Origin of the sequence: Kribbella sp. NBC_00359 (assembly GCF_036097425.1) — a bacterium.
GTDB lineage: Bacteria > Actinomycetota > Actinomycetes > Propionibacteriales > Kribbellaceae > Kribbella.
In genome coordinates, this window is the sequence record NZ_CP107975.1 from 8,470,561 (window position 1) to 8,528,231 (window position 57,671).

Consider the following 57,671-nt stretch of genomic DNA (forward strand, 5'->3'; position numbering starts at 1 on the left):
ATCAGCTCGACCTGGTTGCCCGCCGGCGCGTCCTCGTTGCTGACCGCGGTGCCGCGGATCACGGCGTACACGGTGTCTCCGTCGGCGATGGCCTGGTCGAGACGCTTCAGCAGTACGGCGGCGACACCGTTGCCGCCGACCGTGCCGTCGGCGTCCGCGGCGAACGCGCGGACCTGCCCACTCGGCGACAGGATCGACTCCGAACCCGGGTGGTAACTCGTTGCCTGCGGCATCTGTACGGCGGCGGCGCCGGCGAGCGCGAGGTCCGCGTCACCGGAGCGGAGGGCCTGGCAGGCGAGGTGTACGGCGACCAGCGACGAGGACCACGCGGATTGGACGCCGATCGCGGGCCCGGTCAGCCCGAGGCGGTAGGCGACGCGGGTGGCGATCGAGTCGCGGGACTGGTGCTGGCGGTTGTAGAGGTTCATGCCGGAGCCGGCGAAGACGCCGACGCGGCTCGACGTGCCGGCGTACCCGCCGTGCTCGAGCGCCTGGTGGCAGACCTCGAGGAACAACCGCTGGGCGGGCTCCATCAGCTCGGCCTCACGATCGCTGAGCCCGAAGAACTTCGCGTCGAACGACTCGACATGGTCGAGCACCCCGCTCACCGCGACCATCCCGTCGCCGACCTGCCCGCCGGCCTGACTCACCTCCTCAGGCGAGAACCGGCGAACACTCTCCACCCCACCGACAAGGTTGTCCCAGAACTGCTCCAGCGTCTCCGCCCCCGGGAACCGCCCAGCCACCCCCACCACAGCCACCGGCTCCACAACCACAGCAGCCTTCACACCCTGCCGCACCGCCACAGGCTCCGGCTGGCCCACCTGCGAGGAGGCCGCACCACTCGCCGCCTCACGCACCGGCTCGGACTCGGCGGCTTGCGCAGACGTCGCGACGCTCTCCGATACCGACGCAGACTCACCGGCCAGCTCGGACTCGGCGGCTTGCGCAGACGCCGCAACGCTCCCGGGAACCGACGCAGACTCGCGCACCAGCTCGGTCTCGGCGGCTTGTGTAGACGCCGCGACGGACTCAGCGACCCTCTCGGCGCCTGCTTCCGCTTCAGCCTGGTCCGCAGTCCCTTCGGTGGATTCGGCAACCGCCTCGGCCTCAGCTGGTACGTCGCCCTCCGGCCGCTCCACCTCAGCTGCAACATGGTCAGGGGCGTCGTCGGCCTTAGCCTCCGCCTCGGCGATCGACTCGTCACCGACTGGCGGTTGCGCTGGAGCACCGTCGGCTTCCACACCTTCGCGAGGCTCAGCATGCTCGCCGGATTCTGCTGTAGGCCCGGCTGCCTCAGGCTCCGCGGACGCAGCCTCGCCCGGTACGTCGGTCCCGGGTTCACCAGCCAGCCCACCCACGAGCTCCGGTACGTCGGCAGTCTCCGGCTCAGCAGGCTCCGGCGCCTCGGCAGACTCAGCAACCGACTGCGGCTCCACCTCGGCAACGTGCTCCGGCTCGACCTCCACAACCGGCTCCGACTCGACGCCGGCCATCGGCTCCGGGTCAACCTCCACGCCCGGCTCTGACCCCAGCCCGGCGGTCGGCTCCTGGCCGTCCTGCACAAGCGGCTCTGACTTCCCGTCGGCGCTTGGCTCTGGGTCAACCACCACACCCGGCTCTGACACCAGGCCTGCGATCGGCTCCGGGTCGACCTCCGCAACGGGCTCTGACTCCCCGTCGGCGATCGACTCGGGCTGCACGTGTGCGAGCCGCTCGGGCTGCTCCTGCGCGACCTGCTCGGGACGCATCTCGGTGCCGGGCTCTGCCGCGGCGGTCGGCTCCGCGTCCGTGATCGGGTCTGGCTCGGTGAGCTCCGCCGCTTGCTCGTCAGGCTGACTCTCGGCAGCCGCGCGTACCTCAGCAGTCTCGGCCTCGGCGAGCTCGGTCTGGGCGAGCTCGGTCTGGGCGAGCTCGGTCTGGGTGAACTCAGGTCCGGGCTCGGGTACGTCGGCGGGCTCCGGCGCCTCCGTAGGCTCCGCAACCGGCTTCGGATCCACCTCCGAAGCCAGCTCTAGCTCTACGTCTGCGATCGGGTCCGGCTCGGTGAGCTCTGCTGCTTGCTCGGCCGCCTGACTCTCGGCAGCCGCTCGCACCTCGGCGGGCTCGGCCTGAGCCACCTCTGCCTCGGCGGCCTGGTCCTCGGTCTCGGCGGCCTCGCGCTCGTGCTCGTGCTCGGTGGACTCTGCCTTAGCGGCGTCGGGCTCGTGCTCGGTGGACTCTGCCTTAGCGGCGTCGGGCTCGTGCTCGGTGGTCTCGTGCTCGCCGGCCTGGACCGCGGTCTCGGACTCAGCGGCCTCGGGCGCTTGCTCGGCGGCTTGGCGCGCTGGCTGCGGGTCGGCGGATGATGGTTCCTCGGCGGGCTCGGGCTCATCGGGGCCTTGGCGCTCGTCCGAGACCGCTTCGTCCTCGTGTGCCTCGTCTTCGGCGAGTTCGGGCTCGGTGGGCTCAGTCAGCCCTGCAGGTCCCGGCTCGGTTAGCTCGGTGGCCTCAGGCTCGTGCTCGGTCGCCTCGGACTCGGGCAGGTCAGCAGCAGGCTCGGCCGGCTGGGCATCCGCAGGCGCCAACTCCTTGGCCCGCGCTGGCTCGTCGGCGAGTGCTGGCTCGTCGCCGGGTACTGGCTTATCGGCGGGCTCGAGCTCGGTGGCCGTGGGCTCGGTCAGCTCGGTTGGCTGGTCGTCTGCAGGCGCCAGTTCGTCCGCGTGGGCTGGCTCGTCGGCGGGTGCTGGCTTGTCGGCGGGCGTGGGCTCGGCGGGCGTGGGCTCGGTCAGCTCGGCGGCTGGCTGGTCGTCTGCAGGTGCCAGTTCGTCCGCGCTCGTTGGCTCGTCGGTCGGCTCGAGGTTGTGCTCGGCGGCGACGTGGTCCGTGTCGGGTGAAACGTGGCCGACCGGCTCGGGCTCTGTGTGCGGCGCGGTGGGTGCGTCAGGCTGGTGGGCTGGCTCGGGCTCGGGGGGGTGGGCGCCGAGGGTGGGGCGTTGGGGTGGGGTGGGGATGGATTGCTGGAGGGTGCGTTTCCAGGCCAGGCGGACGACGGGGAGTTCGGTGGTGCGTTCGGAGGGGTCCTCGTCGGTGGGGAACTGGGCGGGGTCGGCGAGGGGGCCTTCGCCGGCGGGGCCGGAGTAGGAGCTGGCTCCGGCGGGGTCGACGTACGCGCCGGGTGGGGATTCGAGGGTGCCGTCGATCCAGCGTTGTTTGAGGAGGGGGCGGAGGATCTTGCCGCCGGGGGTGGTCGGGAAGTCGCGCCTCGGTACGCCGACGACCTCGGCGGACAGGCCGAGCCGGCCCTGGATCAAGCTGCGGATCGCCTGGTCCATGCCGGGGATCGACTCCGGCGTGAGGGCGTAGAAGACGACCAGCCGGTCGGTCCCGCTCTCGGCGTCCGCGACGCCGCAGGCCGCGACCAGGCCGTGCTGGGCGCCGACGGCCGTCGCGGCGACGGACTCGATGTCGTGCGCGTAGTACAGCTTCCCGGACATGATGATGCGTTCGCTGTCCCGGCCGGTGATGACGACCTGCCCGCCGGTGATGAAGCCCTGGTCACCGGTCGCGAGCCACTTGCGGGCCGGCCAGTTGCCGATCGGGAACGCGGCCCGGTCGGCCTCCAGGTTGCCCAGATACCCGGGCGTCACCCGCGCTGACGCGACCTGCAGCTGACCGATCCGCCCCTCCGGCAGGACGGCGCCGTTCGGCGCAACGATCCGCACGGTCGTCCCCGGCGCGGGCGCACCCACCGACACCAGGCTCAGCACGCCCGGCGCCTCGGCCCGCGGCTTGCCCGGGCGCGCGACCGCGACCTTCCCGGTCGCGGGCCGCTGGTCGACCCACTCGACCACGCCGGTCGGTGGGATCCGGACGCGGTGCACATTCGGCGTCAGGCCGGGGCGAGCGAAAGTGATCCCGGTGACCGTCTCGGTCATCCCCCAGGCCGCGACGAAGGTCTCGGGTACGACGCCGAACCGGTTCGTCAGCCGGAGGAACTCCGACACCACCGGGACCGTGATCTGCTCGCCACCACTGACCAGGCTGCGCAACGCGGACAGATCCCAGTGCCGGTCGGGCTCACCGGCGATCGCGGCAGTGGCGAGGCGGTAGCCGAAGTTCGGCGACCAGGAGTGGTTGACGCGGTGCTGGTCCATCAGGTCGAGCCAGCGCAGCGGGTTCGCGAGCACCCAGCCCGTGTTCACGTGGATGTTGGTGCAGCCGGTGAACACGGGCAGCAGGTGGTACAGCAGGAAAGCGCCGCTCTGGTCCAGCGGCAGCCAGTTGAGCGTGGTCTGACCGGGCCGGACCGGCAGCATCGCCGGCGTACCGGCGGCGAACTCGACGAGCCCGCGATGCGTCAACTGCACGATCTTCGGCGCACCGGTGGAGCCGGACGACAGCATGAGTACGGCGACGTCGTCGGCAGCCGGGCGGTGGAAGTCCGAGGTCGGCTCGTGGCCGGCCATCGCGTCCGGGTCGAGGACGGGCAGGCCGAGGTCGTTCGGGAGGTCGGACGGCCGTCCGATCAGGACGGTCCAGCCGAGCAGGTCGGTGACCTTGCGGAGCCGCTCGCGGCCGGCCTCGGTCCGGTCGCCGTCCGGGCTCGGGGCCATCAGCAGCGGCCGGATGCCGCCGAGCGTGCAGGCCCAGAACGCGGCGAAGAATCCGACCGGCTCGGTGCAGTGCACGACCGCGGGGTCCCCGGCGCGTACGCCGTTCGCCCGCAGGCCGGCCAGGATGCGGGCGGCCAGCTCGAGCAGTGTCGGGAAGTCGAGCTTGGTCTCGCGGCCGTCCGGGCCGATCTCGACCACGCCGGCGCCGCCGAAGTCGCGGGCGGCCCGCAGCAGGGCGCTCGGCAGGTCGCGCGGGTACCCAGCGGGAATCATCAGGGCCGGCCCGGTGGAGATCGCCGGCCGGTCCACACTGCTCCTCACCACTCCGGTCCCACCACCACGACACGGTGAGCAACAACGGTGGCGCCAGCCAGTTGGCGACCCACGGACACGCGCCTCCCGAACTGGACGGAGCCGGGCTCAGGGCACACCCGTCTCGCTCTCACCGACGACAAGCCCCGTTTCCGCCTGCCGGAACGATGCCGTGTCCGGGCGGACCCGGTGCGTCATCGCGCCGACCGACAGCCGTGAACCCTACCAGCCGCGACCGGCCCAGGTGGAGTCCGTTCTCACCAGCCGATGGTTAAGAATTCCATCGATCACCGACACCGATCACAACGAGTGCCAGCCGGTTCCGATACGGCCCGCGGCTCAAAACCTCCGCGACGGATCGTGCGACCACGCGAGAGCATGGGGCCCATGATCGACAGGGGCCCAGACGTGGTCCGCACGACCACCGGATCGGTGCGGGGAAACATCGAGAACGGCCTCGTGGTCTTCCGCGGCATCCCTTTCGCCAAACCCCCGGTGGGCGAGCTACGGTTCGCAGCCCCGCAGGCGGCCGAGGGCTGGGACGGAGTCCGCGAGGCGGTCTCGTTCGGGCCGCCGCCGCCGGAGTCGATGATCTTCGGGCCGTCGTCGAACCCGGTCACCGGCGACGACTGGCTGACAGTGAACGTCTGGTCGCCGCAGCCCGGGACGGGCGCCGCGCTCCCGGTGATGGTGTGGATCCATGGCGGTGGCTACCAGTTCGGGCAGTCCGCGGACCCGACGTACGACGGAGCACGGCTGGCCGGCGAGGGTGGAGTCGTCCTGGTGACGTTCAACCACCGCATCGGTGTCGACGGCTTCGGTCTGCTGGAAGGCGCTCCGGCGAACCGCGGTCTGCTCGACCAGGTCGCGGCGCTGGAGTGGGTGCGCGCGAACATCGCCGCGTTCGGCGGCGACCCGGCTCAGGTGACCGTGTTCGGACAGTCGGCCGGCGCCGGCTCGATCGCCGCGCTTCTCGCGATGCCCCGCGCGGCCGGTCTGTTCCGCCGGGCCATCGCGCAGAGTGCGCCCGGGACGTACTTCTCGGCATCGCTGGCCGCCGACCTCATGACGGCGATCGCCGCCCGGCTGGGCCGCCGCAGGCCGACTGCCGACGACCTGCGCGGGGTCCCGACGGCCGACATCGTCGCCGCCGGGGACGCCATGAACACGGCGATGGTCCCGCAGGTCGAACGCTGGGGAACCGCCGCCTACACGAAGATCCCGTTCGCGCCGGTCGTCGACGGCGAGGTCCTGCCCCGCACTCCGTTCGAGGCCCTGGCCGCCGGCGCCGGCCGGGACATCGACCTGGTCGCGGGCCACACCCGGGACGAGTACCGCCTCCTCCTCGCGGCCGACGGCCGCCTCGGCAACCTCACCGACGAGGACGCCGCGACGGCCCTGCGGATCCTAGCGCCGGATGGCTACCGCGAGGCCTACCCGGACGCGAGCGCGGAGCGGCTCTACGAGCTGGTCCACTCCGACTGGCTGTTCCGGATGCCGAGCCATCGGCTGGCCGAAGCACAGGTCGCCGGCGGAGGCCGCGCGTACGCCTATGAGCTGGCCTGGCCGGACACCGGGCTCGGCGCGTGCCACGGCCTCGACTCTCCGCTGGTGTTCGGCGCCACGCACGGAGCCCTGCTCGGCTTCCTGCTCGACGCCGGACCACTGGCTGCCGCGGAGCAGGTCTCGCGGCACTTCCGTACGGCGTGGACCGCCTTCGCACACTCTGGCGATCCAGGCTGGGCGGCGTACGACGTCACCCAGCGGCTGGTCGCGGTCTTCGGCTTGGAACTCACCGTCACGCCGTACCCCGAGGAGCTGTCCCGCCGCCTGTGGGCCGGGCACGCGTTCGCACCCCTACCGCTGTTGAAAGTGGGCGAAGAGGGGATCGAACCCCCGACATCTTCCTTGTAAGGGAAGCGCTCTACCGCTGAGCTATCCGCCCGGATCAAACGACCGCAGGAGTCTACCCGAGATCGCCGCCCAGACTTGCCAGCGTCTCGGCGTAGGCGTCCAGGTCGCGGGCCTCGGGGATCGCATTGACGACGGACCAGCGGATGACACCGGTCCGATCCACCACGAAGGTGCCACGGACGGCGCAGCCGCGGTCCGCGTCGAAGACGCCGTACGCCGAGGCGATCGCCCCGTGCGGCCAGAAATCGCTGAGCAGACCGAACTCGAGCTTCTGCGCGTCGGCGTACGCCCGCAGGGTGTACATCGGGTCGCACGAGATCGCCAGGAACTCGGCGGCCGCGAGCAGGTCCGGCCGGTCCCGCAGCGCGGCCAGCTCACTCGTGCAGACCTGACTGAAGGCGTACGGATAGAACACCAGTACGACGTCCCGCCGGCCGGCGTAGTCGCTCAGCCGGACCTGCTCGCCGTGCTGATTGCGGGCGGTGAAGTCCGGTGCCCGGCTGCCGACGGCAGCGGCCACCTCAGCCTCGGCGGCCCGACTTCGGCACCACCAGTTTGGTCGCCGACCAGTCGTCCGTCACGCTCAGCGTGCTCGTCGTGGACAGGCCGGCGACCGGAGCGGCCTCGGCGATGTCGCTGGTCTCGACGTAGCCGTCCCGCCCGACCTTGGGCGTCAGCAGCCAGACGACCCCGCCGGCCTTCAGGTCGGTGAGGATGTCGAAGAAGGCGTCGACCAGGTCTCCGTCGTCCTCGCGGAACCAGAGCAGTACGACGTCCACGACCTCGTCGGTCTCGTCGTCGACGAACGCTTCCCCGGTGATCTCCCGGATCGCATCGCGGAAGTCGTCGTCGCTGTCGTCGTCGTACCCGATCTCCTGAACGACCCAGCCGGCCTCCAGGCCGAGCCGGGACGCCATGTTCGGCACCCCGCTCTTGCCGTCCGCGTGGTCCGCGGTCGCGCTCACGTGTCCTCCTCCGTGGTCCCCGTCTTCCCGGGGGTAGGTTTCAGTAGCGATAGTCCATCGTGACGTACCGCGTCGCGCAAGTATGCACTAGGGATCCGTGACGTGTCCGGTATCCGCGTGGTGGGTACTGACCGTGTCCGCTCACATCACGCGCGGGAGACCGGATTCAGGCCCCTGTGGAAGGCGAAGTAGAACGCATTCCGAACAGGTGACAGGATTGCGGTGAAGACAACCAGAGAGAACGGCAGGACACCGTGGCTTCCGGACACGAACCACCAGCCATCATCACCGAGGGGATGCCCACCCAGCTCCCCGACATCGACCCCGACGAGACGCGCGAGTGGGTCGAATCGCTCGACGCCGTCCTGGACGCACGGGGCAAGGCGCGAGCGCGCTACCTGATGCTCAAGCTGATCGAGCGGGCCCGGGAGCGACAGGTCGGGGTGCCCGCGCTGCGGAGCACCGACTACATCAACTCGATCCCGCCCGAGCGGGAGCCGTGGTTCCCCGGCGACGAGCACGTCGAGCGCCGGATCCGGGCCTTCATCCGGTGGAACGCCGCGGTGATGGTGAGCAAGGCCAACCGCAAGGGCCTCGAGGTCGGCGGCCACATCGCCACCTACCAGTCCGCGGCCAGCCTGTACGAGGTCGGCTTCAACCACTTCTTCCGCGGCAAGGACCACCCCGGCGGCGGCGACCAGATCTTCATCCAGGGTCACGCCTCCCCCGGGATGTACGCGCGGGCGTTCCTCGAGGGCCGGCTGTCCGCCGACCAGCTGGACGGCTTCCGCCAGGAGGTGTCCCGCGGTCCGCACAACGGCCTGTCGTCGTACCCGCACCCGCGGTTGATGCCGGACTTCTGGGAGTTCCCGACCGTCTCGATGGGTCTGGCCGCGCTGAACTCGATCTACCAGGCGCGCTTCAACCGGTACCTGCACCACCGCGGCATCAAGGACACCAGCCAGCAGCACGTCTGGGCCTTCCTCGGTGACGGCGAGATGGGTGAGCCGGAGTCGCTCGGCGCGATCGGCCTCGCGGCCCGCGAGGAGCTCGACAACCTCACCTTCGTGATCAACTGCAACCTGCAGCAGCTGGACGGTCCCGTCCGCGGCAACGGCAAGGTGATCCAGGAGCTGGAGGCGTACTTCCGCGGCGCCGGCTGGAACGTCATCAAGGTGATCTGGGGCCGGGAGTGGGACGCGCTGCTCGCGCAGGACCACGACGGCGCCCTGGTGAACAAGATGAACACCACGCCGGACGGTCAGTTCCAGACCTACTCGGTCGAGTCCGGCGAGTACATCCGGAACAACTTCTTCGGCGGCGACCAGCGGCTCCAGCAGATGGTCAGCAACCTGTCCGACGAGGACCTGCGCAAGCTGCCCCGCGGCGGTCACGACTACCGCAAGGTGTACGCCGCGTTCAAGAGCGCGACCGAGCACGTCGGGCAGCCGACGGTGATCCTCGCCCAGACCATCAAGGGCTGGACGATCGAGGCGCTGGAGGGCCGCAACGCGACCCACCAGATGAAGAAGCTGACCTCGGACGACCTGAAGGCGTTCCGCGACCGGCTCTACCTGCCGATCGAGGACTCCGCCCTCGAGGACGCGTACAACCCGCCGTACTTCCACCCCGGCACCGACTCGCCGGAGTACCAGTACATGATGGATCGGCGCCAGCAGCTCGGCGGTTCGCTGCCGCAGCGTCGGGTGGCGCCGAAGACCTCGCTGAAGCTGCCGGGCGACGACGTCTACAAGCCGCTGGCCAAGGGCAGCAACTCGCCGGTGGCGACCACGATGGCGCTGGTCCGGCTGTTCCGCGACCTGATGAAGGACCCGGAGATCGGCCAGCGGATCGTCCCGATCGCCCCGGACGAGTACCGCACGTTCGGCATGGACTCGATGTTCCCGACGGCCAAGATCTACTCGCCGCACGGTCAGCAGTACGAGGCCGTCGACCGCAACCTCCTGCTGTCCTACAAGGAGTCCGAGCAAGGCCAGTTGCTGCACGAGGGCATCAGCGAGGCCGGCGCGATGGGCTCGATGATCGCGGCCGGTACGGCGTACGCGACGCACGGCGAGCCGATGATCCCGTTCTACATCTTCTACTCGATGTTCGGGTTCCAGCGGACCGGTGACTCGCTCTGGGCGCTGGGCGACCAGCTCGGCCGCGGCTTCCTGGTGGGTGCCACCGCCGGCCGTACGACGCTGACCGGTGAGGGACTGCAGCACGCGGACGGCCACTCGCCGCTGCTCGCCTCGACCAACCCGGCGGCGGTGCACTACGACCCGGGCTTCGCCTACGAGGTCGCGCACATCGTGAAGGACGGCCTGCGCCGGATGTACGGCTACGGTCTGGACAAGGACAAGCCGTTCGGCGAGGACGTCTTCTACTACCTCACCGTGTACAACGAGCCGGTCCCGCAGCCGGCCGAGCCGGAGAACCTCGACGTCGCGGCGCTGCTCAAGGGCATGTACCGCTTCAACGAGTACGAGACCGCCGAGGGTGACGACGTACCGCGGGTGCAGCTGCTCGGGTCCGGTGTCGCACTGCCGTGGGTCCGCAAGGCCCAGCAGATCCTCGCCGAGGAGTACTCGGTGGCCGCCGACATCTGGTCGGTGACGTCGTGGAACGAGCTGCGCCGGGACGCCGTGGCGGCCGAGCAGCACAACCTGCTGCACCCGGAGGAGCCGGAGCAGGTGCCGTTCATCACCGAGCAGTTGAAGGACACCCAGGGTCCGGTGGTCGCGGTCAGCGACTTCATGCGCGCGGTGCAGGACCAGATCTCGCGCTGGGTGCCGAACGACTACACCTCGCTCGGGACCGACGGCTGGGGCCTGGCCGACACCCGGGCCGCGGCGCGGCGCCACTTCCAGGTGGACGCCGAGTCGATCGTCGTCGCCACGCTGGAGATCCTGGCCAAGCGCGGGGACGTCAAGCCGGAGGTCGCCGCCGAGGCGGCCCGCAAGTACCGCATCGACGACCCGACCGCGGTCGCCGGCGTCAAGCAGGAGGGCGCCGGCGCCTGACCTCGGCCGGCTTCCTCAGGGCCGCTCACCCCACCGGGGTGAGCGGCCCTCGTCTTCTCCGCGGCGAAACTCGGTGGGATCGCCGCCTGCTCGAAGGGTTCGCCGAGTGGGTCGAGCGGTTGCGTCGGCAGAGCGACGACTCCCGTGCGCTCGCCCCCGATCGGGTGCACGCGACGTACTGGTGGATCGTTGAGGACGGCAACTACCTTGGCGCGATCACGCTCCGGCACGCGTTGACCGGCAAGTTGCTCGAGGGCGGCGGTCACATCGGGTACGGCGTCCGTCCCTCGGCACGGGGTCGCGGGCTGGCGGCGTGGGCACTCGGCGAGGTGCTGGACCAAGCCCGCAAGCGCGGCATGGATCGGGTCCTGGTCACCTGCGACGACGACAACACCGCGTCGGCGAAGACGATCGACCGCAACGGCGGCGTCCTGGAGGACATCCGCGAGACCTGGCTGGGCACCACCCGCCGCTACTGGATCGAGCTCTGACACCCCGTCGATCCGGCGTACGACAAACCTCGTAGGAACGGGCGGGCAGGTTGCGTAGTCCGTCCGACGCGGCGGGCAGGCCCGGATACCTAGCGTCAGTGGCATGACTGGCGCAAGCGTTGCTCTGCTCGCGGGGACGGTGTCCACCATCCTCTTCGCGTCGAGCGCGCTGCCGATGCTGATCAAGGCGCTCCGGACCCGCGACCTCAGGTCGTACAGTCCGGCGAATCTCGTCCTGGCCAATGTCGGCAACGGCGTCCACTGCATCTACGTGGTGCACCTGCCGGCGGGGCCGATCTGGGCCCTGCACGGCTTCTACGTCGTGACGTCCGCGCTGATGCTGCTGTGGTGGCTGCGCTACCGCACCGGCCCGCGCGGCGTCGTACCAGACGAGCGGAGGCTCGCATGAACACCATCGTCATCGGCGCCGGACAGGCCGGACTGTCCACCGGCTACCACCTGCGCAAGCTCGGTCAGCCCTTCGTCATCCTGGACGGCAACGCCCGGGTCGGCGACCAGTGGCGGGCCCAGTGGGACACCCTCAGGCTCTTCACTCCGGCCAAGTACGACGGCCTGCCCGGACTACCGTTCCCCGGCGACCGGTGGAACTACCCCGGCAAGGACGAGGTCGCCGACTATCTCGAGTCGTACGCCGCCCACTTCGACCTGCCGATCCGGTCCAGCACCCGGGTGGACACGCTCGAATGCGTGGACGGCCGATGGGCCGTTGACGTGGGAAGCGAGCGGATCCTGGCCGACAACGTCGTCGTCGCGACCGGAACCTTCGGCCGGACGCCGAGCCTGCCGGACTTCGCGGTCGATCTCGATCCGGCGATCCGGCAACTGCACTCCAGCGAGTACCGCCGGCCGGGGCAGCTGAAGCCCGGACCGGTGCTGGTGGTCGGCGGGTCGCACTCGGGCTGCGACATCGCCTACGAGGTCGCGGAGACGCACAAGACCGTGCTCTGCGGACGCGACCCCGGACAGCTCCCGGTCCGGCCCGGCCAGCGGGGTCAGGGCCTCTTCTGGCCGGTCTTCCTGTTCATCGGCCGGCACCTGGTCACGCGGCGGTCGCCGATCGCCCGCGCGGCGATGGAGGAACTGCGCTTCCACGGTGGCCCGATGATCAGGGTCAAGCGGGCGGACCTGCTCGCGCGAGGGGTCGAGCGGGTCCACGACCGGGTGACCGGGGTCCAGGAGGGCCTGCCGGTGCTGGGCGACGGCCGCGTGCTGGACGTGACGAACGTGATCTGGGCTACCGGCTTCCGCCAGGTGTTCGACTGGATCAAGGCCCCGGTCACCGGCGAGGACGGCTGGCCGCGCGAGCTGCGCGGGGTGGCCGCGGATGTCCCCGGCCTGTACTTCTGTGGTCTGTCGTTCCAATACGCCTTCGCTTCGATGACGCTGCCGGGGGTCGGCCGGGACGCGGCGTACGTCGCCAACCGCATCGCGGCCCGGTCCCGCGCGGACCGAAGCCTTGCCGCCGCCTGAGCGCAGCGTGCATGCTCGCGGAGAGGGGCATCTGATGGGGATCGTCGACGATCTGGAGCGGGCCCGGGCGGCGTTCGAACGGCGCGACTGGGCGACCGCCTACGACCGGCTGTCGTCGAGCACCGGCCTGAGCGCCGGCGATCTGGAAACCCTCGCTACCGCGGCCTACTTGATCGGCGACAATGACGCCTGCATCCGCGCGCTCCAGCGCGGCTACCGCCTCCAGGTCGACGACGGCGACACGTTGGGCGCGGTCCGGTTCGCCTTCTGGCTCGCACTGGTCCTCAACACCAGGGGTGAGGTGGCCATCGGCACCGGCTGGGCGGCGCGCGCCGAACGGTTGCTGGCGGACCAACCCGAAGACGTGGTGGAGCGGGGCTATCTCCGGATCCATGACTTCTTCCGGCGCCTGGACCAGGGCGACTTCCCCGGGGCGTTGCGCGCGAGCGACCGGATCGTCGAGGTGGCGCGCCAGTTCGGCGATCCCGACCTGTTGGCGCAGGGGCTGGTCTGTCAGGGGCGGCTGCTGATGTACTCCGGCCGGGTGCCGGAAGGGCTGGCCCTGCTGGACGAGGCGATGGTCGGGGTCGCCGCGGGTGAGCTCTCGCCGATCTTCGCGGGCAACGTGTACTGCGCGATGATCGAAGGCTGCCAGGAGGTGCAGGACTTCGCTCGCGCGTCGGCGTGGACGGCTGCGCTGACCCGCTGGTGCGACAGCCAGCCGGATCTGGTCCCGTTCACCGGGCAGTGCGCAGTACATCGAGGTCAGATCCTGCGACTGCACGGCGCCTATGGGGAGGCGTTGGCGGAGTTCGACGACGCGTGCCGTCGCTATGCGGCGTCAGGCGCCCAGACCGCCGCTGGGCTCGCGTTGAGCGAGTGCGGCGACGTCCTGCGGATCCGTGGCGAGTTCCCGTCGGCTGAGACGGCCTATGACCAGGCGGCGGGGTTCGGCTACGAGCCGCAGCCGGGTCGAGCCCTGCTGTTGCTGGCCCGGGGTCGCGTGCCCGGTGCCGTTGCCGCCGTCCGGCGGTTGCTCGGTGAGACCGGCGGCGAGGTACATCGGTCGCGGCTGCTCGCGGGAGCGGTGGAGGTGCTGCTCGCCGGTGGGTACCCCGACGAGGCCTCGGCTGCGGCGGCCGAGTTGGCTGCGATCGCCACCGGCTTCGGGTGTGGGGGATTGCGTGCGTCGGCGGCATACTGCCTGGCCGCTGTGGCATTGGCGGGTGGCGATCCGGACGACGCGCTGCCCCAGGCTCGGGCGGCGACCCAACAGTGGAGTGGGCTTCAGGCGCCGTACGAGGTTGCGCGGTCGAAGGTGCTGGTCGGACGGTCGTTCCGGCTGCTCGGCGACGAGGACTCCGCGACCGCCGAGCTGACCTCGGCCGCCCGGACCTTCGGCGAGCTCGGCGCGGTCCCGGCCCGGCAGGAGGTGGAGCGGCTGCTGCACCGCGAGACGGCCGGCGGCCTCACCGGGCGCGAGCTCGAGGTCCTCCGCTTGGTTGCGTCAGGCAACAGCAACAGCGAGATCGCGCAGCGGCTGGTGCTGAGTGACAAGACGGTGGCACGGCATCTCACCAACATCTTCACCAAGCTCGACGTACCGTCCCGCACGGCGGCTGCCGCGTACGCGCGCGATCACGACTTGCTCTGAACGCTCTCCAGAGGGACCCGATTCACTCTGGCGAGTGAGGTGTGGACGGGGTGCCACACCGGATGCTCGGAGGGTGAATACGACTGCGCGTCCTGTCCCCCCCTGGGCTTACCGCCTCGCCCACGCGATCCCGTTCCTGACGTTGCCGTCCGGGCTGTGGCGGCTCGGGCTGGTCTTCGGCTCGTCGATGGGCATGCTCGGCACGGACGGCCAGCCGGCCTACCTCGTCGGTTTCGGCGGGAAGGTGTACGTCGTCTGCCTGACGATCTTCTCGGAACTCGTCGCCCTGACCGCGCTCGGCCTGGTCCAGCGCTGGGGTGAGATCGCGCCCCGGTGGCTCCCGTTCATCGGCGGCCGCCGCGTCCACCCGTACGCCGCCATCGTCCCGGCCGTCCTGGGATCGCTAGCCCTGATCGCCATCTGGACGTTCGCCTTCCGCGACGTGTTCACCGACCACTTCATCCCGTTCTCCCGCATGGGATGGAAGGCGCTGATGATCGCGTGCTACGCCCCGCTGTACTTGTGGGGACCAGCACTCCTCGTGGTCACCTGGGCCTACTACCGGCGCCGGGTCAGCGCGCCCGCGGCCTTGGTTTCAGCGCGATAGCCGGCAACGCCGGGGCCGGCAGCGGATCGCCGTCGTACCCGGGCACCATCGGGAAACGGTCGTTGCCGTGCGCGGCGATGGCGGACTGCCAGGCGTCGCGGGCGGCGACGATCTCCTCATGCGAACGGCCGATGAAGTTCCACCACATCACCAACTCCTCCTCGAACGGTTCGCCGCCGAGCAGCAGGAAGCGGACACCGTTGTCGGAGGCAACCAGTTCGACCGACTCCCGGCGATCGCCGAGGTAGGCCATCTCGCCGAAGCCCGGCGCCAGGTCCCCGACCGAGAGCGAGCCGTCGACGATCAGTACGGCGTACTCGTTGGACGGCGTGAGAGGCAACGACAACGTGCGGCCGGGATCGATGGTGATGTCGGCACCGACGAGCGGCGTGTAGGCGGGCGCGGGTGAGGTGACGCCGGCGACCGTGCCGATCATCACGGTGGCACGAGCACCGTCGAAGTCGAGCGCCGGCAGGTCGGCGTACGCGTCGAAGGCGGGGGCCACCGTCGTCCGCGCGGAGTCCGGCAGCGCGACCCACAACTGAGCGCCGTGCAGCATCGGCGGCGCCTCCGGCGTCGACACCTCCGAGTGTGCGATGCCGTTGCCGGCGGTCATGATGTTCAGCTCGTCCGGCCGCACGAACGCATGCGACCCGACGCTGTCGCGATGCTCGATCTCACCCTCGAACAACCAGCTGACGGTCTGCAGGCTCGTGTGCGGATGCGGCGGGACCAGCATTCCCCGCTCCCCCGGTACGTCGTACGAGTCGACCCGGTGAGTGAGATCGTCCGGTCCGTAGTGGTCGACGAAGCACCACGCCCCGACCATCCGGCGGTTCTTGTTCGGCAGCAGGCGCCGTACTTTCGTCGTCCGCCCGAGCACCACCTCGCGCGGCTCCAGCAACTCCAGCGTCGGCCCGTCCCCGTCCCCGCACGTGCTGACGACCTCAGCCGGATCCTTCTCCAGATCGCTCATGACGCTGTCCATTCCACGAGTTGCCGCTGATCCCAGGTGTTGATGACGCGGTCGGGAGTGACGCCGCAGTCCTCGGCACGTTCGCAGCCGTAGACCTGCCAGTCGAGCTGGCCGGGAGCGTGGGCGTCGGTGTCGATCGAGAACATGCATCCGGTCTCGACCGCGAGAGACAGCAGACGCTTGGGTGGATCGAGACGCTCCGGACGGGAGTTGATCTCGACCGCCGTACCGAACTGGCGGCACGCCTCGAACACCACCTCGGCGTCGAACTCGGACTCCGGCCGGGTGCCGCGGCCGCCGGTGATCAGCCGGCCGGTGCAGTGGCCGAGGATGTCGACGTGCGGGTTCGCGATCGCGCGGACCATCCGCTCGGTCATCGGCTCGGCGGCCATCCGCAGCTTGGAGTGCACGCTGGCGACCACGACGTCGAGCCGGGCCAGGATCTCGGTGTCGCTGTCCAGGGAGCCGTCCTCGAGGATGTCCACCTCGATCCCGTTCAGGATGGTGAACCCGTCCAGCTCGTCGTGCAGCCTCTTGTTGAGTTCGGCAACGACCTCAAGTTGCTGCAGGCGGCGTTCGCGGGACAGTCCGTTCGCGACGGTGAGCCGCGGCGAGTGGTCGGTCAGGGCGAGATACTGGTGGCCCAGGCGGTGCGCCGTCCGCGCCATCTCCTCGATCGGGCTGCCGCCGTCGGACCACTCCGAATGCAGGTGCAGGTCGGCCTTCAGTTCCGCGCGCATCGCCGTACCGGCGGTGGTCAGCGCGCCCGCGGCCTCCTCCAGCTTGACCAGGTACGACGGGGTCGCGCCGTCCATCGCCTCGAGAATGACGGCCTCGGTCTTCGGCCCGATCCCCGGCAACTCGGTCAGCGTCCCGGCCCGGCGGCGGGCGCGCACCTCGGCCGCCGGCAGTGCCGCGATGGTGTCGGCCGCGCGCCGATAAGCCTTGACCCGATGCGTCGGCTGCTGGTCGCGCTCGAGGTAGTACCCAATCGCCCTCAGCGCCGCCACCGCGTCCGCAACCCCAGCCTTGTCACTCATACGCCCCATCTTCCGCCATCTGGTGGGCTGAGGGCGTGCTGGAGGTGGGGTTATGGTCTGGGCGTGGCGAAGCGAACGAGCACGGCGCACCTGGCTCGGGCGGAGCGGTTGCAGAACGCGACCGGGGCGCTCGCCACTGCGGCCATGGCGGCGATGGAAGCGAACCTGCCGTGGTTCGGGAAGCTGTCCGCCCAGGACCGGTCCTGGATCGGCCTGGTCGCACAGTCCGGCATCACGGCGTTCGTCGAATGGTTCCGCGACCCCGACGCGCACTCGTCGATGCCGACCCGGATCTTCGGTTCCGCGCCGCGTGAGTTCACCCGGGTGATCTCGCTGCACCAGACCGTCGACCTGGTGCGAACCACGATCGAGACGATCGAGGACACCGTCGGCGACCTGCTCCCGGCCGAGGACGTCCCGATGGTCCACGGCGCGATCCAGCGCTACGCCCGCGAGGTCGCCTTCGCCGCCGCCACCGTCTACGCACAGGCCGCCGAGATGCGCGGCGCCTGGGACGCGCGACTCGAGGCGCTCGTCGTCGACTCGGTCATCCGCGGCGAGGCGGACGAGTCGGTCCGCTCCCGCGCCTCCGCCCTCGGCTGGTCCGGAGCCGCCGGTACGACGGGATCCGCGGAGGTCGCCGTCGTGGTCGGACGGGCCCCGGACGGGACCGCCAACGTGGCCGACGCGGTCCGGCACGCGGCCCGCGAGGCGGGCGCCGACGCGCTGTGTGCGATGCAGGGCGACCGCCTCGTAGTGGTGCTCGGTGGGACGAGCAAACCTGTGGAGATCGTACAAAAACTGGCCCACTTTTTCGGACCCGGTCCGATTGTCGTCGGCCCGATCGTGAAGGACCTGATGGCGGCCGTGACGTCGGCCCGGGCGGCCGTCGCCGGGCTCCGCGCGGCCCCCGCCTGGCCGGGTGCGCCGCGACCGGTCCAGGCCGACGAACTGCTCCCCGAACGGTCACTCTCCGGAGACGGTCACGCCCGCCGCCAGCTCGCCACCGACGTCTATGGTCCACTCACCGTAGGCGAAGGGGTACTGCTCGACACGGTTTCGGCGTACCTGGACTCCGGTGGCTCGATCGAGGCGACCGCCCGGGCGATGTTCATCCACGCCAACACCGTCCGGTACCGCCTGAAGCGTGTGGGCGATATCACGGGCTACAACCCGCTGGACCCGCGAGACGCTTTCACACTTCGTGTCGCACTGGCCTTGGGCCGCCTGCTCAATCCTGAGCCGGGAAGCTACGTTTTGTAGGATCCCTACAAGTGTTGCCCGGTAGAATTCGTGCTGCTTCCCGGGTCCGAACAGGCCCGCCTAGGGGAGAGTTGTCACGTGCTCGTCATCGTCGCGCCCGGTCAGGGTGCCCAGACCCCAGGATTCCTCGAGCCGTGGCTGGAAGACCCCACCTTCGAGAGCCGGCTCAACTGGCTCTCCGCGGTGGCCGGCCTCGACCTCGCCCACTACGGCACCCAGGCCGACGCCGACACGATCCGGGACACCGCGATCGCGCAGCCGCTGCTGGTCGCCTCCAGCCTGCTGGCCGCGCTGGCGGTGATCCCGCACCCGGCGGACGCCTACTCTAAGGTCGGCGCCGTCGCCGGGCACAGCGTCGGCGAGATCGCAGCCGCGGCGGGCACCGGCGTACTCACGGCCGAGCAGGCGATGGTGCTGGTCCGCGAGCGCGGGAAGGCGATGGCCGCCGCGGCGGCCCAGACCGCGACGTCGATGACCGCCGTTCTCGGCGGCGACCGGGACGAGGTCCTGGCCAAGCTGGCCGAGCACGGCCTGACCCCGGCGAACGACAACGGCCCCGGCCAGATCGTCGCCGCCGGCACGGTCGAGGAACTGGCCGCACTGGCCGCGGACCCGCCGGCCAAGACCCGGCTGATCCCGCTGTCGGTCGCCGGCGCGTTCCACACCCGGCACATGGAGCCCGCGGTCCAGACGCTGGCGAAGTACGCGACCGCGATCAGCACCCACGACCCGCGGACCCGCCTGATCTCGAACCGCGACGGCCAGGTCGTGCACGACGGCCAGGACGTGCTGCGGCGGCTCGTCACGCAGGTGAACGCACCGGTCCGCTGGGATCTGTGCATGCAGACGATGGCCGATCTCCAGGTGACCGGCATCCTCGAGCTGCCGCCGGCCGGCACGCTGACCGGCATCGCGCGCCGGGCGCTGAAGGGCGTCGAGACGTTCGCGCTCAAGACGCCGGACCAGCTCGACGACGCCCGCGCGTTCGTCGACAAGCACGGCAGCCCGTCCGAGATCGATGCCTCGCCGACGTGGCGGCTGCTGGTCGCACCGATGAAGGGCACCTTCACCCGCACCGACCAGGTCCACCGCGAGTCCGGTGACACGGTCGAGGCCGGCGAGGTGGTCGCGAAGGTGAAGAGCCTGCGCGACGAGCTCGAGGTGAAGGCACCGCACGGCGGCATCGTGGTCGAGTGGCTCGTCGAGGAAGGCGACCCGGTCGCCCCGGGCCAGCCCCTCGTCCGCCTGCACCCCAACGGAGGCAACCAATGATCGCGATCAATGCTTCGACCGGTGCTACCTACGCCGGGGTGCTTGGCATCGGGTCGTATCGGCCGCGGCGCGTCGTACCGAACTCGGAGATCCTGGAGCAGATCGACTCCAGCGACGAGTGGATCCAGACCCGGTCCGGGATCAAGGAACGGCGCTGGGCCAGCGACGACGAGACCGTCCTGATGATGTCGGTGCACGCGGCCAAGGACGCGCTGGCCGAGTCCGGGATCGACCCGGCCCAGATCGGCTGCGTCATCGTCGCCACCGTCACGCACCTGTACCAGACCCCCGCGATCGCGACCCGGGTCGCGGTCGAGGTGGGCGCGCCGACCGCGGCCGCGTTCGACATCTCCGCGGCCTGCGCCGGCTTCTGCTACGGCATCGCGATGGCCAACGACATGGTCCGGGGCGGCAGCGCGAAGTACGTGCTGGCGATCGGGGTCGAGCGACTCAGCGACATCACCGACCGGACCGACCGCGGTACGGCGTTCATCTTCGCCGACGGCGCGGGTGCCGCAGTGGTAGGCCCGACCGACGAGCCCGGCATCGGCCCGGTCGTGTGGGGTTCCGACGGCACGCAGTACAAGGTGATCAGCCAGAAGGAGTCGTGGCAGGAGGCGGCCGGCAGCTACCAGTGGCCGCACCTCACGATGGACGGCAACCCGGTGTTCCGGTGGGCGTCGTTCGAGATGGCGAAGACCGCGCAGCAGGCGCTCGACGTGGCCGGCGTGAAGGCCGAGGACCTCGACCTGTTCGTGCCGCACCAGGCGAACATGCGGATCACCGACGCGATGCGCCGGGCGCTCAAGCTGCCCGAGCACATCAAGGTGGCCCGCGACATCGAGCGGCAGGGCAACACCTCGGCCGCGTCGATCCCGCTCGCGATCACCGCGATGCGCGAGTCCGGCGAGGCGAAGAGCGGCGACATCGCGCTCATCATCGGCTTCGGCGCCGGCCTGGTGTACGCCGCGCAAGTGATCCGCCTCCCGTAGCCCATAGTTGTCCGGGGCGGCTCAGGTGGCCGGCCCGGCTGTAGTCAGCCAAGCAGAATCCGAAAGGGAAACCGAGAAGATGGCCAGCACCGAAGAGATCCGTTCCAACCTCGCCGAGATCGTGAACGAGATCGCCGGCATCCCGGTCGAGGACGTCCAGCTGGACAAGTCCTTCACCGACGACCTCGACGTCGACTCGCTCTCCATGGTGGAGGTCGTCGTGGCCGCCGAGGAGAAGTTCGACGTGAAGATCCCTGACGACGAGGTCAAGAACCTGAAGACCGTCGGCGACGCGGTCGCGTTCATCGAGCGCGCCCAGAACGGCTGACAGCGCCGTACGCGTGCTGGCCGGTGTTCATCGGGCCCCAGGTCCGATGAACACCAGCACCGGCGCACCCACCCCTCGCTCCTGTCCCCAGATCTCTCGCAAAGGATGAGGTAAAGATGTCGAAGACCCGAGTCGTGATCACCGGGCTCGGAGCCACCACCCCGCTCGGGGGTGACGTGTCCAGCACCTGGGAAGGCCTGCTGGCCGGTCGCTCCGGCGCCCGGCGGCTGACCGACGAGTGGGTGGAGAACCTCGCGGTCCAGATCGCCGCCCCGGCCGCGGTCGAGCCGACCGAGGTGCTCGAGCGGGTGAAGGCCCGTCGCCTGGACCGGAACGCGCAGCTCGCCGTGGTCGCCGCCCGTGAGGCGTGGGCCGACGCGGGCCTGGCGGACTCCGGACTGGACAAGGAGCGGCTCGGCGTCGCGGTCGCTGCCGGCATCGGCGGCCTGGGCACCACCCTGTCGAACTACGACGCGCTGAAGACCAACCCGCGCCGGGTGTCGCCGCTGGCCATCCCGATGCTGATGCCGAACTCGGCCGCGGCGTACGTGAGCCTGGAGTTCGGCGCGAAGGCCGGCGTGCACGCCCCCGTGTCCGCCTGTGCCTCCGGCAACGAGGCGATCGCGCTCGCCCTGGACCAGATCCGGCTCGGCCGCGCGGACGTCGTACTGGCGGGTGGCACCGAGGGCGTGATCATGGCCCTGCCGCTGGCGGCGTTCGGTCAGATGATGGCGCTGAGCAAGCGCAACGACGAGCCGGAGCGGGCCTCCCGTCCGTGGGACGTGGACCGGGACGGCTTCCTGCTCGGTGAGGGCGCCGGGGTCCTGGTGCTGGAGTCGTACGAGCACGCGAAGGCGCGGGGCGCGAAGATCTACGCCGAACTGGCCGGAGCGGGGATCTCCGCGGACGGTCACGACATCGCGCAGCCGGACCCGACCGGTTCCGGTGCACGCCGCGCGATGGAGCGGGCGCTGGTCGAGGGCGACCTCACCCCGGCCGACATCTTCCACATCAACGCGCACGCCACCTCGACCCCGCAGGGCGACATCGCGGAGTCGCTGGCGATCCGGCTGGCGCTCGGCAAGGACGCCGACCACGCGGTCGCCACCGCGCCGAAGTCGATGATCGGCCACCTGCTCGGCGCGGCCGGCGCGGTCGAGTCGATCGCGACCGTGCTCGCCCTGCACCACCGGGTGGTACCGCCGACGATCAACGTGGACAAGCTCGACGACCAGATCGACCTGGACGTCGCGACGGAGCAGCGCAAGCTGGCCGACGGGGACCTCGCGGCGCTGAACAACTCGTTCGGCTTCGGCGGCCACAACGCCGCCATCGCTTTCAAGACGGTCTAGCAGCACTCCCAGCAGTTCCCTTCTCCCCCGGAGGACGCCATGACCACCGCCCCCGCTGCACCCGCACCGCCGAAACCCACCAAGCTGCCCCGCGAGCAGGACCCGCGCAACCCGGTCACCCGGCTGACGAACCTGCTCGACCCGGACAGCCTGGAGCTGATCACGCCGGACAACCTGTCCGGCATGGTCGCGGCGCGCGGGACCGTCGCGGGGGCACCGGTCATCGCCTTCTGCTCGGACGCCACCGTGATGGGTGGTGCGATGGGCGACGAGGGCTGCGACGTGGTGGTCCGTGCGTACGAGGTCGCCCGGCAGGAGCAGGTGCCCATCATCGGCCTGTGGCATTCCGGGGGCGCCCGGCTGGCCGAGGGCGTGCTCAGCCTGCACGCGGTCGGCAAGATCTTCTACGCGATGACCCAGGCGTCGGGCAAGATCCCGCAGATCTCCGTCGTGCTCGGTCCGGCCGCGGGCGGAGCGGCGTACGGCCCGGCGCTGACCGACATCGTCATCCTCGGTCCGGAGGGCCGCATCTTCGTGACCGGCCCGGACGTGGTCCGCTCGGTCACCGGTGAGGACGTCGACATGCTCCGCCTCGGCGGGCCCGAGCCGCACGGGCGGCGCTCCGGCGTCGTCCACATCACCACCGACTCCGAGGCCGCGGCCATCGAGCGGGCCCGGCAGCTCACGGACCTGCTCGCGAACCAGGGCACGGTCTCCACCGACGTTCCGGACACCGATCTGTCCGGATTCCTGCCGGAGTCGGCCAAGCGTGCGTACGACGTCCATCCGCTGGTCGGAGGGGTGCTCGACGAGGACTCCTCCGTCGAACTGCACCAGCGGTGGGCGCCGAACATCGTCACCACGCTCGGCCGGCTCGGTGGGCGGACGGTCGGCGTGATCGCCAACAATCCGCTCCGGCTGGGTGGTTGCCTGGACGCCTTGTCGGCGGAGAAGGCCTCGCGGTTCGTCCGGATGTGCGATGCGTTCGGGGTCCCGCTGGTCGTGCTGGTCGACGTACCCGGGTATCTGCCGGGTGTCGGTCAGGAGTGGGACGGCGTCGTCCGGCGTGGTGCCAAGCTGCTCCATGCCTTCGCGGAGGCCGTCGTACCGCGAGTGACGCTGGTGACGCGGAAGACGTACGGCGGGGCGTACATCGCGATGAACGCACGATCGCTGGGTGCGACCCGGGTGTTCGCGTGGCCGCGGGCCGAGGTCGCCGTGATGGGTGCGGTCGCCGCGGTCCGGGTCCTGCACCGGCGCAAGCTGGCCGAGGTCGACCCCGAGCTCCGCCCGAAGGTCGAGGCCGAACTCGCCGCCGAGCACGAGAAGATCGCCGGCGGCCTCGACCGGGCCCGCGAGATCGGCGTCGTCGACGAGGTCGTCGTCCCCGAACGGACCCGCTCAGCCCTGGCCACCGCCATCGCGAAGGCAGAGTCCACCGGCACGGTCCGCGGTCGGCACGGCAACATCCCCCTGTAGCCGCACCACCCGCGGTGGCCCGCCGGATCAACGGCCGTCGCCGGTGTCCCTGACGCCGGTGGAAGCTACAGGCCGGGGCCGATGTCGCCCAGTCCGTTGGCCATGCCGCCGTCGCCGATCCGATGAAGCGGACCCGTGATCTTCGCCTCGGAGATGTACTGGGCGCCACCGCCCTGGGCGAAATAGCCCGAGCTGTAGGGCAGGACCGCCTTGCCCGCCTCCCAGTACGGAACCCGGCGGTTGCCGATGACAACCATGCGGACCTCGGGCTCCTCGCCCTCGTGCAGCCGCGCCGCGTCCTGCGCACAGACCGCGATCTTGCGGGTCCCGTGCTTCGGCTGGTTCCAGACGACGTCTGTGGTCGAGGGACCGTGCTGCGGGTTGAAGAAGCACGGCACCCGACGCTCCGGCACCGGCTGACCAGCACTCCGCGCGAGCACGCAGACGATCGCGTACCGCCCGGTGGCGAGCGTGTCGGTGATCGTACTGACGTCGTTCGCCGATCGGAGTTTGGCAAGAGCCTGCTGTGCCGCCTCGTACGCCGCCAATGCCCGTTGATAGTCGAGCCGCCCGTCCGCGTCCAAGTCGTCCGCCTGCACCCGCTCCCCCAGCCGGGCCAGCTCTTCCCCGAACTCAGTCACGTCTTCCCCGGCCAGCCGCTCGATCTGAGCCAGCTCCTCCGAGTCGACCTTCCGGGCGGCCCGCCGTACCAGCAGTTGCCGCCCAGCTCCGACCAACGCCCCACCCGCCAAGACCACGAGGATCCACTCCATCGACCCACCATAGGTCGGACATCCGTCCACGTCAGCGGCGATTTGGTCACGACGCACGAAGGGCGCGGACCCTGAGGTCCGCGCCCTTCACGTGGTGCGGCCGCTGTTTTGCGACAACCGGGGGTGTCCCGACACCCGGTGGCCCAGCGGCCACGGCCCCTCCCACCCTGGTGAGATGTCTGATGCTCAGTCTCATCGAAAAGTTCGGGGATGTCCTGCCGTTCACAGCTTTCTTCTGAAGTTCTCAGGAACCGTTCAGACGACCTGGTGGAGCCACCGCACCGGCGCACCGTCACCGGCGTACCGGAAGGGCTCCAGCTCGTCGTCCCATGGCCGGCCCAGCAAGCGTTCGACCTCCTCGGTCAGGTCGGCTTCGCCGCTCGCCGCCTTCAGCATGGCCGCCTTCAGCCGCTCCTCCGGCACCATGATGTCGCCGTGGACACCGGTGGTGGCGTGGAAGACACCCAGCGCGGGCGTGAACGAGTACCGGTCGCCCTCGACACCGTTGCTCGGCTCCTCGGTCACCTCGAACCGGAGCTTCTGCCATCCGCGCAGGGCGGATGCCAGCTTCGCCGCGGTCCCGGCCTCGGCCTGCCACGACAGCTCGGCCCGGTACTGACCCTGGGCCGCGGGCTGCGGCGTCCAGTCCAGTTTCACGGGCACGCCGAGGATGCCGCCCGCGGCCCACTCGACATGCGGGCACAACGCTGACGGCACCGTGTGGACGTAAAGAACGCCACGAGTCGTCGCCACCGGGACCTCCTGTGCTCGAGGGGCGCCTTCCCCAGCGTTCTCGAACAACCGTCGTCGATACCCGGCAGTACCAGCATCCCACCGGGCACAACCACACCCCGCGGAACACTGCGTACATCTTGCACCACCGACCCCTCCAACACCAGCAACCTCGCCGTGTCAACTACATCACCGTCGTGTCGCGATTCTGATCAGGCAGACGAACGCCGTGAACTGGAACTCCGCCTTGGCGTGGCTGACCGCGTACGGCGACAACGAGAGCTGAGCCGGCCTACGGGAAGCGGGTGGCCAGCGCGATGCAGGCGCCTGCGGCGGCCAGGGTCAAGAGCATCGCGATGCCGGCGAACCGGGCGGTGACTTCCTTGTCGACCTTGTCGTAGCCGACCGAGGAGCCAATGTCCTTGTAGACGTCCTTCAGCTCACCCGCGGACTCCGCGGTGTACGCCTCGCCGCCGGTGGTTTCGGCGATGGCGCGCAGCTCGGTCCGGTCCGGTGGGACGCGCTGCCGGATGCCGTCCATCTCGATGAAGCCGGAGTCGGTGCCGAAGCAGATCGTGTAGATCGGCGTGTTCTTCGCCTTCGCCGCCTGGGCGCCTTCCTGCGCGGTCCGGCCGACCGTCCGCTTGCCGTCGGACAGCAGCACGATCCGGGCCGGGGCCGGGTCGTTCGGGTGCTCCGGGTCCGGCGGGACCTGGGTGAGCGCCTGCAACGAGGTGAAGATGCCCTCACCGGTCGCGGTCGACTCGGCGAGCTCGAGTCCGTCGATCGAGCGCAGCACAGTGGCGCGGTCGGTGGTCGGCGGCACGATGATGGACGCCGTACCGGCGAAGTTGACCAGCGCGACGTTGAACTTGGCCGGCAGCGAGTTGATGAACTCCTTGGCCGACTCCTTCGCCGCCTCCAGCCGGTTCGGCTCGATGTCGGTCGCCATCATCGACAGCGAGACGTCGATCGCGACCACGATGGTGGCCCGCTCCCGCGGCACCTTGACCTGGTCCTTCGGCTGCGCGAACGCCACGATGCAGGAGAGCGCGGCCAGCAGCGCCAACGTGACGGCCAGGTGCCGGCGCCACTGCGGGCGGCGCGGAGCGACCCGGTCCAGCAGGGCGATGTTGGTGAAGCGGAGCGCGTACTGCGCGCGGCGGTGCTGGAGGTAGATGTACCCGGCAACGATGACCGGGATGATGAGCAGGAACCACAACCTGGCCGGAGACAGGAACTCCATCAGCGAGCCACTCCCTTCGGCGGTTGGTGCAGGCGGGGCGCCACTCGCCGATAGGCGAGGACGAACCGCACGGTGTCGGCGACCCAGTCACGATCGGTCCGCAAGACCAGATGCCCGGCACCTACCCTACGCAGAGCGGCCCTGGTTCGTTCCCGTTGCGCCAGCGCGGCTACCTCGAACGCCTCCCGGACCTTGCGCCGCCGGGTGTCGATCTCCCGCACGGCACCGGTCTCGGGGTCACCGATCGTGACGACGCCGATGTTGGGCAGCTCCAGCTCCCGCGGGTCGACGACCTCCACCGCGAGGACCTGGTGCTGCGCGGTGAGCTTGCGCATCGCACGCTCCCAGGACGGCTCGAGCCGGCTGTCGACCTCGCCGTCCTCGGGCGTGAGGAAGTCGGACACGACCACCCGGAGACCACGCTTGCGCTGCGTGCGGGCCATCGACTCGAGCGCGGCGGCCAGGTCGCTACGGCGCGCCTCCTCGTCGCCACTGAACTGCTCGGCGAGCAGTGCCCGCAGCAGACCGTAGAGCGCGAGCCGCCCGGACCGCGCCGGCCAGCGCCGCAGTGCCGAGTCGCGCAACATCAGGCCGCCGAACCGGTCCCCCAGCCGGTGGGTCAGGAACCCGACCGTGGCGACGGCCGCGACTGCCAGCTCGCGCTTCTCGAGTTGCGACGTACCGAAGTCCATCGACCCTGACAGGTCTACCAGCGCCCACGTCTCGAGCTCACGGTCCGCGATCAGGTCCCGGACGTGCGGGATCGTGGTCCGCGCGGTCACCGCCCAGTCCATCCGCCGTACGTCGTCGCCGACCTGGTACTCGCGGGCCTCGGCCAGCTCGGTGCCCGGACCGGGCAGCAGGCCCAGGTGTTCTCCGTGCAGATAGCCCTCGAGACGCCGTACGACGGTCAGCTCGAGCCGCCGGAGCGCACGTTCGGGAGCGAGCTGCGAGATCGTCATCGCAGCTCGTGGATCGGGGCGGTTGGGCACTACACGAACTCCGGACGGCCGGTGCCGTCGGCGCCGTCGCGCCACACGGGCTGCGGCGGCGGGACGGTGGCCAGGATCCGCTCGATCACGGCCCGCGGGTCGATGTTGTCCGCGACCGCGTCGAAGGTGAGGCCGAGCCGGTGGCCCATCACGTCGAGTGCGACCGTCTGGACGTCGCTCGGCAGCAGGTAGTCCCGGCCGTGGATCAGGGCCAGCGCCCGGCCGGCCGCGATCAGGCCCAGCGTCGCGCGGGGGCTGACGCCGAGCTCGATGATCGGCTCGAGGTCGGGCAGGTGGAAGTCGGACGGTGTCCGCGTCGCCATCACCAGGCGTACGGCGTACTCCGCGACCAGGTTGTGGACGAAGACCTGCTCGGCGGACCGCTGCAGTTCCAGGATCGTCTCCGGCTTGAGCACCTGCCGCGGCTCCGGCGGGTCGACGCTCATCCGGCGGAGGATCTCGAACTCCTCGTGCCCCCTCGGGTGCGGTACGTCGATCTTGACGAGGAAGCGGTCCCGCTGCGCCTCCGGCAGCGGGTAGACGCCCTCGGACTCGATCGGGTTCTGGGTGGCGATCACGATGAACGGCTTCGGCATCGGGAAGGTCTGGCCGCCGATCGACACCTGCCGCTCGGCCATCAGCTCCAGCATCGCCGACTGCACCTTGGCCGGGGCCCGGTTCACCTCGTCGGCGAGGACGAAGTTGACGAACGTCGGGCCGAGCTCGATGTCGAACGTCTCCCGGGTCTGCCGGTAGATCCGGGTGCCGACGATGTCGGAGGGGACCAGGTCAGGGGTGAACTGGATCCGGGCGAAGGTGCCGCCGACCACTGAGGCGAAGGTGCGGACCGCGAGCGTCTTGGCGACGCCGGGAACACCCTCGAGCAGGCAGTGACCCTTGGCGAGCAGCGACACCATCAGGGTCTCGACCATGTGCTCCTGGCCCACGATCACCCGCTTGACCTCGCTGAGGGCCTCGCCGATCAGCCGGGACTGCTGGGCCACCGATCCAGCCGGCACAGTGGTTTCGGTCATGCCTGTCCTTCCGGGGTCCGCGCTCGGACCTTGTCATTCCCCACTTCACGCAACACCGGTCATTCCATCAGATCCCCGGGTCCCCCGGGCGCACGGCCCACCAGGGTGCTTCCCCATCCTCCCCGGTTGATCAAGTCGCCGCACCCCACCCACTCCCCGCCGACTTTGTGCACCACATCTGTACGGCGACGGCCGCGACGTACGGATCCCGTGCACAGAGTCGCCTGAGGCGGGGCTCGGGCGGGGTGGGGCGGGGCTGTGTGGGCGGCTGTGGCGACAGTGCTACCAGGGATGTGGTGGGATTGGGGGTGATGACTGCGACCGAATCACAGGCCGAGGTGCGGTCGGCGGAGACGCCGGACGACGCGCCCGCGCGGGTGATTCCGGCCGCGCTGCCGTTGCAGCCGGAGGATCCGCCGCGGGTCGGCGAGTTCTGGCTGCGCGGGCGGCTCGGGGCGAACGCGGCCGGCTACCTGTACACGGCCAGTGACGAGACCGGCCGGGACGCGGTGGTCGCGATGATGACCGAGGGCTCCGCGGACGACGCGGCCGCGCGGGAGCGGTTCGTGAACGCCGTCGACGACCTGCCGACCGAGGCCGTCCTGGCGCACAACGACTCCGATGACGACGACCTCGCGCTGTGGGCCGCGATCGGGCCGATCCGGTCCGACGACGGGACCAGCGCGGCGTCGGACGAGCGCCTGATCGCGGAGCGTCGCGGCGAGGAGGTGCTGTCCGCCGTCCTGATGGACCGGGTGCCCCAGCTCGGCCGTTTGCGCGGACCCGACTTCCGGCACTACTGGGAGAACCGGCGCCGTCCGGGCCTGTTCCGGATCTGGCCGCTGCCGTGGCCGGCCGTGCTGCGCCCGGCGTCGCGATGGGCGCTGGTCCTGGCGCTGCTGATGATGGCCGTCATCATGGCGCTGGCGGTGTTCCTGGCCTGGCTGCTGTTCCGGCATGCCCAGCCGCTGGAGCCGGAGCCCGTGATCCCGACGCCGACCGGCACGGTCACGGTGACGATCACCCCAACCACCCCGCCGCCGGGCTCCGGTTCCGGTTCCCCGTCGACGGGCACGCCGAGCCTGACGCCGTCGCCGCTGCCGACCACCGGGATCCCGACCGGCATCCCCAGCTCGCCAGGATCGCCGGGCTCCCCGGGCGACAAGTTCTAGGAGAGCAGGCGCTCGAGTTCAAGATCGCGCCACAGTTGGGCCGGCACCGGCTGCCGGACCAGCGCCGCGTCCGCCCGGATCTCGGCCGGCGTCGAGGCCGCGATCAGTACTGAAGTGACCGCGGGATGCCTGCTGGGAAAGGCGAGTGCGGCCTGCGGCAGGGACACGCCGTACCGCCCGCACACCGCGGAGATGCGGCGGGCCTGAATCGCCGCGGGGTCGCTCGACTTATCGGCCTGCAGCACCTGCGGCGTCAGTACGCCCGACACGATCACCGACACCCCGCGCGCCAGGCAACGGTCCAGCAATGGCGCCGCAGACTGGTCTAGCAGCGAGTACTGCCCGGCGAGCAGCACGCAGTCGAGCTCCACATTGCGCACCAGTCCATCGAGCTGTCGCCACTCCGCCGACACCGCCCCGACCGCCTTGATCACACCGTCGCGCCGCAACTCGTCCAGTGCCGGGTACGACGCTTTGCCCTCGGCGAGCACGAGATCGACTGCCAGCCCGAGCCGGTCGCTGCTCGCCCGCAGGGACGCCCGGGCATCGTCGCCGGCCACCTTCGTGGACACCATGAACTCACCTCGGGGCCGTCGCTGCAACGCCGTACCCAGTCGCCGTTCGGAGTCGCCGTACGACGGTGAGGTGTCGAAGAACCGGATACCGGCCTGGTACGCCGCGTCGACGGTGGCGACCGCGGTCGCGTCGCCGTCCGGGCCTGGTGACTCGCCGAGATGCGATCCGCCGAGCCCGAACCGGGGAGGCCGGAACCTGCTCACCGATCGAGGCGCGAGCGCGTGACTGGGAGCGGCCATCGCACGGTCACCTCCCTGGTCGGTGGTACTTACCAGGATCCTTGGTGTGCGACGTGTTCGCATCCCCAGAGCGCGCGGTTTTCAGCGCCTGCCCGTCGACGGAGAGCTTCAGCTTTGCCCTTGGCCGCCGGTCAGGTGATACCACTGACCGGGTTCTGCTCGGTCGGCGACACCGCCCGCAGGCCGGCTCGGACCGCGTCTCACCGACGAGCCGTCGCACCGTAGTTGCCTATGGCACCCTTCCTTCGAGCGGGTAGAACACTCAGGCTATCGGGATGGTGATCCAGGATGGGTCGGCGGCCGGCGAGCTGAAGGTGACCGAGGTGCCGATCGTGCTGTGGCCGAGATAGCGCGGGTCGACCGTGTCGACCACGAGGACCAGGTGATGACCGACGGGGACCTCCCAGCTGGTCGCCTCCAGTCTGAGGTCGATGGGCAGCGGCTTGCCTGGGGTCGCGCCGCGAAGGGTCAACGGTTTGTGCGAGATCAGCGAGCCGACGCCGAGCGAGTCGACGTCGTACAGGTAGGCGAACAGCGAGGTGTCCGGACCCGAGGGCTTCATGGTGAGATGGAGCTTCGGTGCCCCGTTGACGACAGTTGCACTCGTCGAGACCGGACCGGACCAGACCCCGGCGAACGACCTGTCCACCAACGGCGTCGCGACCCCGGTCGGAATCGACAGCAGCCCTTGCAGTGCACCCGATACCAGCGCAACCCCACTGTCCGCGATGGTCGGTAAGCCGGCCGCGATCCCACTCGTCCAGCCCGTCGACGACTGCGATTGCAGAGCGCCGGTCCGCGACAATCCGGTCGGCTTGGTGAGGTACGACGTACGCGATTGCCCGACCGCGGCCCAGTTCGGGTAGCCGCGCCAGACGCCGCGCTGCGACTTCAGCTGGACCGGCGCCTCGGTGTCAGCGCCGTTGTCCGCGCCGGTGAGGTAGTGCCGCAGCCACGCGGTGAGCTCGTCCCAGGTCTCGTTGGGCAGGCCGATCGCGCCGGTCACCTCGGGGGTGGCGTGATCGCCGTGGGCGAGCAGCAGCCGCTTCGGGCCGGTCAGCCGGGTGAAGAAGTCCGTGTACTGCGACGGCGGGAAGATCGAGTCCTCGAAGGCGTTCGCGAGAAAGACGGCCGGGTGGTTGGCGTTGATCTGATCGACGACGGTCGCGGCCGATCGCTGGGGCGAGAGTTGCCTGGCCTCGGCGATCGCGCCGTCGAAGTCGCCGGTGACGAACTTCGTCTGCAGCGACGCCATCTCCGGACCGGGCCGGCCGGTGATGTTGCCCAGGGCAAGCAGTCCGGCGACCGACTGGAGCGCGACGGTGTCGTTGGGATCGAGTGAGCTGATCAGGTCGGCCCACCCGCTCATCGCGCCGACCGCCTTGATCCGTGGGTCCCGCGCGCTCGCGAGCAGCGACGTACCGGCGCCGTACGAGATCCCGACCGCGGCGACCCGGCTGGTGTCGGCCGGGGTGTGCTGATCGGCCCAGTCGATCACTTTGGTGACGTCGGCAACGGTCGGCGGGCCGGCGATGTCGATGCCGCCACCGGAATCCCAGAAGCCACGACTCGAGTACGCGATGACCTGGAACCCGGCGGTCGCGAGCTTCGTCCCCTGACCGACGTACTCGACGTTCGGCACACCCCAGCTCGACGGCATCACCACGAGCGGGAACGGCCCGTCACCCTGGCCGGTCGGCGTCAGTACGACGGCGCCGAGCGAGATCCCGTCCGCGCCGGGGATGCGTTGGTACGACGTACTGAAGCCTGCCGCGGCCTGGTCGGCGTCCGCGCGGGAGCCGACGGTGAGCAGGATGAGGGCGACTGCGACGGCGGCTGCGAGTCTGCGCACGGGGCGACCTCCGGTTTGGAATTACCGGAGGGTAACCACAAGGTTGCCCCTGTGTCACTACCTGGGCACGGTGAGTGCCGGATCCACGCCGGTCGCCTCGACCGACCACTCCCAGAGCCGCTTGGCCAGCTCCGGGTCTTGCGCCGTGCGGGTGGGTAGCACGATCTTCGGCGCACCGCGGTACTCCAAGAAGCTGGGACCGACGTACGAGCCGGGGCGCAGATCGGGGTTGGTCGCCGCATAGAGGCTCGGCCAGGCACCGGCGGCGGCGGACTGCGCGAACAGCCGGTTCCCGGCAGCCATCAGCTTCACCATGAACTCCTGCCCCGCCAGCTGCGGGCCGGCGGCCTGCAGGTGAGTGGACGCGTAGCCGGGGTGTGCGCCGGCGCTCAGCAGATTGACGCCGGCGGCCCGCGCGCGGCGGTCGAGCTCGAGCATGAAGAGGAGGTTGGCGAGCTTGGACTTCCCGTACGCGTCCCACTTGCGATAGCCGCTCGCCGGGCGGCGCAGGTCCTCCTGCGTGATCCCGCGAACCGTCTTGTGCATGGAGGAACTGACCGTCACCACCCGAGGATCCGGTGCCTGTAGCAACAACTTGAGGAGGCGCCCGGTCAGTGCGAAGTGACCGAGATGGTTGGTGCCGATCTGCAGCTCGAACCCATCCGCGGTCTGGCGGTACGGCGGCGCCATCACGCCGGCGTTGTTCACCAGCAGATCCAGCTTGTCGTAGCTCTTGGCGACCTGGTCGGCCGCCTTCTCGACACTCGTGAGGTCGGCCAGATCCAGCTCGACGACCGTCGGCTCCCGGCCGGACGCCCGCGCCAGGTCGGTCGACGCCTGGGCCGCCTTCGCCGGATTGCGCGCCGCGACGAGCACGTCGGCGCCGTGTCTGAGCAGCTCGAGGGCGGTCTCGTAGCCGAGTCCGCTGGTGGCGCCGGTGACCAGCGCCCGTCGTCCGGTCAGGTCAGGGATGTCCGCCGTACTCCAGGTCATGGGGCCTCCCGGCCTGGACTGAGGAGCGCAGGGAGCGAAGCGACCGGAGCGACGAGGGAAGGCCGGGAGTAACAGCCCCGTGGCCCGCCGCGCCGGAGGCTCGGCATCAATACCGTCATGCGCCCACAGTAGCCGTGGGCGCACGACCTGGTATCGCGGTCAGAGAATCTTGCGGTCCTGGAAGGCCTTGGTGACCTGAGCGGCCGCGGGCTTTCCGTAGAGCAGGCGAGCGGCCTGGACGACGTTGCGGGCCGCGGCGGCGAAGTCGGTGTCCGGCGCGTAGAAGAACGTCGACTCCAGGATCACCTTGTTGGCCTTGTTCCGGCCGAGGGCCTGGTGGATGTCCCACAGCGCGTTCGACCAGATCTCACCGTCGTCGTGCACCTCGCCGGTCATGTCGTCGGTGGTCTTGCCGGTGTCGGTACGACGCAGGCAGTGCGGCTCGGTGGACGTGTAGGACGTCGCGTCCCAGTCCATCACGCACGGCAGGTTGAAGCCCTTGCTGACCGGAACGGACATGGTCACGGCCCAGTAGTCGCCGAAGCCCTCTCCGATCGCGCCGCCCTCTTCCGTCTCGCCGAAGCCCGGCACGATGTCGTCCTGGATCGCGTGACCGTACTCGTGCCAGATCACCTCGGCGTCCTCGGCGTCGTCGACCCCGCCATCACCGGTCGTGATCATGTCCGTCGACGGGTCGTAGAACGAGTTGTCGTCGCGGATCGTGTCGACGGAGAAGTCCTGGGACTCGTTGTTCGCCTCGGTGAAGCCCAGCTGCTGGATGTACTCCTGCGCCTGGTTCACGTGGTAGTACACCATCACCTGCTCGAACTTGTTGTTCGCGCGCTGGTAGACGAACGTGTTGGTCTTGCTCTGCGCGAGCCCGCCGTTGCCTTCCTTGATGTTCACGAAGGCGCCGTTGAGCTTGCCGGAGCCGTCCAGATTGCGCAGGACCACGTTCTTCTGCGCGAGGAACAGGACATCCTGGTTCTTGTCGTTCATATCGGTCAGCTTCTCGTTCTTCTCGCTGACCACCGGGTTCGGGTCGAAGACCGAGCCGCGGCCGTCGACGTTGTCGCTGACCACCTTCGACTCCACCACCGAGCCGGTGTCGGCGTCGACCAGCGAACGACTGACGCCCTCGGCCGAGCGGGACGTGACGGCCCAGACCAGGCGCGCGTGCGGGCCACCGACCACGGCGAGTTGTGCCGCGCCTTGGGACGCGGCCGGCGCCTGCGGGTCGCTCTTGCCCGGCGCGGCGATGCGAGCCCGCTGCGCCTTGGCGGTGACCACGGCGTTGGCCGACTGGGTCGCCGTCGCCGGCGCCACCTTCGCACTCACGTCCAGGTTCGCCGGTACGGCGTCCCGTCCGTCGGCGATCTCTACTCCGCCACCCTTGGTCACGTGCTTGGCGTAGTACCCGTCGATCACCGGCAGGCCCTTGAAGGTCTGCTGGTACCAGTAGTGCTTGCCGAGCAGCGACGTCTTGGTCTTGATCAGCTTGAGGTCGCCCAGGCTGTTGGCCTCCGGCGCGGCCCCTGCGGCGCTGGTGAAGGACAACCCGAGCGAGATGGTGGCCAGTCCGGTGGTGACGGCCACGACCGCCGTACGGCGTTTCGTCATACGTTCCCTCCCACGTTCGTGTTGCGTAACGCAACCACTACGATCCGTCGCGACCCTAGTTCGGTCAGGCACCCGCTGGGAAGCAGAAGCGCCCGTCATTCCGCGGCGGCAAGGGAAAACCTGCCAACCCCCGGCGACCAATCCGATGACACCGGGCAGCACCTCGACGCCTGTGCGGACCGCGCCGCCGCGTTCACCCGAACGCGAGAGGCTTGGTCGGGTAGCTGCGCAGGACCAACGAGGTGCTGACGGGTCCGAGCCGGCCGATCGCGTCGACGACCTGCTCCAGCCGGCCCGCATCGGGCGTGTGGACGTCGAGGAGGAAGCAGTCCTCGCCGGTCAGCCGGTACGTCGCGGTCACCTCGGGGAGACCGGCGAACAGTTCGAGGGCCTCCGGGATCCGCGCGTGCAGCGTCCGGACCCGCACGGCCGCGTGGATGTTGAGCCCGATCCGGGCCGGATCCACGATCGCCTGGTACCCGGTGATCACGCCGGACCGCTCGAGCCGCTGAATCCGCGCCGACACCGCCGGCTGCGACAGGTTCACCTTCCGCCCGATCTCGGCGCCGCTCAACCGGCCGTCGGTCTGCAGGATCGCCAGGATCTCGCGGTCGATCGGGTCCAATGAATTCGTGGTCGGTTCGCTCATCTGCCTTCAATCCATCAGCTCACGCCATCGCAGACCGATGATCGGCCTCATGCTGGCAGCACTCATCACCTAATGGGAGCTACCTCATGCACTTCATCATCATCCCCGGCCTCGACGGCTCCGACGACAACCACTGGCAATCGCGCTGGGAATCCGGCTGGCTGCGCGGCGCGACCCGGATCGCGCCCGCGTCCTGGACCCATCCCGACCTCGACGACTGGACCGCAGCGATCGACAGCGCCGTACGTCGCCACCCGGACGACGACGTCGTCCTGATCACCCACAGCCTCGGCTGCCTCGCCGCCGCCCATTGGCTCACCACTGCGTCGCACACCGTGCGTGGGGTCTTCCTGGTCGCGCCACCCGACCAACTCGCGCCGACGTTTCCGACCGCGCTGATCCCGGCCTTCGCCTCGATCGACCCCGCTCCCCTCGGTCTCCCCGCCGTACTGATCGCCAGTGAGGACGACCCGTACTGCACCGTGGAGGCCGCCGAGCGCCTCGCGACCGCCTGGGCGGTCCCGCTCGTCACGACCGGCCGCCACGGCCACCTCAACTCCGACAGCGACCTCGGCGAATGGCCGGTCGGCCAGCAGCTCCTGACCAGCTTCCTGGAACCCTTTCGAGTAGAGGACCGATCATGACCGCTTCCCCTCCTAGCGTTGGCGCCGACGCACAGGAGAGGATCCCGCCATGACGAAGCTGAGTCTGCAGGCCCTGAACCGCGCCACGCTGCACCGCCAGTGGCTGATCGAGCGCCAGGACGCGACCGCGCTCGAGGCGATCGAGCATCTCGTCGGCATGCAGGCCCAGTCGCCACTCGCGCCGTACGTCGGGCTGTGGACCCGGCTGAACGGATTCCAGCCGGCCGAGCTCGTCACGTTGCTGGAGGAGCGGCAGGCCGTCCGCGGTTCGATGATGCGGGCAACGATCCACCTGATGTCGAGCCGCGACTTCCTCGCGTTCCGCCCACTGATCCAGCCGCGGCTCGAGCGCGAGGTCTTCCAGAACATCACGTACGGGCGCCATCGGCTCGAGGGCCTCGACATGGACGCCGTACTCCGGGCCGGCATCGACCGGATGACCGAGGGCCCGGCGACCGCCGTACAACTCCGCGAACACCTCGCCCCGCTCTGGCCCGACCGCGAGCCGGCCGCCCTCGCCCACGCCGTACGCTGCCTGCTCCCCACCATCCAGACCCCACCCCGCGGCATCTGGGGCAAGGGCGGCAACCCCGCCATGTCCACCGCCGAGCTCTGGCTCGAGTCCCCCGTCGATCCCAACCCCGTGGTCGACGACCTGGTCCTCCGCTACCTGGCCGCCTACGGCCCCGCCTCAGTCGCCGACGCCCAAACCTGGTCCGGCCTGAGCCACCTCTCCGAGGTCTTCGACCGCCTGGACCTCCGCCAATACACCGACGCGAGTTCGGGCCGCCCCCTCTACGACCTCCCCCACATCACCCTCCCCGACGAGTCCCTGGAGGTCCCCACCCGCTTCCTCCCCGAATACGACAACCTCCTCCTCTCCCACGCCGACCGCACCCGCTGGATCGACACAGCCACCCGCCAACGCCTAACCCTCCAAGAGGTCCTCACCAAAGGCTCCCTCCTCCACAACGGCCAAGCCAAAGCCCTCTGGAAACTAACCAAACCCACCAAAACCAAGTCCGTCCTCGAGATCGCCCCCTTCACCAACCTCCCCCGCAAAACCTGGCAATCCATAGAATCCGAAGCCCACAACCTCCTAACCTTCACCACTCCAACCACCACCCACGAAATCACCCGCCTCGAGGCGTGAAAGCACAACAGCCCGACCACAAGGGTCGAGCTGTCATTTCGGCGGCTGAGCCCGTCGCTGGCTGAGGCCCGGCGAACTGCGGGAGTCAGCCTCGAGCGCGCGGGGGAATGCCTCCAGACTGCTCGAGTGTGTTGACTCGTTCCACCAACGACGGGGTGTTGGACATCACCTGCGCTCGCCGGCTCTGGTCGCGCCCCAGCATTTGCTGATGCTGCATCTGCCATCCGTACAAGACCTGCACCAGCGTGCTGCCGTAGCCCAGCAGCGCGGCCTTTCGATCGGCCTGCTTGACCTGCCAACGATTGAGCCAAGCAAGCAAGGGCGGCGCAATGAACGGCGTCAGGAACAGGACTGGCCAGATGTACCCATGTCCCAGAGCAAAGACCGCGAGGACCAGTCCGATGTAGGCCATGACGAGGAATCCCCCGATGAGGCAACCGACCGCAGGGACGCGCCTCATCAGTCGGGCAACGGCCCGGACGACGATCAATCCACAACGAGCGGGTATTGAGTACCAGAAGCTGATCATGCTCAGCCATGAACGTCCGCCGAGATGGTGACCGAGCTCATGTGCCAAGACTGCTTCTAGATGCGACGGTGGCAGCGTGTAGAGCGCCCACCGCGTCACTGCGACCACGTGACCTGGGGTTGGAGTCGCGTTGACCTCATCGGACTCCTGGATCCACAGCGACAACCGCCCATCCCGCACCTCGGAGTGCTGTAGAAGGTGGTGCCAGACGGGACCTAGCCGCTCTTGCTCGATCAGGGTCGGTTGGCGTAGTCGGAACAAATATCTGGCGAACAGCGCCTCCGCGGGAGCCACGAAGATCACTGCGCCTGACAACACCCAGAGGACCACGACGATCCAGCCCCAACCGAAGCCGATCGCACCTGCAATCCAGACGACGAGCACCAAACTCCAGAAGAACCACGGGACCGCTGTCAGCAACGACGTCCACGCGGAAGGTTCCGGAAGGAATCCAGGTGCACGGGGGCCTGGGCTTGCGGACCCACCATCCGCAGGGCCTGCCGGCGGCAGTTCGCGCGGCGGCTGACCGCTGCCCGGAACACTATGATTCGAAGGAGGTAGAGGCCCGGGATAAGAACCCGCGGCCCAGCCACCATTTGGGTCGTTGGGGTCACCGGGGCCTGTCATTGGAGCCTCTCTTTGTGCGGGTCGGGCGTCTGGGCCATTATCAGTACATGGACACGTGGACGTGGTCGAAGTGGCCGCCGGTGGCGTCGGTGGGGTTGTAGACGCCGCCGCCGTTGTAGGGGATCCAGGTACCGCGGCGCGCGGACCAGATCTTGCCGTACCAGATTACGTAGTGCACGCCCGTCTGGGCGGCTGTCTTGATGGCCCAGTTGGCGATCTGGTCGCCTCGGGCCTTGGCGGGCGCCGACTTTCGCGCGTCTGTGCCGACCATGACGTCGCACGCCTTCCCTCGAGGATGGTCGCTCGTGGGGTTCCAGGCGTGCGCGTCCCAGCAGCTCAGGCTGAGGGTGCCGAGGTTCTTGCGGGCCCCGGCTACCCAGGCCGCCGTACGCGGAGTGACCCTGCCGCCCGTGCCGCTCGGGTCTGTCACCGTCGCCTGCTCGTCGGGCCAGACCCCATTGACCGGTTGGCCGTTGACCAAGCCGCCGCCCTGTTGACAGTTGTCGTCCTGCTGGAGTCCCTCATCGGCCGAGCCAGGCGGTGCTGCGCCCGCTCGGCCTGCGTACGGGTTACCCGAACGGCTGAGGTCGATACCCGCTGCCGACGCGATCTGTCGCGCTTCTTGTTCACGCACTGCATAGCGATCAGGGAAGGCAGACACCTGGACGGCCTGTGCCGCGTCGCCGAGAGCCATTGACGGCCAACCATTGATGTCGACCAGGCCAGGCGGGTTCGGCGCGGCTGAACCTCCGAAGAACGCCTCGGCCGCGTAGTGCGGATCCATGATCTGTTCCTTTGATCCCCAGCCGGCCCCAGGTCGCTGCTGGAACAGACCGACTGAGTCCGCATCGCCGTACGTGAGGTTTTGTAGGTCAGACTCCACCAAAGCCGTCATGAGCGCGATCAGCGTGGCCTGACCTGGCAAGCCGCGCTGAACGGCGACATCGTCGATCAGCTTGGCGAAGGCGACCTGGGTGGCGCGAAGGGGCCCGGTCGGATTCGGATTCTCAGCCTGACCTGGACCCAATGGGAGGCAAGCGGCCTGCGGCTGGCCGGTACCGCCGAAGGGCGCCAGCATCAGCAGGCTCGCGACGCCGATGACCGCCAGCGCTGCGGCGCCTTTGACGAAGACGCCTCTGCTCGCGACCGCAAGGAAACCCCGACCGAGATCACGTTCGTCGAACATCGCAATCCCCTACTGTCATGGCCCGGTACCGCCAGACACCTCACTGATCAGCCATTGGCCGTTCTGAGTCACCAGCGTGACGAGCAGGGGTACGTCGAACCGCTGGGGGTGCTTTCCGGTGACGTCGATCGTGACTTTGACGAACCGCGTGATCCGGGCCGGAGTGTCGACCGGAGCCTCCGCGTTGGTCGGCGGGGCACTGACCGGCCAGGCGATGACTGTCGACTTCCCCCCGTCGCTCTTGAGTGCGTCGTACGTCGGATCACCCGCCGACGTGAAGCTCGCTGCCACCTCCTGAGTCATGTACTTGGCGCACTTCGCCACCAGCGCTGTATAGGTCTCCGCGCTCGGATCGCGAGTGTAGAACGCTCTCGCCCAGGCGCCGACCTTGTCCGTAGCCATAGCCGTCGATTCCGCGGATGGGCGCTGGGTCTGCGGCGGTGGAGTGGTGAGCGGTGGAATGGTGCTGGACGGCGTGGGCTGAGCGGGCAAGGTGTTCGACGGCTCGGTCGGAAGGACTACCGAGCGGCCGGGAGTCAGCACGCCGATCGGCGCTCCGTCGCCAGTGCTCTTGCCTCCGAACAGCCGCGGCAGACCGCCGCCGAGCCCGAGGATGAGGATCGCCAGAACGACAACGGCGGCCACGATGACCGCAGGACTCATCGGCTCCGCCTGCCGCTGGTCGCGCAACCACGCCATCCGCTGCGCGTGATCATCACGCCGCCAGTTCTTCTTCGCGCGGCGCCGATCACGACTGTTGAGCTCGTCGATCTCTTCGGGATAGTCGTAGTCCGCACTCATCAGCGAACGCCAACTGTCCGGCGCGTCCGGGCGCGTCCTGCCCGCGGGATCCTGCCGATCGGCATCCGAGTGGCTAGGTTCTGGGCGGCGATTGCGTGATCGGCTCGCGCCTTCGCGACGGTCTCCTGGAGATCGTGGGTTCTGGGCCATCCGATATCACCTACGCGTCGGCACGTGCACCGTCACGCCGTCCTTCGTGACAGCGGAGTACTCACGGAACCTCCGCTGCTGCGAGGTCGGCGCCTTACGCCGGCTGCGCTGCCCCTTCGGCGGCCCTTCACGCAGGCTCGCGGAATGTGTGTGAATCCTCGGCTCGTACCTGATCTCATTGGCCGGCGCCGGAATAGGCCGCCGAGAATGCCGAGCCTTCGACGCCTCGCCGCGCGAGGCCTTCGCCGCAGCACGTCCTCCCGCGGCCGCGACCCCAGCAGCCGTGACCGAAATGGTCCGACTCCCTTCGCCTCTGGACTGCGTGCGGGCTCTGGCGAGGTTCAGTGCGGACGTGCCCCGGCTCGGAGATGCGCTCGCCGCCACTCTGCCGCCATCACTAGCCGCGGGCTGGCCACCTGGTCCGGTGCCACCACTGGGCGCCGCGGTCGCATCTGCACGTCGCCGTTCTGCACCAGTCGTGAGCTCGTACGGCGAACTCCCCGAGGACGCTCGGCCCAGCGAGCCGACCACGGGAGCCTGGCGATACACGCGCACGGACGACACCCGCTGGGGACTCGAGTCTGCCGTCCTGGTGCGATCTCGGTTCCGCTCAGACGGCGCCGGCGCCGCACCACGGCTGCTCAACGCGCCCATGATCTTTCTGACCGCACCCATAGCGCCCCGACGGGCCATTCCACCCAGCATGATGCTGCCCGCACCAGGCCGCATCATCGTCGTAAGGCTGTCGAGCAACCGCCGAAGCCGGAAGCCGACGATCAGCACAACGATGGCCAAGCCGGTCACGGGCAGCCAACCGAGCGACCCGGTCAAGGTGAAGACGGCGGTGACAAGCGTGAGAGCCGTGCCGAAGACCAGCATCGCCAAGAATGACTGAAGCACCAGACCAACCAGAGCTTCGAACCAGTTGAGTCCCCACTGACGCGGGCGCCCAGGAATGATCCACAGGCAGGCAAAGAACACACCAACAACAAGTAGTAGAAGCGCACCGATAAAAGCCATCAGCGCCGTGAACGCCAAGCCGATGTTCAGGAATCCGAACAATGTGGCTGCGATCGCCGCGAGCATGACCACGGCGGTCCGTCCGAAAGGATTGTCACCCTTGACCCACTTCGCCGTCGGCGAGTCCTCACCACCTTCGGCGGGCACGACGACCTTGTTCACGTAATCCGCTCGGTCCTTCGCATTGACGCCGACGTCGAGCATGCCCTTGCCATATCGCTCACAGGCGGCGATCGACCCAAATTCTGCGATACACCACGGGGTCACCGCGAATCCTCGCCAGCTCGCGTCCGCTGACTTCCGGAGCAATGTGTCCCTCGGCGTACCCGTGAATCCTGGCTCCGGCCATGGGATGGGGCTCTGCATGGTCGGCCCCAAGGCGTCGGACGAAGCGGACATGACGGCACCCGCACCGAGCTGCCGGGCGCCATCGACCCCGCGCAACCAAGTGGCCGGCGCAAGCGCGAAACTGATGCTGAGCACACCAGCGACCAGGACCCATACCAACTGTCCGAGGGCACTTCCGGTCGCACGCCGCTGGGTGTACGCAACTACGGCGCCGAACGCGAGCGCCGACGGTAGCAGCCAGCCAACCAATTGACTCCCAGTCGCGCCGATCGTCGCAGATGTGGCGTCCGTCAACGGCTTCACATCGGTGAACGAGAAGAGCCACCATCCTACGGAAATCGCCGCTCGTGTGATGGCAACGATGTACATCATCACGAGGTACGCATATCCGTTGAAGATCATGTTGAAGGTGTCGGATATGCCGGTGTCGAAATCGAGCCCATAAGCCATCGGGCTGTACTGCTCGAAGAGGGTGCGGGTGTCGCCGTGGGTCAGGTCGGGGGTTGGGAGTAGGTCGGCGAATCCGGTGGGGTTCGTCGGGCCCTGGTTGGGGTCGGCGGCCAGGGCCACCTGACTGGTGACGATGAACGAGATTGCGAGGACTGTCAGCGCCGTTCTCGTGCGGCGCTGCCATCTCATGCGACGTGCTCCTTGTCTCCGGAGCTTGGGCGGGCTTCGTCCGTTGAGGTGGGGTCGTCGTAGGCGGCGTACATCGCCTCGTTGTAGGCGGCTTCGTCGGCTTCTTGGTCGTAGACCTCGTCGGGGCCGATGGGCGATTCGTAGCGGGCGGGGTGGGCGCGCTGGTGGTCGTGGCCGTTGGCTGTCGCGGGGTCGTGGCCGTTGGCTGTCACGGGGTCGTGGCCGTTGGATGTGGCGTGGTCGTGGCCGTTGGGGGTGGCGGGGTGGCCGTTTTGCTGGGCTACCGGGGTTGTGGGCGCTGGTTCGGCTGAGGCTGGGTGGGGCTCGGCTGGCGCCATTGGCGGGTTCGCCGGGAGGGGGGCGTTGGCTGGGGGCGGCGTCGGAGGGGTGGCTGCCGCCGGTGCTTGGGCCTGGGCGGCGGGAGCGTAGGGCCGGGCTTGGGGTGGGGGTGTTGGGGCCGGCGAGTGGTTCTGGGGTGCTGGGGGTGCCGGGGCCGGGGTGGTGGTGGTCGATGGCGCCGGTGCGTCGTCGGGGGTCCGGGTGTGGGCGTTGGCTTGGGCGGTGGCGGCGGGGGCCAGGGGTTCGTCCAGCTCGTCGGCGAAGGGGTCGACGGGGTCCTGGGGGGCCGCGATGGGCTGGGTGGGCTGGTTCGCGTGTTCGGATTCGGGGGTGGTGCGGAGGAGGGCTGCTACGCGTTGGCTGGGGATGTCGATCTGGACGGTGGCTACCTCGTCCCAGCGGTCCCGCATGATGCAGTGGCCGTGGCGGATGCTCTTGCCGTTGGCGGCGGTGTTGATGCCGCGAACCAGGGTCTGGTACGGCGCGGTCTGCGGCCGGCCCAGTAGCTCGAGCAGGGAGTCCACCTGCTCGCGAGAACGCAGGCTGAAAGCGAACAGGGTGGTGATCTGCTCGACCAGGCCCGGGAGCTTCAGGATCGATGCCGGGTCCTGGGTGTCGAGGACCAGGGAGGCGCCGAGGGCGCGGCCGACACGGGCGATGTAGTCGAGGAAGGACGCGCCGTCCGGCGTCTTCGTCAACAAGTGCACCTCGGGGACGATGACGACCTTCGAGCGACCGCGGAACTCGCGGCGGCCCGTCGTACGGACCATCCAGGCGAGGCAGCCGCGCAGGCAGGCCATGCCGACGCGTTCGATCGGGGACCAGGACTCCGGCGCCGACTCGGGCGAGGGCAGGGTGAGACCTGGCATCTGGACGACCCAGAGACCCGGGTTCGTGGTCAGGGAGGACAGGCCGGACGGCGGGCCGGCGACGACCGAACCCAGGCCGGTCTCGACCAGATCGCGCAGCGCGAAACCGACAGTCCGAGTGGTCTCCGAGTCGGCGGCGCACAGCCGCTGGATTACGCCCCACGACGACGGATCGGGCGACTGGATCTCGGCCCGCGTGGCGGCCATGACCGGCGCCTCGGCCGCGCCACGCAGGTGGGGAGGAAGCAGCAGCATCAGCTGCGATGGAGCCTGCAGCAACGCGTCGTCAACGGGCAACACCCGCAGCAGGTCAGCAGCGCCGGAGAACTGCGCCGTGATCTCGATCAGAGCAGTGGGTACGCCGTACTCCGCGGCGACCGCGGACACACCGGCCGCGTCACCCTTCAGGTCGAGCAGCGGCACCCAGGCACCCGCGAAAGCGGAGTCGAGGCCACCGAGCATTGCGGCAGTCGTCTTCCCTCGACCGGATCGGCCCAGGAAGAGCGTCGTCGTCGCGTCACCCAGCGCGGATCCGGCGGCGGCGTCGAAACGCACCAGACCCGGCGTGGACCCGGTCAGGTAGCCGATGGCGGGCCCGGTCGCGTCACCGATCGACGCGCCGCCCCAGAACCAGGACCCGAAGAACGCGGTCGACTCCCGGACGTGTCCGAGGTCGGGCACGCGCAACTGGTCACCCGGCAAGGACTCCAGCCACAGGTCCCGCTGCTCGTCCGCGCCGGCGGCCACGGTGATGCCGCGGTCGGCATAGTGCGCGATGACGGCGTCGACGTACGCCTCGAGGTCCTCGCGGCTGTCCGCGCTGACCAGCAAGCGCGGGTGGTCCTCGACCAGGGTCAAACCGCTGCGGTTGATGTCGCGCTTGACCTCGCGCATCACGCGCTCGGTCTCGACGATCTCGTCGGCGGTCTCCTCCGCGGTGCCCTTGGCTGCGGACCTCCGTTGTTCCTTGGCACTCTTGCGGGTCTCGTCGACCAGGCTCCGCGCGGTCTTCTTGGTCAGCACCCGGAACCGGACGGACGCCTCGACGGTCACGTCGATCTCGTCGCCGTCGTCGTCGATCGCCTTGATCTCCGACAGCGTGCGCAGCCACTCCCCCGCGCCCGGAGTCTCGAGCTCCTCGGGGAAGTCGGTCATCGCCAGGACGGTCGTGTACGCCGCGATCTGGCCGCGGGCGTCGAAGATGCGCAGGTGATCGGTGTACGGCACGACGCGGCCGGAGGTGAGCCTGGCCAGCGAGGCACCGGTGATCAGGCCGCGACGCGGCGCGGCGACGGCACCACGGTGCATCTCGCGGCTGATCAGCCAGGAGATCACCTCGGCCGGCGCGGTGTGCGCCCGCCAGACGGTCGAGCCGAGCTGCCGGCCCAGCTTGCGGACCCGCTCGTCCAGATGAGCGAGCTCACGGGCGCTGACGCGCCAGGACGTCGTACCGAGGGCGTCGCTGATCGAACCCCGCACCTGGGCGGTGGCGCGGGGGTCACGGTCGCTGAGATGTACGCCGAGGGCCACGTACCGCTCCGGCATCCGCATCTCGTCGATCCGGTCGGCCCGGGTCTGGGCCCAGTCCTCGTGGTCGCCGAGCCGGTAGTGGCCGGCCACGGAGTCGATGTAGTCCTGGCCGGTGGATCGGCCCCAGACCACCTTCAGGTGGCTGAGGCGGTCGCCGAGGATGGTCGCGGCGGCACTCACGGCCGCGTCGAGGGCCGCGTCCTGCTCGGCCTCGGTGGCCAGGTCGGTGTTCGCCACCGAGATCAGAAACCACGCCTCAGCGCTGCGTTCGGTCACCAGCAGACCGTCGGCGATGGCGACGAGACGAGGTGGCGGCAGGCCGCGCTCGCGGCCGACCCCCACCAGGTTCAGGAGCTTGTCAGCGATCTTCATCTGTCCCTCTTCCCAGACGACGTCCTGCGACTCACCCGTTGCACATGGTCCGCCCCGAGCAGGCGGGCACGCTGGTTCACCGTGATGTCCGCGCCGGCGCGGACCATCGGATCCAGTTCGACCACGACCTCGCGTTCCCACTCCGGGGTGACTCTGGCCTTGGCCAGGTTCGCCACCTTCTGGGTCGCGATGCGCTCACGCCATGGGAGGTACTCCGTCTTGTCGGCGGCCCGGGCGCCGAGACCGATGATCGGGCGGTGGGCGCGCAACGCGTAGCGGACGGCCAGCGCCCACTCGGTCACGCGGCGGCGGCGTTCGTGGAACTTGCCGGCCCGCCAGCCGAACGCGGTGATCACGAACGGCGGCACGACGTACAGACTGACGGTGCCCTTCTGCGGCACCCCGATGAAGGGGAACAGCAACGCGATCCAGAGCAGGATGATCACCGCACCGAAGATGATCATCCGGCGCCGGGCGCCTTCACCCAGGTCGATACCGAGCAGGTCGTACTGCCGGGTCTCGATCTCGAAGTGGTGGGTCAGGGTACGACCGACTCGCATCAATTACCTCCGGAGACCAATCCCCAAAAGCCCTTGAGCACATTGATGGTCTGGTTGTTGGCGTAGATCAGTCCGCCGACCAGCACACCGGCCGCGATATGGCCGAACAGCTCACCCCACTCCCGCTTGAAGTAGTGCCCGATCGCGCGCAGCACGAGGATGGCGATGAAGATGTTCCCCGCGATGACCAGGACCCAGTCCTTGAAATCCGCGCCCGTCGGGACGTTGCTGTTGGCCAGGGGCACGACGAGCTGAACAACGCTCGCTGCCAGTTCGTGCGTCATCATTGCGGTGTCTCCCTTGTTGCCTCGGTCATCCGACGGCTGGTCGCTGGTGTCATCCGACGGCGGCCACTTGCCATCGTTGTGCTCCGTCCGTGGCGACAGTACGCCTCAGCGTGAGCGTGTAGGTCTGGTCGAGGGTGGTGTCACCCGCCCCGTCCCAGGTGACGGCGGCGGTCGCCTGCCGCTCGTCGTCGTTGCCGGTGTAAACCTGCCAGTCCTTGAGTTCGCCGAACTTCACCGCACCGTTCAGGCTGCGGATGGTCGAACCGGGTGAGGTCACCGCCGACACCTTGTTGTCGGACTCGGCGTACGCACTGAAGAAGGCCTCCGCATCCTTCCGCGTCGCCGCGGTCAGATCGTCGTCCGGTGCGCCGGCCTCCGGCATGTTGTCGGGCAACGCTGCCCGCACGTCTGGTACGAACGTCGGCGGCCCGCTGGCCACCACCCGTGAATCGGTCCGGGCGACCGGGACGGACAGTCGGTCCCAGGTGACCGGACCGGCCGCCCAGTTCTGGCCCTGCTTGACAAACGAATGAACCTTGACGCGTACGTCGACTGTCGCGGTGACTCCGTTGGAGTCGGGCTTGACCTCACCCGGGTACGCGATGTCGGCGGTCTGCTTGCCGCGACCGTTCCACCCCGCGCGGCTGTCCAGGCCGGCGGCCAGGTCGAGACCGATCTGGTTGGGACGGGCGTCCGCGTTGCCCTCGTCCCAGGTGAGGTACGCAACCGCGTACCGGGTCGCGACGGCCCGGGCCTCGTCGGACGGGAAAGTGCTCTGCCCGCTGACCACCGTTTCCGGTGTCCGATTCGGGCTGATCCAAGAGCGAACGCCACTGATCGCGGCCAGCAGCAGAACAACGACCACCAGGCCGCGGAAAAAACGCCTCGCCCACGTCGAGAACGACGACTCGGGCTCGGTCGACCACGGCGCCTGACCGGGCTCGAGCACATCCCGGGCCGGAACGGGGGCGGGGTGGGAACCATGCGGCGACCGCTGTTTCAAACGTTCGGGTGGACGGTGTCCCCCGGACTGCTCCGGCGAACGCGCGCCGGACGGCTCCGGCTGACGGGCGGCTGGACGGCGGGGCGGAGCCATCACGCCACCGGCCGGTGGCGGGGTCTGAGGTGCCGAGTACTGCGCCGCTACGCCCTGTGCTTGGCGAGGGGCAGGCGGCACCGGGCCGTCGGGGTGGGCCCACCACTCCGGTGCGGTGCTGTGCGGGCGCTTTTTGCCCGGCTTCTTCGTACGCCGCTGCTCCGACCAGTGCTCACCTTTTGGCGGCAGGTTCAGCAACGCTCGCCACCAACTCATCGCTACCTGCCCCTCAAACAGCAGTTACGCGGACAGTAGCCGGGACGATACGGCAAGCAACTGTCCACTGGGAGACCTGAGACCAGGATCCGGATGCTCCATCGCTCCCCGCAGCCATGTTGTTACCCCACTCGCGGGCAGTGTCACCCACATCGGGCAAGAGTGCCACCTTCGGTACCGTCCTCATAGCTCCTCTCTCATGCCCGTCCGATCGATCGGGCAGCGCACACCCTGCCACACGCCGCCGACAAGGTTCGAAGATCCGTGCGAACAATATGGTAAAGAACGCATCAAATGATCACATATAGTAACCGGTACCCCACGCCTGTCTGTGGAAAACTCTCCCGCGGCGAGGGGTCAAAATCCTCTGTGGACAACCGCTTGCCAGCGCCCTGCCGGGGCATAAGGTCGAAGTAACCCTGCTACCCCTGGAGGACCAGGATGGAAACTCGCCGACTGGGCAGACTCGGGCACGAGAGCTCGGTGCTCATTTACGGTGCCGCGTCACTGGGCGGTGTCGACCAGGATCGGGCCGACGCCTCGATCCAGGAGGCCCTGGATGCCGGCATCAACCACTTCGACGTGGCCGCGGACTACGGCGACGCCGAGCTCCGGCTCGGCCCGCGGATGCCGGAGATCCGCGATCGCATCTTCCTCGCCACCAAGACCGGCCGCCGGACCTCCGAGGAGGCCTGGAGCGAGATCAACCGCTCGCTGGAGCGGTTGCAGACCGACCACGTCGACCTGATCCAGATGCACGCCGTCTGCGACCTGGAGAACCTGGATCTCGTCACCGGCAAGGGCGGTTCGCTGGAGGCCGCGATCCGCGCCAAAGAAGAAGGTTTGGTCCGGGCGATCGGCATCACCGGGCACACTGCACAGGCGCCGTCGGTGCACACCGAAGGCCTGCGCCGGTTCGACTTCGACAGCGTCCTGACGCCGCTGAACTATCGCCTCTCGACCGATCCGCAGTATGCCGCCGACTACGCGGCCCTGGTGGAAGCGGTCAGGGCTTCCGATGCCGCGCTGATGACGATCAAGATGATTGCCCGGCGCAACTGGCACGAGGGCGAGGAGAAGGCGTACGACACCTGGTACCGGCCGTTCGACGAGCAGCGCTACATCACCGCCGCGACCGCCTGGCTGCTGAACGGTCACCCGGAGATCACCGGCCTGGCGACGGCCGGCGAGACCCGGCTGCTCCAGCAGATGGTTGTCGCCGAGCGCGAGCGGGCCGACCTCACCCCGGAGGCCGCCGCCGCGATCCTCGAGGAGGTGCACGACTACGCATCACCCTTCGTGGACATTCCGATCTGACGGACGTGGCCCAGGTCACAGGCGCTGCTCCGCATTCCGGTCATTTTCGTAAGGCGTACGACGTGGTGCGGTGTGACCGCTGTACTCCCGGGAACACTCGGGGACGGTCCGGTGTTGAAAGCGCTGTACTCGTCTACTTTCGGAGGTTGTAGTGGCAACGGTCGAGCTGACCCAGGAGAATTTCAACGAGGTGGTCGGTAGCGACGGCCTGATCCTGGTGGATTTCTGGGCAGAGTGGTGTGGCCCGTGCAAGATGTTCGGACCCGTTTTCGAGAAGTCGTCCGAGCAGCACACGGACATCACATTCGGCAAAGTTGATACCGAGGCTCAGGTCGAGCTGGCACAGGCGTTCGACATCCGGTCCATTCCGACCCTGATGGCGGTCCGTGACGGCGTGGTCCTGTACTCCCAGCCGGGCGCGCTGCCGGCGGCGAACCTGGAGGACCTGATCGGCCAGCTGCGCGCGGTCGACATGGAGGACGTCCGGGCGCAGATCGCCGCGCACGAGGCGGAGCACGGCGCCGAGCCGCACGCGCACTGATTCAAACAGTTCAACGAATCCGGGAGCTCTGAGCGAGCTCCCGGATTTGTTGTGCCAGGGCACTTCTGCTCGGCCCCCGCTGGATCTGCGGATCGGCGTCGATGACCGACAACAGCCGGCCACGCTCGTCGGGTGAGAGTCGTCCCCAGCCGTTCCGGACGAGTTTCAGCGCGTGATACTGCTCGTTGCCGGTGAGCGATCGATCGATCGCGTCGAGCAGAACCGAGCTGTCGACCAGCGAGAGGTCGCCTTCCATCAGGCCCAGCGCGAGCACCCGGACGATCGGCGAGCCGTGCAGGAAGAGCTCCTTGACCTCGTCCTTGTCGAACTTCTCGATCACGGACGCGTTCGCGACGCGCTGAACGATCCGGTCGAGCACTTCGTCGCGCACGACCACCAGCTCGGGCCCACGGAGTTCGTTGTAGATCGTGGCGTAGGCGTCGAGCTCGCGGTCCATCCCGAGTCGTCGTAGCGCGTCGGCGCTCTTGCGCGCGTTCGCGGCGATCTGGCCGATGAGGTGGATCTCGAAGTACCCGGCCTTCCGCGAGCGGAGGCGATCCACGACCGCAGGCGTCAGCACGAGCAGGACTCCGGCGGCGAGCACCGGGATCAGCGCCGAGTCGTCGGAGTCGACGAAGAGGGCGACGATCGCTGCGACCAGCAAGGCGAGACCGGCTGACAGGCAGGCGATGCGGGCGATGATGTCGAGGCGCTTGCCTGCCGATTCCGCCCAGGGTTGTCGCACGCGCCGGGACTGCGAGGGATTCGCGGGCCGCCGCGAGGGGTCCGCAGTCGGCCGCGGGGAGCTCGGGGCCGGCCGTTGTGGCCCGCCGCCCTGGTGCAGCTCGGTCGTCGGAGGGTCGATGCCGGGCGGCATCGGCTCCTGGGTGAGCGGCCAGGAGCCGCTCGGTCCGGTCGTCGAGCCGCGCTCCGGCCCTGCGGGACGTTCGTTCGGGTCGGGCATCACGGGTTGCCTCTCACCTCGTCGGCGTGTTGCCGATGGTGCTCCGTGGGCGGGCGTTCGGCAACCATCTGGCCCAGACAGCAGGTTCCTGCACCCGGCGGCGTCACCGGGATCGGTCTCGGCGGCAACTCCTGTACGCCGTTCTGCGCAGGCGCGCCGCGTTGTCGCTGCCCGCCCAGGCGCGCCGCGTAAGCCACAGCCCGCGCAGGCGCGCCGGGTACGCCGCTGCCCGCGCTGGCGCGCCCACGTGAGTCGCTGCCCGCGGAGGCTCGCCCGCGTGAGCCGCTGCCCCGCAGGCGTGCTGTGCGGGCCGTTGCGCCGCGGTCGGTCTCAGAAGTCGCGGGAGCTGAGGACGCAGAACTCGTTGCCTTCGGGGTCGGCGAGGACCGTCCAGCTCGGCTCGTCCGGCTGGCCGACGTCGACGCGGCGGGCGCCGAGGGCTTCGAGGCGGGCGATCTCGGCGTCACGGTCCTGACTGGTGTGCGGCGCGAAGTCGAGGTGCAGGCGGTTCTTCACCGTCTTGCCCTCCGGCACCGGGACGAACACCATCCCCGGCCCGATCCGCTCCCACGGGATGTCCCGAATGGAGTCCGGGCTCACCCAACCGGGGACGTTCACACACTCGTCGTCTGTCTCGATGATCGTCTGCCAGCCGAACGCCTCCGCCCACCAGGCGGCCTGCTTCCGGACGTCGTTGCAGTCGATCACGACCGTGTACCACCGCAGCGCCATGAAGGTCCTCCCTCGTCGTCGGGGAGGACACCATCCCACGGGCCGCCGACAGAAACGGCGAGCGGGCCCTGGACAGGGGATCTGAGCCAGGGCCCGCTCGGGGCTGACCGGGCGCCGAGGTGACCGGCGGTAAGGCTGGCGAACGGGGTGGTTGGACCGTCCGGAAGGGTCACCTGGCGCCCGAGGCGTCGGTCAGCCGAGGGAGGGGTCCCGCCGGGAGGATCGCGTGGCTGTGGCGCGCGACCTCGGCAGTCACACCCTTACCGCAGGGGGTTGAAGGGCCGGAGCTCCTCCGGGGTCCGACCGGTGGTGATGGTCTCGGCCAGCAGCTGACCGGTCACCGGACCGAGTGTGATGCCCCACATACCGTGTCCGCCGGCGGCGAAGACACGCGGTGACGCGGTCGCACCGATCAGCGGCAGGCCGTCCGGGGTACACGGCCGCGGCCCGACCCATTCGAAGGTCCGGGCGTCCAGGTCGGCGTCGCGCAGCAGCGGCCGGGCGGCCTCGACGATCGCGTCGATCCGGCGCGGGTCGAGCTTGGCCTCGGGCTTGCGGAACTCCATCATCCCGGCGACGCGGAGCCGGTCGCCCAGCGGCGTGCAGGCGATCCGCTGCGCCGGGAAGTACACCGGACCGGCCGGCACGTGCGCGATCGGCACGCTGAAGCTGTAACCACGACCGGCCTGGACAACCGTGCGTACGCCGAAGTCCCGAGCCAGATCGTTCAGCCACGCGCCGGTCGCCATCACGACGGCGTCGAACGGGTCGGTCTCGCCGTCGCCGGTGACCAGCCGGACGCCGCGGATCTCGTCCACGATGTCGACCACGTCGACCCCGCTGATGATCTGCCCACCGCGGGCGATCACCGAGTCGGCCAGCAGCTGGACGTACTCGCCCGGGTTGATGAACCGCTGCCCGTGCAACCGGATCGCCGCCCCGATCTCGTCGGACAGCGACGGCTCGATCTCACGGGCGTCGTCACCGGTGATCGCCTCGAACTCGATGCCCTGGCCGGCGGCGTGGATCTGCTCGATCTCCTCGAGCAGCACGCTCCGCTCGGCCTCGGTCCGGTACGCGGCCAGGAACGACTTGGCCTCGTACGTCTCCGCCTCGACGCCGGCCTTGGCCAGCAGGTCGAACGCGCTCAGGGCCTGCCGGTTGATCGGGACCAGCGACTCCATCGCGGTCTTCCAGCGTCCGGCGGTGCTGTTGCGAGCGAAGCGGGTGAGGAATTTGATCAGCCGCGGGCTCGCGGTCGGTGGCACGTACACCGGCGAGGACGGGCTGAGCACCGCGCGGACGCCGTACTTGAGGACGGCCGGTTCCGGCAGCGGGGTGGCCAGGCCCGGCGTGAGCCAGCCGGCGTTGCCCCAGGACGCGCCCGCGGCGACGCCTTCGCGATCGAGCACGGTGACCTCGACGCCGGCCTCCTGGAGGAACCAGGCGGTGGCGAGTCCGACCATGCCCGCGCCGACGACGGCGACGCGATCGGGAACGATGTGAGTGGAACCAGCAGCGACCATGTATCGATGGTGCAGCCATAAGGCGCACCTGTCATGGTGCGATCACACCACTGACGCGACATTTGACTGTGCTCAGCGCACAATAACCTCATGATCACCGCGCCCGACCTGGTCGTCGCCGTCGGCCCAGCCCTGTTCGAGGTGGTGGTGAGGGGGAAGGGCGACGGAGAGGTTCGCGACGTCTTCCTGGCCGATCCTCAGGAGCCCGCGACCGGTCAGCCCGGCGATCTGGTCCTGGGACTCGGCCTGCGCGACGCCGAGGACGCCGTCGAGCTGGTGGAGCGCTGTGCCGCCGGCGGCGCCTCAGGCGTGGTTCTGCGTACGGCGCTCGCCCACGAGCCGACCGTGGTCGCAGCTGCCGAGCGAGAGCTGCTCACCCTCGTTGCACTGCAGCCCAGCGTCACCTGGGCACACGTGGTCTGGTTGCTGCGCGGTGTCATCGACAGAGCCGCCGCACCGGACTCCCCCGCCGCCGGTGACGCCGGCGTACACCAGGAGCTCTTCGCACTGGCAGATGCCGCCGCAGCGATCGTCGACGCGCCGGTCACCATCGAGGACAACCAGTCGCGCGTCCTGGCGTACTCCTCCGGTCAGGACTTCACCGACCCGACCCGCGTCTCCACCATCGTCGGCCGCCGCGTCCCGGCCGAGGTGATCGCGCATTTCCGGGCCCGTGGCATCTTCCGCCGGCTCGCCCGGTCGAGCGAGCCGTTCCTGGTGCCTGACGGGCCGAACGGCATCCGCCCGCGTCTCGTCGTACCCGTGCGGGCTGGTGGTGAGTGGCTGGGGTCCATCTGGGCTGTGGTGGACGGTCCGGTGAGTGATGAGGTCACTGCGGAGCTCAGCAACGCCGCATCGGTACTCGCGCTGCACCTGCTCCGACTGCGCGCACAGGCGGACGTCGCGCGGCGGAGTGCCATCGACCGGCTACGGACGATCCTTCGGCAGTTCTCCCCGGACAATCCGGTCGACGTACGGCTTCCTCCGCAGCCGTGGCGTGTGGTCGCACTCGGATCGCCAGAGGGGTACGACGTACCGCAGCAACTCGATCTGTGGGAGTCGACCGGTCGTCGGTACGGGTGGAGCGAGCCACAGCTCGCGGACCTCGACGGGACCGTTCTGGCCGTCGTCACCGACACCGACGGCCCTGGGTCGTGGAACTGGTTGCGCAAGCTCGTCGCGGAACAGGCCAAGACCATACCGGGCACGATCGCCGCCGCAGGTGGTCCGGCCCGCGGACCGGCCGACCTTCCGAGCTCACGAGCCGAGGCGATCGAACTGCTGGGCCTGGTACGACGGGGTGTCGCGCCCGGACCGGTGTTGCGGGTGGAAGAGGCGTGGCACGTGCTGACTGTTCACAGAGCGGTCACGTCGCTCGACACGACGAAGCTGGACGGTCCGCTCGCGACGCTGCTGCGCTACGACATCGAGCACGACACGGGGTTCGTGGAAACGTTGCAGGCGTGGCTCAACTATCCGGGTCAGCCGCAGCGCGCCGCGCGAGAGCTGCACCTGCACACGAACACCTTGCGCCACCGGATGAAGCGGATCGGCGAGATCGCCGAACTCGATCTGGCGGACCCGCGAGAACGCCTGGCGTTGCAGCTGCAGATCGCGGCGGTGCGCACCGAACACTGAGGCCCGGAGCGCTTCTCACGAGTTCCCAACAGCGCTGAGATCTTCGCCACAGCCCTGTGTAACAAGGCTTCACATTCCGGCAACGGTTGAGCAACATCGGGCTGATTAAGTCTTCCTCAGAAACACCGAGCACCACCCCCAAGGACTGTCCCAGCTTTTCACCAGGAAGCTGGGGCACCGGTCCAGCCTTTCACCAGGAGGCTGGAACGGCCGGTCCGAGCTTTCACCAGGAAGCTCGGCCCTCTCGTGGGCCCGGCGATTGTCTGAGCGATCGCCGGGCCCCGATTAATTGCTCAGGACAACCGGTTCACGATCGTCGAGTAGACGCCGGGCAGCAGCGCGGCCGCGGGGACGATACGGGGAGCGAGCAACGGCCGGTTGCGGGCCCAGAGCAACGAACCGGTGAGGAACCGGCACTCCCAGGAGACGCGCCGCCAGGCGGCCTCGTAATCCTCGGGGCGATCGTTCCGGATGCACTCGACCAGCTCCGCTGACGTCCGGAGGGCGACCGCGATCCCCTCGCCGGTCAGCGCGTCGACGTACCCGGCGGCGTCCCCGACCAGCAGGACCCGGCCCGCCACGCGTCCGCGGACTCGTTGGCGCAGCGGGCCGGCACCCATGACGGCACCGGCGGGGCGAGCGTCGTGCAGGCGACGCTTGAGCGCCGGGAACGCGTCGAGGTGCGACTCGAAGCTCCCGCGCGCCGAGGTGAGGATCGCAACCCCGACGAGGTCCTCGGCGACCGGGGTCACGTACGCCTCCCCCAGCTGCGACCAGTAGACCTCTACGAGGTCTGTCCACGGTGAGACGAAGAAGTGCTGCCGCAGCCCGCGGCGGACATCGGACGTGGACGAGGAGAGGCGCGTGGAGCGGTCCGGCCGGCCGAGGCCCAACTGGCGGCGGATGGATGCGTGCAGGCCGTCAGCGACGGCCGGCTGGCGATGGATGGGTGTGTGCGGGCCGTCGGCGGCCGGATGGCGGGCGAGGCCCAGTTGGCGGCGGATGGGCGAGTGTAGGCCGTCCGCGGCCGCGAGGTAGCGGGCTGTATGACCGGCGGCGGTCACCGACGTGGTGTTCTGGATGATCGGCCCTACTCGGGTCCGAACTACCGGCACGCCGAGCTCGGCCAGCCGATCAGTCAGAGCCTGATGCAGGGTCGTACGGCGAACGCCCAGGCCCGGACCTGCCCGAAACCGAGCGTCGACCTTGTGCACAGCGTCGAGGTAGCGGATGCCGTGAAACGGGCGTCCGGTGAGCTCCACACCGAGACGCGTGAGGTAGTCGGCGGCGCTGTGAGCGATCCCCTCACCGCAGGCCTTGTCGATGGGAGCCGAGCGGGGCTCGACGACCACGACCGACAAACCGGCCAGGGCCGCGCGGATCGCCGTGGCCGCGCCGGCGGGGCCGGCGCCCGCAACCAGGAGATCCACGTCGGGTCGAGCCGAGCCGGGGTGCGTCATGTGGGTGGGCCGGGAGCGATCACTTGACCAGGGCGGCGGTCAGGGCCGCGTCTTCGCAGCGGATGCGGATGGCGAGGAGCGGGATGTTGAGCACGGTGAAGACCACGGCGGTGATCCACGCGGTGTGGACAAGTGGGAGCGCGATGCCCTCGGCGACGACCGCCACGTAGTTGGGGTGGCGGATCCAGCGGTACGGGCCGCGCGCAACCAAGTGGAGGCCGGGGACAACGATCACCCGGGTGTTCCACTGGTGCCCCAGGACCGTGATGCACCACCAGCGCAGACCCTGCGACAAGAGGACGACGGCGAGCATCGTCCATCCGAGTGCCGGGATGAACGGCCGGTGCGCCGCCTCCACCAGACAGCCGGCCAGGAGACCGGTGTGCAACACGACCATGAACGGGTAGTGCCCGCGCCCCGACTCCACACCACCGTGCGCGAAGCTCCACTTGGCGTTACGCAGCGACACCACCAACTCGGCCACGCGCTCACCGCCGACGAGCAGGACCAGCACTACATACCAGGCGTAGGACGACATCACCACTCCAGGAGGACGAGCTCGGACGAGAAACCCGGGCCCATGGCGAGGAGCAGGCCCATGCCTGAAGGATCCAGCCCGAGCGTGTCACCGAGGACGTGCAGGACCGACGAGGACGACAGGTTGCCGACCGCATCGAGCGATTTCCAGGTCAGGTCCAGCGCTCCCGGCCGCAGCTCCAGCGTCTCCGCCACGGCCTCCAGCACCTTCGGGCCGCCCGGATGACTCACCCAGGTCCCGATCTCCGTCACGGTCAACCCGTGAGAGCCGAGAAAGCTCCGCACATCACCACCGAGATAGGTCCGCACCACCTCGGGCACGTCCGCCCCGAGCACGATCCGGAACCCACCCGACCCGACGTCCCAGCCCATCACCCGCTCGGAGTCCGGATACAACCGGCTCCGCGTCGCCACCACCGACGGCCCCGACGCCAGCGGGTGCTCCGAGCCGGTGAGCACGACCGCCGCCGCGCCGTCCCCGAACAACGCCCCACCCACCAGGTTCGGCAACGACGAGTCGTCGCGCTGCAGGGTCAGCGAACACAACTCCACCGACAGCAGTACGGCGACATGCGTCGGCCAAGCGAGCAAGTAGTCGTGCAACCGGGCAATGCCCGCAGCTCCACCCACACAGCCCAGCCCGAACAGCGGCAGCCGCTTGACGTCCTCCCGCAACCCCAGCCGCACCGCCACCCGTGCGTCGATCGACGGCGCGGCCACCCCGGTCACCGTGGTGAACATCAGGACATCCACATCGTCGAGCGTCAGCCCGGCGTCGGCGACCGCTCCCGCGACCGCCTCGGCCCCGAGATCCACGGCTGTCGCGATCCACGCGTCGTTCGCGTCCCCGAAGTCCTTGAGTACGGCGTACTCCTCGAGCGGCAACGCGAGGTGCCGAAACGAGACCCCGGCATTCGCGTGCAGCCGGCGGAGCAGCGCGGTCCCTTTGCCGTCC

General features: G+C 69.4%; 48 protein-coding genes and 1 tRNA gene (2 of these 49 only partly in view). 19 read left to right on the forward strand and 30 right to left on the reverse strand.

What is annotated here, in order from left to right; all coding sequences use genetic code 11:
* Positions 1–4,916, reverse strand: the beginning of a protein-coding gene (locus OG876_RS40895) for a non-ribosomal peptide synthetase/type I polyketide synthase (protein ID WP_328522113.1). Its footprint begins 6,703 nt before the window's first position; 4,916 of the gene's 11,619 nt are visible here — the first part of the coding sequence; it begins with the start codon at positions 4,914–4,916; its stop codon lies beyond the left edge, outside the window.
* A 378-nt stretch (positions 4,917–5,294) separates the two neighbouring features.
* On the opposite strand from OG876_RS40895, the gene OG876_RS40900 reads away from it, so the two are divergent.
* Positions 5,295–6,821 carry a carboxylesterase/lipase family protein gene (locus tag OG876_RS40900; protein WP_328527016.1) on the forward strand — a complete coding sequence of 509 codons (1,527 nt, stop codon included), beginning with the start codon at positions 5,295–5,297 and terminating at the stop codon, positions 6,819–6,821.
* Here OG876_RS40900 and OG876_RS40905 read toward each other — a convergent pair.
* The 3 genes from OG876_RS40905 to OG876_RS40915 all read right to left on the reverse strand — a co-directional run bounded on the left by OG876_RS40905 (position 6,781) and on the right by OG876_RS40915 (position 7,786).
* A tRNA-Val gene (locus OG876_RS40905) sits at positions 6,781–6,852 on the reverse strand. The two genes, OG876_RS40900 and OG876_RS40905, sit on opposite strands and share 41 nt — an antisense overlap.
* A 21-nt stretch (positions 6,853–6,873) precedes the next feature.
* Positions 6,874–7,341, reverse strand: a complete 468-nt coding sequence (locus tag OG876_RS40910) for a peroxiredoxin (protein ID WP_328522114.1) — start codon at positions 7,339–7,341, stop codon at positions 6,874–6,876.
* A gap of 1 nt (position 7,342) precedes the next feature.
* A complete protein-coding gene (locus OG876_RS40915) occupies positions 7,343–7,786 on the reverse strand; it encodes a DUF3052 domain-containing protein (RefSeq protein ID WP_328522115.1) in 444 nt (147 codons plus the stop codon).
* 254 nt (positions 7,787–8,040) lie between these two features.
* Here OG876_RS40915 and aceE point away from each other — a divergent pair, with 254 nt between their 5' ends.
* The 6 genes from aceE to OG876_RS40945 all read left to right on the forward strand — a co-directional run bounded on the left by aceE (position 8,041) and on the right by OG876_RS40945 (position 15,055).
* Positions 8,041–10,812 (forward strand): pyruvate dehydrogenase (acetyl-transferring), homodimeric type, encoded by a 2,772-nt coding sequence (gene aceE / locus OG876_RS40920; protein WP_442914063.1) that lies wholly within the window; start codon positions 8,041–8,043, stop codon positions 10,810–10,812.
* A gap of 38 nt (positions 10,813–10,850) precedes the next feature.
* Complete coding sequence (locus OG876_RS40925; protein ID WP_328522116.1) at positions 10,851–11,303, forward strand: GNAT family N-acetyltransferase; 453 nt, start codon at positions 10,851–10,853, stop codon at positions 11,301–11,303.
* Between the two features lie 103 nt (positions 11,304–11,406).
* Complete coding sequence (locus tag OG876_RS40930) at positions 11,407–11,712, forward strand: hypothetical protein (RefSeq protein ID WP_328522117.1); 306 nt, start codon at positions 11,407–11,409, stop codon at positions 11,710–11,712.
* Positions 11,709–12,794 carry a flavin-containing monooxygenase gene (locus OG876_RS40935; RefSeq protein WP_328522118.1) on the forward strand — a complete coding sequence of 362 codons (1,086 nt, stop codon included), beginning with the start codon at positions 11,709–11,711 and terminating at the stop codon, positions 12,792–12,794. The genes OG876_RS40930 and OG876_RS40935 overlap by 4 nt, the downstream gene beginning before the upstream one ends.
* A gap of 34 nt (positions 12,795–12,828) precedes the next feature.
* The gene (locus OG876_RS40940) at positions 12,829–14,448 is read left to right on the forward strand and encodes a helix-turn-helix transcriptional regulator (protein ID WP_328522119.1); all 1,620 of its coding nucleotides are present in this window, start codon (positions 12,829–12,831) and stop codon (positions 14,446–14,448) included.
* Between the two features lie 73 nt (positions 14,449–14,521).
* Positions 14,522–15,055 carry a hypothetical protein gene (locus OG876_RS40945; protein WP_328522120.1) on the forward strand — a complete coding sequence of 178 codons (534 nt, stop codon included), beginning with the start codon at positions 14,522–14,524 and terminating at the stop codon, positions 15,053–15,055.
* Here OG876_RS40945 and OG876_RS40950 read toward each other — a convergent pair.
* Together OG876_RS40950 and OG876_RS40955 are read right to left on the reverse strand one after the other, a co-directional pair.
* Positions 15,021–16,031, reverse strand: a complete 1,011-nt coding sequence (locus tag OG876_RS40950; protein ID WP_328522121.1) for a pirin family protein — start codon at positions 16,029–16,031, stop codon at positions 15,021–15,023. The genes OG876_RS40945 and OG876_RS40950 overlap by 35 nt on opposite strands.
* Positions 16,028–17,071 carry a PHP domain-containing protein gene (locus tag OG876_RS40955; RefSeq protein WP_328522122.1) on the reverse strand — a complete coding sequence of 348 codons (1,044 nt, stop codon included), beginning with the start codon at positions 17,069–17,071 and terminating at the stop codon, positions 16,028–16,030. Before OG876_RS40955 ends, OG876_RS40950 begins: the two co-directional genes overlap by 4 nt.
* Before the next feature lie 63 nt (positions 17,072–17,134).
* On the opposite strand from OG876_RS40955, the gene OG876_RS40960 reads away from it, so the two are divergent.
* The 6 genes from OG876_RS40960 (at position 17,135) to OG876_RS40985 (ending at position 23,757) form a co-directional block, all read left to right on the forward strand.
* Positions 17,135–18,334 carry a PucR family transcriptional regulator gene (locus OG876_RS40960; RefSeq protein WP_328522123.1) on the forward strand — a complete coding sequence of 400 codons (1,200 nt, stop codon included), beginning with the start codon at positions 17,135–17,137 and terminating at the stop codon, positions 18,332–18,334.
* A 78-nt stretch (positions 18,335–18,412) separates the two neighbouring features.
* A complete protein-coding gene (locus tag OG876_RS40965) occupies positions 18,413–19,606 on the forward strand; it encodes an acyltransferase domain-containing protein (protein ID WP_328522124.1) in 1,194 nt (397 codons plus the stop codon).
* Positions 19,603–20,598, forward strand: coding sequence for a beta-ketoacyl-ACP synthase III (locus tag OG876_RS40970; RefSeq protein WP_328522125.1), 996 nt, complete (start codon positions 19,603–19,605; stop codon positions 20,596–20,598). The genes OG876_RS40965 and OG876_RS40970 overlap by 4 nt, the downstream gene beginning before the upstream one ends.
* A 79-nt stretch (positions 20,599–20,677) precedes the next feature.
* Positions 20,678–20,926: an acyl carrier protein gene (locus tag OG876_RS40975; protein WP_130446978.1), complete on the forward strand. Its 249-nt coding sequence runs from the start codon at positions 20,678–20,680 to the stop codon at positions 20,924–20,926.
* A 116-nt stretch (positions 20,927–21,042) separates the two neighbouring features.
* Entirely contained in the window at positions 21,043–22,278 is a 1,236-nt protein-coding gene (gene fabF / locus OG876_RS40980; protein ID WP_328522126.1) for a beta-ketoacyl-ACP synthase II, read from the forward strand.
* A 39-nt stretch (positions 22,279–22,317) separates the two neighbouring features.
* Entirely contained in the window at positions 22,318–23,757 is a 1,440-nt protein-coding gene (locus OG876_RS40985) for an acyl-CoA carboxylase subunit beta (protein ID WP_328522127.1), read from the forward strand.
* Positions 23,758–23,822: 65 nt separating this feature from the next.
* Here the strand turns inward: OG876_RS40985 and OG876_RS40990 are convergent, their stop codons facing one another.
* From OG876_RS40990 to OG876_RS41010, 5 genes are all read right to left on the reverse strand, one after another.
* Complete coding sequence (locus tag OG876_RS40990) at positions 23,823–24,530, reverse strand: hypothetical protein (RefSeq protein WP_328522128.1); 708 nt, start codon at positions 24,528–24,530, stop codon at positions 23,823–23,825.
* A gap of 255 nt (positions 24,531–24,785) precedes the next feature.
* Entirely contained in the window at positions 24,786–25,283 is a 498-nt protein-coding gene (locus OG876_RS40995) for a DUF3145 domain-containing protein (RefSeq protein ID WP_328522129.1), read from the reverse strand.
* Positions 25,284–25,554: 271 nt separating this feature from the next.
* Positions 25,555–26,508 (reverse strand): VWA domain-containing protein, encoded by a 954-nt coding sequence (locus OG876_RS41000; protein ID WP_328522130.1) that lies wholly within the window; start codon positions 26,506–26,508, stop codon positions 25,555–25,557.
* Positions 26,508–27,470, reverse strand: coding sequence for a DUF58 domain-containing protein (locus tag OG876_RS41005; RefSeq protein ID WP_328522131.1), 963 nt, complete (start codon positions 27,468–27,470; stop codon positions 26,508–26,510). The genes OG876_RS41000 and OG876_RS41005 overlap by 1 nt, the downstream gene beginning before the upstream one ends.
* Before the next feature lie 29 nt (positions 27,471–27,499).
* Complete coding sequence (locus OG876_RS41010) at positions 27,500–28,534, reverse strand: AAA family ATPase (protein ID WP_328522132.1); 1,035 nt, start codon at positions 28,532–28,534, stop codon at positions 27,500–27,502.
* Positions 28,535–28,845: 311 nt separating this feature from the next.
* Between OG876_RS41010 and OG876_RS41015 the strand changes: the two genes are divergently transcribed.
* Entirely contained in the window at positions 28,846–29,706 is an 861-nt protein-coding gene (locus OG876_RS41015) for a hypothetical protein (protein WP_328522133.1), read from the forward strand.
* Here OG876_RS41015 and OG876_RS41020 read toward each other — a convergent pair.
* The 5 genes from OG876_RS41020 to OG876_RS41040 all read right to left on the reverse strand — a co-directional run bounded on the left by OG876_RS41020 (position 29,703) and on the right by OG876_RS41040 (position 35,635).
* A complete protein-coding gene (locus OG876_RS41020; RefSeq protein ID WP_328522134.1) occupies positions 29,703–30,521 on the reverse strand; it encodes an aldo/keto reductase in 819 nt (272 codons plus the stop codon). The two genes, OG876_RS41015 and OG876_RS41020, sit on opposite strands and share 4 nt — an antisense overlap.
* A gap of 262 nt (positions 30,522–30,783) precedes the next feature.
* Positions 30,784–32,373, reverse strand: a complete 1,590-nt coding sequence (locus tag OG876_RS41025; protein WP_328522135.1) for a CocE/NonD family hydrolase — start codon at positions 32,371–32,373, stop codon at positions 30,784–30,786.
* Positions 32,374–32,430: 57 nt separating this feature from the next.
* Positions 32,431–33,366 (reverse strand): oxidoreductase, encoded by a 936-nt coding sequence (locus OG876_RS41030; protein ID WP_328522136.1) that lies wholly within the window; start codon positions 33,364–33,366, stop codon positions 32,431–32,433.
* Positions 33,367–33,525: 159 nt separating this feature from the next.
* Positions 33,526–34,986, reverse strand: a complete 1,461-nt coding sequence (locus tag OG876_RS41035; RefSeq protein ID WP_328522137.1) for a M36 family metallopeptidase — start codon at positions 34,984–34,986, stop codon at positions 33,526–33,528.
* Between the two features lie 193 nt (positions 34,987–35,179).
* Positions 35,180–35,635, reverse strand: a complete 456-nt coding sequence (locus OG876_RS41040) for an Lrp/AsnC family transcriptional regulator (protein ID WP_328522138.1) — start codon at positions 35,633–35,635, stop codon at positions 35,180–35,182.
* An 86-nt stretch (positions 35,636–35,721) separates the two neighbouring features.
* Here OG876_RS41040 and OG876_RS41045 point away from each other — a divergent pair, with 86 nt between their 5' ends.
* Together OG876_RS41045 and OG876_RS41050 are read left to right on the forward strand one after the other, a co-directional pair.
* Positions 35,722–36,279: an RBBP9/YdeN family alpha/beta hydrolase gene (locus OG876_RS41045; protein ID WP_328522139.1), complete on the forward strand. Its 558-nt coding sequence runs from the start codon at positions 35,722–35,724 to the stop codon at positions 36,277–36,279.
* Between the two features lie 49 nt (positions 36,280–36,328).
* Positions 36,329–37,432: a winged helix DNA-binding domain-containing protein gene (locus OG876_RS41050; protein WP_328522140.1), complete on the forward strand. Its 1,104-nt coding sequence runs from the start codon at positions 36,329–36,331 to the stop codon at positions 37,430–37,432.
* A gap of 85 nt (positions 37,433–37,517) precedes the next feature.
* On the opposite strand, the gene OG876_RS41055 is transcribed toward OG876_RS41050, so the two are convergent.
* The 8 genes from OG876_RS41055 to OG876_RS41090 all read right to left on the reverse strand — a co-directional run bounded on the left by OG876_RS41055 (position 37,518) and on the right by OG876_RS41090 (position 48,001).
* Positions 37,518–38,345, reverse strand: a complete 828-nt coding sequence (locus tag OG876_RS41055) for a M48 family metalloprotease (protein WP_328522141.1) — start codon at positions 38,343–38,345, stop codon at positions 37,518–37,520.
* A gap of 283 nt (positions 38,346–38,628) precedes the next feature.
* Positions 38,629–39,774 (reverse strand): hypothetical protein, encoded by a 1,146-nt coding sequence (locus tag OG876_RS41060; RefSeq protein WP_328522142.1) that lies wholly within the window; start codon positions 39,772–39,774, stop codon positions 38,629–38,631.
* Positions 39,775–39,789: 15 nt separating this feature from the next.
* The gene (locus OG876_RS41065) at positions 39,790–40,575 is read right to left on the reverse strand and encodes a hypothetical protein (protein WP_328522143.1); all 786 of its coding nucleotides are present in this window, start codon (positions 40,573–40,575) and stop codon (positions 39,790–39,792) included.
* Between the two features lie 156 nt (positions 40,576–40,731).
* On the reverse strand, positions 40,732–42,663 hold the full coding sequence (locus OG876_RS41070) for a hypothetical protein (RefSeq protein WP_328522144.1): 1,932 nt from the start codon (positions 42,661–42,663) through the stop codon (positions 40,732–40,734).
* Positions 42,664–42,728: 65 nt separating this feature from the next.
* The gene (locus tag OG876_RS41075; protein WP_328522145.1) at positions 42,729–45,842 is read right to left on the reverse strand and encodes an ATP-binding protein; all 3,114 of its coding nucleotides are present in this window, start codon (positions 45,840–45,842) and stop codon (positions 42,729–42,731) included.
* Complete coding sequence (locus tag OG876_RS41080; protein WP_328522146.1) at positions 45,839–46,402, reverse strand: hypothetical protein; 564 nt, start codon at positions 46,400–46,402, stop codon at positions 45,839–45,841. The genes OG876_RS41075 and OG876_RS41080 overlap by 4 nt, the downstream gene beginning before the upstream one ends.
* Complete coding sequence (locus OG876_RS41085) at positions 46,402–46,689, reverse strand: hypothetical protein (protein ID WP_328522147.1); 288 nt, start codon at positions 46,687–46,689, stop codon at positions 46,402–46,404. The genes OG876_RS41080 and OG876_RS41085 overlap by 1 nt, the downstream gene beginning before the upstream one ends.
* A 49-nt stretch (positions 46,690–46,738) precedes the next feature.
* Positions 46,739–48,001 (reverse strand): conjugal transfer protein, encoded by a 1,263-nt coding sequence (locus OG876_RS41090; RefSeq protein WP_328522148.1) that lies wholly within the window; start codon positions 47,999–48,001, stop codon positions 46,739–46,741.
* A gap of 483 nt (positions 48,002–48,484) precedes the next feature.
* Between OG876_RS41090 and OG876_RS41095 the strand changes: the two genes are divergently transcribed.
* Together OG876_RS41095 and trxA are read left to right on the forward strand one after the other, a co-directional pair.
* On the forward strand, positions 48,485–49,318 hold the full coding sequence (locus OG876_RS41095; protein ID WP_328522149.1) for an aldo/keto reductase: 834 nt from the start codon (positions 48,485–48,487) through the stop codon (positions 49,316–49,318).
* Between the two features lie 151 nt (positions 49,319–49,469).
* Positions 49,470–49,859, forward strand: a complete 390-nt coding sequence (trxA, locus tag OG876_RS41100) for a thioredoxin (RefSeq protein ID WP_328522150.1) — start codon at positions 49,470–49,472, stop codon at positions 49,857–49,859.
* 10 nt (positions 49,860–49,869) lie between these two features.
* Here trxA and OG876_RS41105 read toward each other — a convergent pair whose 3' ends face one another.
* The 3 genes from OG876_RS41105 to OG876_RS41115 form a co-directional block, all read right to left on the reverse strand.
* The gene (locus tag OG876_RS41105) at positions 49,870–50,604 is read right to left on the reverse strand and encodes a hypothetical protein (RefSeq protein WP_328522151.1); all 735 of its coding nucleotides are present in this window, start codon (positions 50,602–50,604) and stop codon (positions 49,870–49,872) included.
* 549 nt (positions 50,605–51,153) lie between these two features.
* On the reverse strand, positions 51,154–51,555 hold the full coding sequence (locus tag OG876_RS41110) for a VOC family protein (protein ID WP_328522152.1): 402 nt from the start codon (positions 51,553–51,555) through the stop codon (positions 51,154–51,156).
* Between the two features lie 260 nt (positions 51,556–51,815).
* Complete coding sequence (locus OG876_RS41115; RefSeq protein ID WP_328522153.1) at positions 51,816–53,081, reverse strand: NAD(P)/FAD-dependent oxidoreductase; 1,266 nt, start codon at positions 53,079–53,081, stop codon at positions 51,816–51,818.
* A gap of 90 nt (positions 53,082–53,171) precedes the next feature.
* Between OG876_RS41115 and OG876_RS41120 the strand changes: the two genes are divergently transcribed.
* On the forward strand, positions 53,172–54,719 hold the full coding sequence (locus tag OG876_RS41120) for a helix-turn-helix domain-containing protein (RefSeq protein WP_328522154.1): 1,548 nt from the start codon (positions 53,172–53,174) through the stop codon (positions 54,717–54,719).
* A 293-nt stretch (positions 54,720–55,012) separates the two neighbouring features.
* On the opposite strand, the gene OG876_RS41125 is transcribed toward OG876_RS41120, so the two are convergent.
* The 3 genes in view from OG876_RS41125 to OG876_RS41135 are tightly spaced (at most 49 nt apart) and all read right to left on the reverse strand, a layout consistent with a single transcriptional unit that may run on beyond the window.
* On the reverse strand, positions 55,013–56,149 hold the full coding sequence (locus OG876_RS41125; protein ID WP_328522155.1) for an NAD(P)/FAD-dependent oxidoreductase: 1,137 nt from the start codon (positions 56,147–56,149) through the stop codon (positions 55,013–55,015).
* Between the two features lie 49 nt (positions 56,150–56,198).
* A complete protein-coding gene (locus OG876_RS41130; RefSeq protein WP_328522156.1) occupies positions 56,199–56,717 on the reverse strand; it encodes an isoprenylcysteine carboxyl methyltransferase family protein in 519 nt (172 codons plus the stop codon).
* Positions 56,717–57,671, reverse strand: partial view of a type III polyketide synthase gene (locus tag OG876_RS41135; protein ID WP_328522157.1) — the 3' portion only. Its footprint extends 92 nt past the window's final position; 955 of the gene's 1,047 nt are visible here — the last part of the coding sequence; its start codon lies off the right edge, out of view; the stop codon is at positions 56,717–56,719. Before OG876_RS41135 ends, OG876_RS41130 begins: the two co-directional genes overlap by 1 nt.

What these genes read in the sequence shown, in the direction of transcription:
- OG876_RS40900 (WP_328527016.1), top strand. Translation starts at nt 5,295, where the DNA reads ATGATCGACAGGGGCCCAGACGTGGTCCGCACGACCACCGGATCGGTG.
- OG876_RS40930 (WP_328522117.1), top strand. Translation starts at nt 11,407, where the DNA reads ATGACTGGCGCAAGCGTTGCTCTGCTCGCGGGGACGGTGTCCACCATC.
- OG876_RS40935 (WP_328522118.1), top strand. Translation starts at nt 11,709, where the DNA reads ATGAACACCATCGTCATCGGCGCCGGACAGGCCGGACTGTCCACCGGC.
- OG876_RS40940 (WP_328522119.1), top strand. Translation starts at nt 12,829, where the DNA reads ATGGGGATCGTCGACGATCTGGAGCGGGCCCGGGCGGCGTTCGAACGG.
- OG876_RS40950 (WP_328522121.1), bottom strand. Translation starts at nt 16,031, where the DNA reads ATGAGCGATCTGGAGAAGGATCCGGCTGAGGTCGTCAGCACGTGCGGG.
- OG876_RS40955 (WP_328522122.1), bottom strand. Translation starts at nt 17,071, where the DNA reads ATGAGTGACAAGGCTGGGGTTGCGGACGCGGTGGCGGCGCTGAGGGCG.
- OG876_RS40970 (WP_328522125.1), top strand. Translation starts at nt 19,603, where the DNA reads ATGATCGCGATCAATGCTTCGACCGGTGCTACCTACGCCGGGGTGCTT.
- OG876_RS40975 (WP_130446978.1), top strand. Translation starts at nt 20,678, where the DNA reads ATGGCCAGCACCGAAGAGATCCGTTCCAACCTCGCCGAGATCGTGAAC.
- fabF (WP_328522126.1), top strand. Translation starts at nt 21,043, where the DNA reads ATGTCGAAGACCCGAGTCGTGATCACCGGGCTCGGAGCCACCACCCCG.
- OG876_RS40985 (WP_328522127.1), top strand. Translation starts at nt 22,318, where the DNA reads ATGACCACCGCCCCCGCTGCACCCGCACCGCCGAAACCCACCAAGCTG.
- OG876_RS40990 (WP_328522128.1), bottom strand. Translation starts at nt 24,530, where the DNA reads ATGGAGTGGATCCTCGTGGTCTTGGCGGGTGGGGCGTTGGTCGGAGCT.
- OG876_RS41000 (WP_328522130.1), bottom strand. Translation starts at nt 26,508, where the DNA reads ATGGAGTTCCTGTCTCCGGCCAGGTTGTGGTTCCTGCTCATCATCCCG.
- OG876_RS41005 (WP_328522131.1), bottom strand. Translation starts at nt 27,470, where the DNA reads ATGACGATCTCGCAGCTCGCTCCCGAACGTGCGCTCCGGCGGCTCGAG.
- OG876_RS41010 (WP_328522132.1), bottom strand. Translation starts at nt 28,534, where the DNA reads ATGACCGAAACCACTGTGCCGGCTGGATCGGTGGCCCAGCAGTCCCGG.
- OG876_RS41015 (WP_328522133.1), top strand. Translation starts at nt 28,846, where the DNA reads ATGACTGCGACCGAATCACAGGCCGAGGTGCGGTCGGCGGAGACGCCG.
- OG876_RS41020 (WP_328522134.1), bottom strand. Translation starts at nt 30,521, where the DNA reads ATGGCCGCTCCCAGTCACGCGCTCGCGCCTCGATCGGTGAGCAGGTTC.
- OG876_RS41030 (WP_328522136.1), bottom strand. Translation starts at nt 33,366, where the DNA reads ATGACCTGGAGTACGGCGGACATCCCTGACCTGACCGGACGACGGGCG.
- OG876_RS41035 (WP_328522137.1), bottom strand. Translation starts at nt 34,986, where the DNA reads ATGACGAAACGCCGTACGGCGGTCGTGGCCGTCACCACCGGACTGGCC.
- OG876_RS41040 (WP_328522138.1), bottom strand. Translation starts at nt 35,635, where the DNA reads ATGAGCGAACCGACCACGAATTCATTGGACCCGATCGACCGCGAGATC.
- OG876_RS41045 (WP_328522139.1), top strand. Translation starts at nt 35,722, where the DNA reads ATGCACTTCATCATCATCCCCGGCCTCGACGGCTCCGACGACAACCAC.
- OG876_RS41050 (WP_328522140.1), top strand. Translation starts at nt 36,329, where the DNA reads ATGACGAAGCTGAGTCTGCAGGCCCTGAACCGCGCCACGCTGCACCGC.
- OG876_RS41060 (WP_328522142.1), bottom strand. Translation starts at nt 39,774, where the DNA reads ATGTTCGACGAACGTGATCTCGGTCGGGGTTTCCTTGCGGTCGCGAGC.
- OG876_RS41065 (WP_328522143.1), bottom strand. Translation starts at nt 40,575, where the DNA reads ATGAGTGCGGACTACGACTATCCCGAAGAGATCGACGAGCTCAACAGT.
- OG876_RS41075 (WP_328522145.1), bottom strand. Translation starts at nt 45,842, where the DNA reads ATGAAGATCGCTGACAAGCTCCTGAACCTGGTGGGGGTCGGCCGCGAG.
- OG876_RS41080 (WP_328522146.1), bottom strand. Translation starts at nt 46,402, where the DNA reads ATGCGAGTCGGTCGTACCCTGACCCACCACTTCGAGATCGAGACCCGG.
- OG876_RS41085 (WP_328522147.1), bottom strand. Translation starts at nt 46,689, where the DNA reads ATGATGACGCACGAACTGGCAGCGAGCGTTGTTCAGCTCGTCGTGCCC.
- OG876_RS41090 (WP_328522148.1), bottom strand. Translation starts at nt 48,001, where the DNA reads ATGAGTTGGTGGCGAGCGTTGCTGAACCTGCCGCCAAAAGGTGAGCAC.
- OG876_RS41110 (WP_328522152.1), bottom strand. Translation starts at nt 51,555, where the DNA reads ATGGCGCTGCGGTGGTACACGGTCGTGATCGACTGCAACGACGTCCGG.
- OG876_RS41115 (WP_328522153.1), bottom strand. Translation starts at nt 53,081, where the DNA reads ATGGTCGCTGCTGGTTCCACTCACATCGTTCCCGATCGCGTCGCCGTC.
- OG876_RS41120 (WP_328522154.1), top strand. Translation starts at nt 53,172, where the DNA reads ATGATCACCGCGCCCGACCTGGTCGTCGCCGTCGGCCCAGCCCTGTTC.
- OG876_RS41130 (WP_328522156.1), bottom strand. Translation starts at nt 56,717, where the DNA reads ATGTCGTCCTACGCCTGGTATGTAGTGCTGGTCCTGCTCGTCGGCGGT.